This window comes from Paracoccus sp. pheM1 (assembly GCF_018499825.1).
Lineage (GTDB): Bacteria > Pseudomonadota > Alphaproteobacteria > Rhodobacterales > Rhodobacteraceae > Paracoccus > Paracoccus versutus.
Genome location: NZ_JAGXCX010000002.1, coordinates 1,741,895 through 1,798,210, shown reverse-complemented (window position 1 = coordinate 1,798,210; position 56,316 = coordinate 1,741,895). Strand labels below are relative to the sequence as shown.

Below are 56,316 nucleotides of genomic sequence, written 5' to 3'. Positions count from 1 at the left end.
GTTCCGCGAATCGGTGATCGAGGAATTCGCCGATGCCTACCTGGCCGGTGCGACGCCGGTGCCCTGCATCCGCTGCAACGAGCGGGTGAAGTTCCGCGACCTGCTGGAGACCGCGCGCGAGCTTGATGCCGATTGCATGGCGACCGGGCATTACATCCGCCGCTTCGACGGCCCGCGCGGGGCCGAGCTGCACATGGCGGCCGACCCGGCCCGCGACCAGAGCTATTTCCTGTTCTCGACCACGCAGGAGCAGCTGGATTTCCTGCGCTTCCCGCTGGGGGGGCTGGCCAGCAAGGCCGAGACGCGGGCGCTGGCGGCGCAATACGGGCTTTCGGTCGCCGACAAGCCCGACAGCCAGGACATCTGCTTCGTGCCCGATGGCGACTATGCCGGCGTGATCGAAAAGCTGCGCCCCGGCGCCGCCGATCCGGGCGAGATCGTGGACATGGACGGCAACATCCTGGGCACGCATCGCGGCGTGATCCATTACACCATCGGCCAGCGCCGCGGCCTGGGCATCGGCGGCCTGGGCGATCCGCTTTACGTGGTGCGGCTGGAGCCCGAGACGCGGCGCGTCGTCGTCGGCCCCAAGCAGGCGCTGGCGACCCGGATCGTGCCGGTGACCGAGGTGAACTGGCTGGGCGACGAGCCCTTCGCCGGCGAGATCCCGATCACCGCCCGCATCCGCTCGACCCGGCCGCCGCGGCCGGCCATCCTGCGCGCGACCGGCGAGCGGCGCGCCGAGATCGAACTGCTGGCCCCGGAAGAAGGCGTCAGCCCCGGCCAGGCCTGCGTCTTTTACGCGACCGAAGGGACGCGCGTGCTGGGCGGCGGCTGGATCTCGCACCGCCGCGGCGGCTGAGTTCAGGCCGCCGCAGCCAGCAGGCGGATGCGCTCGACCATGGCGCGCAGCCCGTTCGAGCGCTGCGCCGAAAGATGCTCCTCCAGCCCCAGCCGTCCAAGCTCGGCGCTGGCGTCGATCGCCGCCACCTCGCCGACCGGCACGCCGGAATAAAGCGCATGCAGGATGGCGATCAGCCCGCGCACGATCAGCGCATCGCTGTCGCCCTGGAAGTCGAAGCGGCCAGCCTCGATCCGGGGCATGATCCAGACCTGGCTGGCGCAACCCTCGACCTTGGTGGCGGGCACCTGCAACGAGGCATCCATCGGCGCCATCGCCTTGCCCAGTTCGATGACATGGCGGTAGCGCTCCTCCCAATCCTCCAGGAAATCGAAGGTCTCGGCGATTTCTTCAAAGGCGGGCGTGGCCATCGGGGCATCCTCTCGCATCGGGCGGCACTGGCATAGCGCGACGGGGCGGCAAGGTCAAAGAGGCTTTCGCGCCCGCCCGACTTGGCCTATCACTGCGCCAAAGACTTGGGAAAACGGGGGCAGCCTTCATGCGGTCGGGAACCTTGGGCATTCTTGCCTGTGCGATGCTGGTGCTGGGCGGTTGCGGCCGCATGGGGGACAGCAGCCTGAACCCGTTCCGCTGGTTCGGCGGCGGCAGCGGCGCACCCCGCCAGCAGACGCTGGAGCCCGAAGGCGGCTATCCGACCGCGATCGAGGACGGCCGCCTGCCGCTGGCGCAGATCACCAGCGCGAAATGGGAGCCGCTCTACGAAGGGCGGATGCTGGTCGTGACCGGGCTTGCCGCCAGCAAGGGCTGGTGGGATGTGGCGCTGGTCACCGAGGTGCCGATGCCCAGGGGACGCATCCGCCCCGATCAGGACGGCGTGCTGCGCCTGCGGCTGGTGGGCAAGCCGCCCCTGCCCGACACCTTCGCCGCCGCCAACCCGCCGCAGCCTGCCAGCGATACGGTGACGGTGGCGCTGACGCTTCCCAACGCCGCCTTGGCGGACCTGCGCGAGGTGGTGATCGCCGGCGCCGGCAACGCCATCACGCTGCGCCGCTGACGCCGGGCCCAGGCCCGGTTCGGCAGCGCGAAAGGCTGCAGGCAAACCGCGACCGGCACGGTTGCGCCATGGGTATTTGAGGAACGGAGAAGAACCTGGCGCCGCCCTCGTCTTCTTCGTTCCTCAAATACCCATGGCGCGACATTGCCGCATCGCCTCATCCGCCATCTGATCGCCAGGCCGGAGTAGCGGGGACGAGGCGCAGGCCATGAGCCGAATGCAGGCAGGGCGGCCGCCGTGGCAGGAAAAAGGCCCGCATGACGCATGCGGGCCTTTTCGCGGAATGCCGGCGGGTGCGGCCGGTCAGGCCATCTTGCGCAGATAGGTCCAGGTCGGCACGCGGGCGGCGCGCGCCACGGACCAGCTTTCCGCATCGCCGAGATATTCGAAGCCGCAATTGGTCAGCACCCGCGCCGAGCCGGGATTGTCCTGGAACGCCTCGGCAAACAGCGTGCGCGAGCCGTGCGGATTGGCCTCGACCAGGGCCGAGACCGCCTCGGTCGCGAAGCCGGTGTTCCAGAACCCGGCCCCGATCCAGAAGCCGAGTTCGGACTGTTCCTTGTCGATCCGCGTCAGCGAGACCACGCCCAGCACCTCGGCCAGCTTGTTGGCCGAGCCGTCGATGGCCCAGACGTCCTCGTCCCGGTCAGCCGCCATGGCCCGGCGGACATAGGCTTCGGAGGCGCCGGGCGGCAAGGGATGCGGGATCGAACGGGTTCCCTCGGCCACGCGCCGATCGGCGGTGTAATGCGCGATGAGCCCGGCATCCGATGCCCGCAGCGGGCGCAGGACGAAGCGCTCGGTCACGATCTCGATCTGCCGCGCATCCGAGGAAATCAATTCGTTCATGTCACTATTCTCCCCCAATTACTCGCAATCATATGGGTGCGGCCCCTGAAAACGCGAAGGGGACCGGCCCTGCCGATCCCCCTATTTAGCACCCGAGTGTTGAAATCGGCTTACTCGGCGGCCTCGAGATTGGCGGAAGCACGGAAATATAGGTGCGGCCCTTGAGGCCCTTCTTGAAGGCCACGTGGCCGTCGGTTAGGGCGAACAGGGTGTGGTCGCGGCCCATGCCGACGTTCTGGCCCGGCCACCAGGTGGTGCCGCGCTGACGCACGATGATGTTGCCGGCGACGGCCTGCTGGCCGCCGAAGAGTTTCACGCCGAGACGACGACCGGCCGAGTCGCGGCCGTTGCGGGACGAACCGCCTGCTTTCTTATGTGCCATGGCTCAGTCTCCTTCTGCCTCAGTTGGCGTCTTCGGCCGAAACTTCGGCTTCCGACTTCTTGGCTTTTGCCGGCTTGGCGGCCGGCTCGAGTTTGGTGCGCGCGCCGACGGCGGCTTTCACATCGGTCTTGTCGCCGCCTTTTTCAAGCAGCTCGGTGATGCGGACCAGCGTCAGCTGCTGGCGGTGGCCGCGGGTGCGCTGCGACGAATGCTTGCGGCGGCGCTTGACATAGGTGATGACCTTGTCGGCCTTGATGGTGTCGATCACCTCGGCCTGCACGGCGGCGCCGGCAACCAGCGGCGCGCCCACGGTCGCGCCGATCATCAGCACGTCGTTGAATTGGACCTTGTCGCCGGCTTCGGCGTTCAGTTTTTCGACGCGCAGCACGTCACCGGCCTGAACCCGGTATTGCTTGCCGCCCGTCTTGAGAACTGCGAACATTCCGTCTTTCCTTGCTCTGCCGCATCCTTCGGCCCCTGCCTTGCAGGTGTTGCCGGGGCCAGGCCCCGCCTTCGGACAGCGCACCCATTGTCTCGGGTGAGGTTCAAAATATGATGCCGGCAACGGACATGCGCCCGGCCGGTCGCGGGTATATCGCGGATTCGGCCGGGCAAGTCAACCGAAATGGCGGCTCAGCGCCACAGATCGCGCGCCTCCTCCACCGCAAGCCGCCGCCCCTCGCGCGGCGCGCCCAGACCGGCCGACATGAGCGGCGCCGGGCGCGGATCGGTGCCGCTATAGGCGCCGCGGGCGCGGTTGTGCGGGTGGCGCGGCGCCTCGTCCAATGACAGCACCGGGGCCGCGCAGGCATCGGTCCCCTCCAGCGCGGCCGCCCAGTCGTCGCGGCTGCGGGTGGCGATGCGCGCGGCCAGGATCGCGCGCAGCGCGGCCCAGTTCGCCGGGTCGGCGCGGTCGGGCAGGTCGGCCTCGGACAGGCCCAGTCGCCGGACCAGTTCCGCCCAGAACTGCGGCTCGATGGCGGCGATGGCCAGGAAGCCGCCGCAGGCGCAGGGATAGCAGCTGTAATAGGGCGCGCCCCCGTCCAGCAGATTGGCCTGCCGCTGGTCCCGCCACAGCCCGTTGGCGCGCAGCCCCGAGATCATCGCCATCAGATGCGCCACCCCGTCGGTGATCGCGGCATCGACCACCTGGCCCCGGCCGGTCTCGCGCGCAGCAAGGATCGCCGCCAGCATGCCCGAGACCAGATACATCGAGCCGGCGGCGAAATCGCCGACCAGGTTCAGCGGCGGCACCGGATGATCCGCGGGACCGATGGCGGAAAGCGCGCCGGTGATCGCCAGATAGGTCAGGTCGTGGCCGGCGGAATGGGCCAGCGGGCCGGTCTGGCCCCAGCCGGTCATGCGGCCATAGACCAGGCGCGGGTTTTCCGCGAAATCCTCGGGGCCGAGGCCCAGCCGCTCCATCACGCCGGGGCGCATGCCCTCGATCAGCGCATCGGCGCGCAGGATCAGGTCGCGGGCGATCCCGCGGCCCTCGGGCAATTTCAGGTCCAGTTCCAGCCAATCGCGGCCGCGGTCGAGCACGTCGCGGTCGAGCGGAAAGATCTGCGGCGCGCCGGGCCGGGCGATGCGCACCACCTGCGCGCCGTGGTCGGCAAGCCACATGGCGGCGAATGGCGTGGGGCCGATCCCGGCGATCTCGACGATGCGCAGGCTGGACAGGGCGCCGGTCATTCGCGGCCTCCGGGGGACTGGTGGGCGGTGAGGGACTCGAACCCCCGACATTCTCGGTGTAAACGAGACGCTCTACCAACTGAGCTAACCGCCCCCGTGCCGGCTGATAGCGCGATCCCGGCGTCCTTGGCAAGCACGGGCGTCACCGGCGCAGCCGCGCGATCAGCGACGAGGTGTCCCAGCGCCCGCCGCCCATGGCCTGCACCTCCTTGTAGAACTGGTCGACCAGCGCCGTCACCGGCAGGCTTGCCCCGGTCTCGTCGGCGGTGGCCAGGCAGATGCCCAGATCCTTGCGCATCCAGTCCACCGCAAAGCCGAAGTCGAAGCGGTTCTCGGCCATGGTCTGGTGGCGGTTCGCCATCTGCCAGCTGCCGGCGGCGCCCTGGCTGATCACCTCGACGACCTCGGGGATCGACAGCCCCGCCTTTTCGGCGAAATGCAGCGATTCCGACAGGCCCTGCACCAGCCCGGCAATGGCGATCTGGTTGCACATCTTGGTCAGCTGCCCCGCGCCCGAGGGGCCCATGAGCTTGCAGATCTTGGCATAGGCGGCGATCACCGGCTCGGCGCGGTCGTAATCGGCCTGCGCGCCGCCGCACATCACCGAAAGCTGGCCGCCCTCGGCCCCCGCCTGCCCGCCCGAGACCGGCGCATCGACGAAGCCCAGCCCGGCCTCGGCAGCGACCGCGGACAGCTCGCGCGTGACCGCGGCCGAGACCGTGGTGTGATCGACGAAGACCGCGCCCCGGCCCATGCCGGCAAAGGCGCCCGCCTCGCCCAGGCAGACCTGGCGCAGGTCGTCGTCATTGCCGACGCAGGCCATGACGAAGTCGGCGCCCCCGGCCGCCTCGCGTGCGGTGGCGGCCAGGCGGCCCTTGTGGCGCGCGGCCCAGGCCTCGGCCTTGGCGGGGCTGCGGTTCCAGACCGTCACCTCATGCCCGGCCGCGGCCAGGTGGCCCGCCATCGGAAAGCCCATCACCCCAAGTCCCAGAAATGCCACCCGCGCCATCAGATTCTCCCTTTCGTGTCGAAAAGGCGCGTTGATCCGGCCCGCGCCCTGCCCTATTCACCCCGATGAATTTCATCACCCGGCGCGGGGGTCAACCTCTCGTGCCCAAGCTCGGGACCGTGCCTTTTCATGGTGACACTTTTCCGCTGGCTTGTGCGCCTGACGGTCGGGCTGATCCTGCTGACCCTGGCGCTGGTGACGCTGGCCTGGTATTTCGCCATCCGCTCCTTGCCCGACTACGACGGCAGCTATGCGGTCCAGGGCATCTCGGCCCCGGTCGAGATCGTGCGCACGACCGAGGACGTGCCGCATATCTTCGGTCAAAGCGACCGCGACGTGTTCTTCGCGCTCGGGCTTGCCCATGCCCAGGACCGGCTGTTCCAGATGACCGTGCTGCGCCGTGCGGCCCAGGGCCGGCTGGCCGAGATCTATGGCATGGGCGCGCTGCCCGCCGACGACCTGGCGCGCCGGCTGGGGCTTTACCGCAATGCCCGCGCCTCGCTCGAGGCCCAGGACCCCGAGGTGCTGGACGCGCTGCAAGCCTATGCCGCGGGCATCAACGCCTGGATCGAGCAGGTCAACCTGGGCGCGCGCGGGCGCGGGGCGCCGGAGTTCTTCCTTTATCCCGACGACATCGCCTATTGGGAACCGGCGGATTCGCTGGCGATCCTGAAGCTGCTGGCGGCCTCGTCCAGCGTGCAGCTGCGCCGCGAGGTGCTGCGCGCGCGGCTGTCTCTGGCCGCTCCCGAACGCGGGCAGGATCTGGTCGCCATGCCGGGCGAGCCGCCGCTGCCCGGCTATGCCGCGCTTTTTCCGGGCGCCCGCTTTGCCGCCCCGGAACGCGGCGCCGGGCCGCGGGACTGGACGGCGACGCTGGCCGGCTATCTGGCGCCGGCGGCGGGGGCCTCGGCCAACGGCTTTGCCGCCGCGGCCGGCCGCACGGCGGCGGGAGGGGCGCTGCTGGCCAATGACCCGCAATTCGCCCTGACCGCGCCGGGCCTGTGGTATCTGGCACGGATCGAGCTTGGCTCGGGCGGGGTGATCGGCGGCACCATCCCCGGCATTCCCGCGGTGCTGTCGGGTCGCAATACCGGCCTGGCCTGGGGCATCACCCCGGCCTGGATCGACGACCAGGACCTGTATATCGAGGAGGTCCAGCCCGGCGATCCCAACCGCTATCGCGGCGCACAGGGCTGGACCGAGTTCGCGACCCGGCGCGAGACCCTGCGCATCCGCGGCGCCGAGCCGCAGACCATCACCCTGCGCGAGACCGAGAACGGCCCGGTCATCCCCGCCGCGCATCTGGACCTTGCCAGCATCCTGCCGGCCGGCCATGTCGCGGCGCTGTCCTGGACCGGCGGCCATGGCGAGGACCGCAGCATGTCGGCGCTGATCGGCCTGATGCGGGCGCAGGACCGCCAGGCGGCGACCCAGGCGCTGCGCGGCATGGTCGCCCCGGCCCTGACGGTGACGCTGGCCGATGCGCGGGGCGTGGGCCAGGTGCTGGCCGGCGCCCTGCCGCAGCGCCCCGCCGGGCACCAGACGGCGGGACGCATGCCCGCGCCGGGCTGGGTCGTGCAGAATCGCTGGCAGGGGCTCGACCCCGCACCGTCCGAGCTGGCCGAGCTGAGCCCCGAAAGCGGCATCGTCGCCGCGACCGGCGCGGCCGAGCCGGGCTGGGCCGGGCTGGGCCACGACCGGGCCGACGGCTACCGGCTGGGCCGGCTGCGCCACCTGATCGAATCGCGCGAGGTGCATTCGCGCGACAGCTTCATCGCCGCGCAGACCGACATCGTCAGCCCGGTGGCCCGCGGCCTGCTGCCGCTGGTCGGAGCAGAGCTGTGGTTCACCGGCGAACCCGCGGCCCAGGGCACGCCCGAGCGGCTGCGCCAGGATGCGCTGGCGCTGCTGGCCAATTGGGACGGCGCGATGAGCGAGCATCTGCCCGAGCCGCTGATCTATGCCGCCTGGATGCGGGCCTTGCAGGACCGGCTGGTGCGCGACGACCTCGGCCCGCTGGCGCAGGACCTGACCGAGCTGTTCCCCGTTTTCATCGACCGGGTGTTTCGCGACGCCGGCGGCGCCTCGGAATGGTGCGACATCCGCCAGTCCGCCCCTGTCGAGACCTGCACCCAGATCGCCCGGCAGGCGCTGGACGCGGCGCTGCTGGACCTGGTGGCGCGCTTTGGCCCCGACCTTGCCAGCTGGCGCTGGGGCGACCTGCACCGCGCCCGCCATGTCCACCCGGCGCTGGGGGACATGCGCGGCATCTCCTATATCGTGAACCTGATCCAGCCGACCTCGGGCGGCGAGGCGACGATCGCCCATGCCGGCTTCCTGGGCCGGGGCCGCAATCCCTGGCTGAACGTGACCGGGGCCGCCTATCGCGGCGTCTATGACCTGGCCGACCCCGACAGCTCGGTCTTCGTCATCTCGACCGGGCAATCGGGCCATCCCTTCTCGCGCCATTACGACGACATGGCCGAGCTTTGGCGGCGCGGCGAATACGTGGTCATGTCGCTGGACCCGGCGCTGGCGCGGGCGGCGGCGGCGGGCATCACCCACCTGCAACCGGCCGGCGACTAGGGGGCTTGCATCCCGCGCCCGGCCGGGCTTCCCTGCGGGCCGGGACGCAGCGAAGGACAGCCCATGGCGCGCAAGATCATCATCGACACCGACCCCGGCCAGGACGATGCCGTGGCGATCCTGCTGGCCCTGGCCAGCCCCGAGATCGAGGTGCTGGGCCTCGGCGTGGTCGCCGGCAACGTGCCGCTGCACCATACCCAGCGCAATGCCCGGATGGTCTGCGAACTGGCCGGCCGACCCGACCTGCCGGTCCATGCCGGCTGCGACGCGCCGCTGCACCGCAAGCTGATCACGGCCGAGCATGTGCATGGCAAGACCGGGCTCGACGGCGTCACCCTGCCCGAGCCGACCATGCCGCTCGCCCCCGGCCATGCCGTCGATTTCCTGATCGAGACCCTGCGCCGCGAAAAGCCGGGCAGCGTGACGCTGGTGCCGATCGGCCCCCTGACCAATATCGCCACCGCCTTCCTGCGCGCGCCCGACATCATCCCGCGGGTGCAGGAAATCGTGCTGATGGGCGGCGCCTATTTCGAGGTGGGCAACATCACCCCGACCGCCGAGTTCAACATCCATGTCGATCCCGAGGCGGCCAAGATCGTCTTTGCCAGCGGCGCACCGCTGACGGTGATGCCGCTCGACGTGACGCATCGCGCCCTGACCAGCCGCGCCTGGGTCGAGGGCATGCGCGCCATGGGCCGCGTCGGCCAGGCCGTCGCCAGCTGGACCGATTTCTTCGAACGCTACGACCGCGAGAAATACGGCAGCCAGGGCGCGCCGCTGCACGACCCCTGCACCATCGCCTGGCTGCTGAAGCCCGAACTGTTCACCGGCCGCTATATCAATGTCGAGATCGAGACCCAGGGCGAATACACCCTGGGCATGACCGTCGCCGACTGGTGGCGGGTCAGCGGCCGGACGCCCAACGCCACCTTCATCCGCGAGGTCGAGGCCGATGCCTTCTTCGCGCTGCTGACGGAACGGATCGGCGATCTGGACCGCAGGGTCGGATAGCAGCCACACCTGCCGCGGGCGGGTGGGGGTTTATTCCTCCGCCCCGCCGGGCCTGGGGTCGGGTGCCGCGGGGGGCTCGGAGGCCGCATCGTCCCGCGCCGCATCGTCTCCCGGCACCGACAGATCCTGTCCCGAGCCATCCTGCGCCGCATCGTTCCCCGTCTGCACCGGCGCATCCGCCTTGGGCGGGTCGGCCAGCGGGCCCGCGCCGTCCCCCGGCTGGGGGTCGGGTTCGGGTGCCGCCGGGGATTCGGGGGCCGCATCATCCCGCACCGCATCGTCCCCCGGCGCTCGCGCGTCCTGCCCGTCCTGTCCCGAGCCATCCTGCGGCGCGCCGTTCCCCCTCTGCTCCGGCGCATCCGCCTTGGGTGGGTCGGCCAGCGGGCCCGCGCCGATCTCGCGGTCGATGCGCTCGATCAGCACCTCGGTGACGTCGATGGATTGAGAGGCGACGAAGATCGCGCGCTGGTCCAGCACCACCACCGCGCCCCGCTCGCGCATCACCGCCGCCAGGACCGGCAGCACGGCGCGGAAGAAGGCCTGGCGCTCTTCCTCGGCCTCGGCCTGCAAGGCGCGGGGGGCGGCGTCGCGGGCGCGGCGCACCTCGACCACGCGCTTGTCGAACTCGTCGGCCCGCTTGCGGAACTCGTCGGGCGGCAGGGTCTGGCGCAGCGCCGTCAGCTCCTGCTCCTCGGCGGCGAACTGCTCGACCAGCCGCTCGTTCTCGGCCGCGATCTCGCTTCCGCGCCGCTCCAGCTCGGCCTGCACGCGCTGGCCCCAGCGCGAATGCAGATACAGCGCATCCTGGTCCAGCGTCAGGACCGGCAGCACCGCCTGGCCGTTCGGGGGCGGCGTCTCGACCACGATGGGCGCCGCCTCGGGCGTGGGCGTCCCGGCCTGCCCGGAAGGCTGCTCGGGCACGGGCTGGGCGGGCGCGCGCTCAGGCACCGCCAGCAGCGCGGCCAGGACCAGCGCCGCGATGCCGCGTCCCCCGGCCATCAGAACCGGGTCGAGATCGTCAGGTCGAAGGACTGCTCTTCGTCGTAATCCTCTTTCTTGAGGGCCTTGGCGAAGTTGAAGCGCAGCGGCCCGATCGGCGTGGTCCAGAAGATCGAGGCGCCCACCGCGGCGCGAACCTTCATGCCGTCGTCGACCTCGACCCCGTTGGTGCCGCTGGTCCGGTCCAGCCCCCAGACCGAGCCGGCATCGGCGAAAAGCCCGCCGGTGATGCCGTATTCCTCGGGCAGGCCCAGAGGGAATTGCAGCTCGGTGCGCAGCGCCCAGAAATAATTGCCGCCAAGCGCATCCTCGTTCGGCGCCGCCAGGTCACGCGGACCCAGGCCGTTCGGCTCGAAGCCGCGGATCTTGCCGTTGCCGGTAAAGCGGTTGAGGAAACGGCTGTCCTCGTCGTCCAGCATATGCACGGCGCCGGTCTCGAACTCGGCCAGCATGGTCACGTTCTCGCGCCAGGCGCGGCTTTCGACGCCGGCGTAAAGCGTGCTGGTGACGGATTTCACGTCGCCGCCCAGGCCGGCGAAATCCTGGCCGGCGCGCAGCCGGTAGCTGGTCACCGGGTCCAGCCCGGCGATGCGGCTGTCATAGCTGTAGGTATAGCCAAGCGCCGAGGTGAAATAGCCACCCTGCTCGTCATAAAGGATCTGCGACGAACCGACGAAGTTGCCTTCGGAATCCTCATGAGGCTCTTCGACGTCGAACAGCGTATCCTTGCTGAGCTTGTAGCGCAGTTCCAGCCGGCCGTTCTCGGAAACCGGGAATTCGATTCCGGTCAAGAAACCCACGGTGCGGGTGTTGTAGTCGGAATTCAGCCGGTCGGTTGTGTTGTACCAGGCCTGCACCCGCGCCCGCAGGTCGCGGCCGAGGAAATAGGGCTCGACGAAGGTCAGGCCCGAGCTTTGCGTATCCGTGCCGGTCGAAAAGGCCAGGTCCACCTGTTGCCCGCGGCCCAGGAAGTTCTTTTCCGACAGCGAGATGTTGAAGCCGACGCCGGTCGAGACGCCATAGCTGACGCCGAAGTTCAGGCTGCCGGTCGGCTGCTCCTCGACGTTCACGTCGACGATCACCTGCTCGGGCGTCGAGCCCTGGCGGCTTTCGGCCTGCACGTCGGCGAAATAACCCAGCGCGCGCAGGCGCTCGGCCGAGTTGCGGATCTCGCGCGGGTTGAAGGGGTCGCCCTCGACGGTGGCGAACTGGCGCCGGATCACCTCGTCCAGGGTGGTGGTGTTGCCTTCGATGTCGATGCGCTCGACGAAGACGCGCGGGCCGCGGGTCAGGGCAAAGGTCAGGTCCAGGGTCTGGCTGCGCTCGTTGCGGGTGACGCGCGGCTCGATATTGACGAAGTCCAGCCCCTTGCGCAGCGCCAGCGCCTCCATCCGGCGGATGGTGGTGTCGATGTCGGTCGGGTTGTAGACCGCGCCGCGCTTGACCCGGTTCTGGGCGGCGAATTCCGCCGCATCGACGCCGGGGATCTCGCTGACGGTGTTGATGGTACCGAAGGTATAGCGCGGGCCTTCGTGGATCTGGAAGGTGATGTAGAAGGCGTCGCGTTCCCGCGCCAGTTCCGGCGCCACCGCCTGCACGCGGAAATCGGCATAGCCGCGCGAGCGGTAGAAATCGGTCAGCAGCTTTTCGTCCAGCGGCACCCGCTCGGGGGCGAAGGTGTCGCGGCGGATGAAGGTGCGCAGGATGCCGGCCTGCTTGGTTTGCAGCACGTTGCGCAGCCGGCGGTCGGAAAAGGCGCGGTTGCCGACGAAGCCGATGCGCTCGATCTCGGTCACGTCGCCTTCGCGGATCTCGAAGACCAGGTCGACCTGGTTGCTGCCGCGGCGGATGATGCGCGGATCGACGCGGGCGGCCAGGCGCCCCTGCGAGGCATAGACCTGGCTGATCGCGGCGGCATCGGCCTCGGCCTGGGCGGGCGAATAGACCCGGCGCGACTGCGACTTGACGATCTCGGCCAGGTTCTCGTCCTTGAGCCGCTTGTTGCCTTCGAAGGCGACGGTGTTGATGGTGGGATATTCCGCCACCCTGACCACCAGCGTCCCGCCCGAGGGCACCAGTTCGACCGTCTCGAACAGCCCGGAATTCTGCAGCCGCTGCATGGCGTCGTTCAGCGCCCCGGCCGAGACGTCCTGGCCGCGCGGCAGGTCCAGGTAGGAGAGGATCGTGGCCGGCTCGATGCGCTGGTTGCCTTCGATCCGCACGTTGCTGAAGACAAGGGCCGAGGCGGGGGTCGCCACCATCGCGACCGGCGCGGCCACCGCCAGCGCTGAGATCAGCGCCAGCGCGCCCTTGCCGAGTTTCCTGTCCGTCATCGCCGCCCCTCGCGAATAATGCATTGCCCGGCGGGTTTGCCCCGCCATATTTGCCCCGATGGATACCGCGAAGCGGGCCATGCTGTCAAAAGCCTAGCGCCGCTCAGGGGCAGAAAAGATCGTTGGTGAGGCCCAGAACCATCAGCGACAGAACCGCCGCCAGCCCCAGCGCCGACAGGATGTCCATCACCCGGTCCGAGGGGCGCCGCCCCGCCACGGCCTCGTAGAGATAGAACATCAGGTGCCCGCCATCCAGCACCGGCACCGGCAACAGGTTCAGGAAACCGATGGCCGCCGACAGCACCGCGATCCACCAGATGAAGTTGCTGCCCCCCGCCGAAGCCGCCTGCCCCGTGGTCTCGGCGATCGAGATCGCGCCGCCCAGGTTGCAGCTGCCGATCTGGCCGGTGATCATCGCCCAGAGCCCCGAGACGGAGGAGGCGATGATGTCCCAGGTGCGCGCGGCGCCGATCCCCAGCGCCTCGGCGGCGCCGGCGGGCCGGGTCGCCGGCTCGAAATAGGTGCCGCCGCCGGTCACGCCGATCAGCCAGCGCCGGGTATAGCCGTCGTCGGTGGGCAGATCCTGCTCGCGCGCGGCCAGGGTATAGTCGGCCTCGCCCTCGCCCTCGCGCCAGACCTTCAGCAGCACCGGCCGGCCCTCGGCCTTGGCCACATGCTCGCGCAGCTCGTCGAAGCGCGAGACGGGGGCGCCGTCCATGGCCAGGATCACGTCGCCCGGCTTCAGCCCCGCCGTGGCCGCCGGGCTGCGCGGCGCAATGCCGATGACCAGCGGCGGCATCGGATGCGGGCCGGGCACGGTGATCCGCGCGCCGTCGCGCAGCACGGTCCAGTCGTGGCTGGCCCGCGCGGGCAGGTCGGCCGCGGCCGTGCCGAGGTCGCGCCAGCTTTCGACCGGCCGGCCGTCCAGCGCCAGGACGCGGTCGCCGGTCTGCAGCTGCATCTCGATGCCGGGCGGCGTCGGGTGCAGCCGGCCTACCTCGACCTCCTCGACCGGCAGTCCTTGCCAGATCGCCATGCCGGCAAAGACCAGGATCGACAGCGCGAAGTTGAAGACCGGACCCGCCGCCACGGTGGCGAAGCGCGCCCAGAGCGGCGCGCCGGTCAGGCTTTGGCGCGCACGGGCCGGCTCGACCGGCACCGAGCCGGCGCTGGCCGCATCCGCATCGCCCAGGAAGCGCACATAGCCGCCCAGCGGGACTGCCGCCACCTGCCACAGCGTGCCATGCCGGTCGCGGCGCGAGACCAGCCGCGGCCCGAAGCCCAGCGAAAAGCACTCGGCCTTGATGCCGCAAAGCCGGCCGACGATGTAATGGCCATATTCATGCACGGTGACGATGACCGACAGCGCGACGACAAAGGCCGCCGCGGTCCAGAGGAATCCGCCCATCGCGTCCAGAACCAGGCTCATGCCGCCCCCTGCCATTGCGCCGCCGCACGCCGGGCGAAGCCGTCCCAATGCAGCACCTCGGCAAGGTCGCGCGGGCTTTGCCCGAAACCCGCCTCGCGCGCGGCCAGCGCCAGCGCATGCTCGACCGCCGGGGCCATGTCGGTAAAGCGGATGCGCCCGGCGATGAAATCGTCCAGCGCCTGTTCCTTGGCGGCGTTCAGCACCGCGCCGGCGGCGCCGCCCGCCTCGATCGCCTCGCGCGCCAGGCGCAGGGCGGGCCAGCGCGCCTCGTCCGGCTGGGCAAAGGTCAGGCTGCCAAGCGCCGCCAGGTCCAGCGCCGGCACCGGCAGCGGCGCGCGCGCCGGCCAGTTCAGCGCATAGCCGATGGCATGGCGCATGTCCGGCGCCCCCAGATGCGCGATGCTGCCACCGTCGCGATGCGTGACCATGGCATGGATGATCGACTGCGGATGCACCAGCACCCGCAACCGCTCGACGCCAAGGCCAAAGAACTCATGCGCCTCGATGACTTCCAGCGCCTTGTTGAACATGCTGGCGCTGTCGATGGTGATGCGCTGGCCCATGTCCCAGTTCGGATGCCGGCTGGCCTCGGCCACGCTTGCCTGCGCCAGCCGCTCCAGCGGCCAGTCGCGGAAGGCGCCGCCCGAGGCGGTGATGGTCACATGCTCGACGCTTTCGAGGTCTTCGCCCTGAAGCGCCTGGAATATAGCGGAATGTTCGGAATCGACCGGCAGGATGCGGGCGCCGGTCTCGCGGGCGCGGGACATGACCAGCGGCCCGGCGGCGACCAGGGTTTCCTTGTTGGCAAGCGCCAGCGTGCCGCCGCGGTTCAGCACCTCCAGCCCCGGCGGCAGGCCGGCGGCGCCGACGATGGCGGAAAGCGTCCAGTCGGCGGGACGCGCGGCGGCCTCGGCCACGGCCCGCGGCCCCGCGGCGGCCTCGATGCCGCTGCCGGCCAGCGCCGCGCGCAGCTCGGCCAGGCATTGCGGCCAGGCGGTGACGGCGATCTCGGCCCGCAGCGCGCGGGCCATCTGGGCCAGGCGCGCGACATTGGCGCCGCCGGTCAGGGCAATGGTGCGGAACCGCTCGGGCCCGCCGGCTCGCATCACCAGATCGAACGCGCTTTCGCCGACCGACCCGGTCGCGCCCAGCACCGATATGCTGCGCATGCTCTCAGCCTCCGATCACGGGTAAAAGATTGCCGATCAACAACACAAGCGCCACCAGCAGCGCCCCGGCCATGGCGTCGAACCGATCCATCGCCCCGCCGTGGCCGGGGATCAGGTCGGAACTGTCCTTGACCCCGACCCGGCGCTTGAGCCAGCTTTCCGCGATGTCGCCGAACTGCCCGGCCAGCGCCAGCAGCGGGCCCAGCACCAGCACCGGCCAGGGCGCCTGCCCGGCCAGCAGCAGGACCAGCGCCAGAACCAGCGCGCCCACCCAGCCGGCGATGGTGCCGCTCCAGGTCTTCTTGGGGCTGATGGCGGGCCAGAAGCGCGGACCGCCAAAGCGGCGGCCGATGAAATAGCCCAGCACGTCCGACAGCACCACGGTGCCGACGATCCAGGCCAGCGTCGGCAGGCCCATCACCTCGCGGATCACCACCAGCGCATAGCCCGCGCCCAGGATCGCCAGGGTGAACAGCAGATAGGCCGGGCGTTCGTGTTCATGCGTGCCGTGCCAGCCGGCGATCATCGGCACCAGCGCCAGCGCCATCGGCCAGTCGCCCGGCAGCACCAGCATGGCCAGCATCACCAGCCCCGACAGGATGCCGATCAGCACCGGGTGGCGCGGGCTGCGGAACTCGGGGTGGCGCCAGCCGGTCAGCCGCGCCAGTTCCCACATCATCACCCCGATCACGACCGAGACGCCCAGACGGATCCACAGCCCCGAGGACAGCAGGAGCAGCAGCCCCAGCACCGCCAGCACCACGCCCGACAGCAGGCGCGGCCACAGGTCGGCCCATTTGTCGCGCCCGCGCTGCAAGGCGCCGCGCAGCCGGCCCGGCCGTGGCCCGCCCCCGCTCATGCGCCGCCGAAGCGCCGTTCGCGCAGCCCGTAGCGGTCGAGGATCTCGGCCAGATGCTCGGGCGTGAAATCCGGCCAGAGCGTCTTGGTGAACTCATATTCCGAATAGGCCGCCTGGAAGGGCAGGAAATTCGAGGTCCGCGTCTCGCCCGAGGTGCGGATCACCAGGTCCGGGTCGGGATGGCCGGCGGTGTCCAGGCAATCGGCCAGGTCGGCCTCGGTCGGCTCGGCCACCTCGCCCCGCGCGATGCGGCCGGCCAGCCGCGCCGCGGCACGGGTCAGCTCGTCGCGGCCGCCGTAATTGATCGCCACGGTCAGGTTCAGCCGGGTGTTGCCGGCGGTGCGGGTCTCGATCCCGGCCATCAGCCGCTGCAGCTTGGGCTCCAGCCGCTCGCGCCCGCCGATGAAGCGCATGCGCACGCCCTCGGCGGAAAGCCCGTCGGCCTCGCGCTCGATATAGCGGGCGAAGATGCCCATCAGGCCCAGCACCTCCTCGGTCGAGCGCTTCCAGTTCTCGGTCGAGAAGGCATAGACCGTCAGCCAGTTCACCCCCAGGTCGGGGCAGGCGCGCACGATCTGCTTCACGCGCTCGGCGCCGCGCCGATGCCCGACCAGCCGCGGCCAGCCCCGGTTCTTGGCCCAGCGGCCGTTGCCATCCATGATGATGGCGACATGACGGGGCCGCTGGTCCCCTCCGCCGGGCTTGGACAGGCTGGCTGCGATCTCGGCCATGCGTCAGACCTGCATGATTTCGGCTTGCTTGGCCTCGAGCGCCTGGTCCACCGAGGCGATCATCTTGTCGGTCAGTTCCTGCACGGCGCCCTCCCAGAATTTCTGGTCGTCCTCGGACATGCCCGAAGACTTGGCCTTCTTGATCTGGTCCATGCCGTCGCGGCGCACGTTGCGGATGGCGACGCGGGCGTGTTCGGCATATTGCGCGGCGACGCGGGTCAGTTCGCGCCGGCGCTCCTCGTTCAGCTCGGGGATCGGCAGCATGATGATGGTGCCGTTCAGCTGCGGGTTGATGCCCAGGCCCGATTCGCGGATCGCCTTCTCGGCCTTGCCGACCAGCGCCTTGTCCCAGATGTTGATCGTGACCATGCGCGGCTCGGGCACGTTCACCGTGCCGATCTGGTTGATCGGCGTGGGCGAGCCATAGGCGTCGACCATGATCGGCTCGACCATGCTGGCCGAGGCGCGGCCGGTGCGCAGCGAGGCGAATTCATGGCGCAGGGATTCCATCGCGCCCTTCATGCGGCGTTCCAGGTCGTCGGTGTCTATCTCGATCTCGTCGGACATGCTCGGTCATGGCCTCTGTGCTGTGATTTTCGCCGCTTTTAGCCGAGCCGCGCCGGCATGGCAAAGCCTATACGGGTTTTTCAGCCATGCACGCGCGTATATGTGCCGGTGCCGGCCAGAATCCCGCGGAAACCGCCCGGTTCGTCCAGCGAGAAGACGATGATGGGCAGGTCGTTGTCGCGCGCCAGCGCGATGGCCGAGGCATCCATGACCCCCAGGTGCTTTTGCAGCACCTCGTCATAGGTCACGTCGTCATAGCGCCGCGCGTCGGGGAATTTGTTCGGATCCTTGTCATAGACGCCATCGACCTTGGTGCCCTTGAAGATCGCCTCGCAATTCATCTCGTTGGCACGCAGCGTGGCGGCGGTGTCGGTGGTGAAATAGGGGTTGCCGGTGCCGGCGGCGAAGATGCAGACGCGCTTCTTCTCCAGATGCCGGACGGCGCGGCGGCGGATATAGGGCTCGGCCACCTCGTCCATGCGGATGGCCGAGATCACGCGGGTATGGATCTTCAGCGCCTCCAGCGCCGCCTGCATGGCCAGCGCGTTCATCACCGTCGCCAGCATGCCCATGTAGTCGGCGGTCGCCCGCTCCATGCCCTGCGCGCTGCCCTGGAGGCCGCGGAAGATATTGCCGCCACCGATGACCATGCAGATCTCGACGCCCATGTCGTGGACGGATTTGACCTCCTGCGCGATGCGGGCGACGGTCGGCGGGTGCAGGCCATAACCCTGGTCCCCCATCAGCGCCTCGCCCGAAATCTTCAGCATCACGCGCGAATAGCTTCCGCGGGTCTTGGACGCGCTTTCCGACATGGTTCACCTTTTTTGCGGCAGTTTCATTGCCGGGCAAAATGTCGCAAACAGGCCCCATGTTCAACCACTGCCGACCCGACCCGAAATGACCCTGCGTCACCCGATCCTGGCCGGGCTGGACCCGGCGCGCCATGTCCTGATCGCCGGACCCACCGCCAGCGGCAAATCCGCCCTGGCGCTGGAGATTGCCGAGCACCAGGGCGGCACCATCGTCAATGCCGACGCCTTGCAGGTCTGGTCCTGCTGGCGCGTGCTGACCGCCCGGCCCACGGCAGAGGACGAGGCGCGCGCGCCGCATGCGCTTTACGGCCATGTCGCGCCGGGCCGCGACTATTCCGTCGGCGCCTGGCTGGCCGAGGTGGCGGCGCTGCTGGACCGCGGCCGGCTGATCGTGACCGGCGGGACCGGGCTTTACCTGAACGCGCTCAGCCGCGGGCTGGCGGCGATTCCCGCCACCCCGCCGGAAATCCGCGCCTGGGCCGACCAGCTGCTGCGCGAGCCCGGCGGATTGGCGCGCATGGTCGCGGATCTGGACACCCCGACCCGCGCCCGCATCGACCTGAAAAACCCGGTGCGCGTCCAGCGCGCCTGGGAGGTGCTGACCACCACCGGCCGCGGCATCGCCGCCTGGCAGGCCGAGACGCCGCCGCCGCTGATCGACCCCGCCGCCGCGCATCTCTTGGTGCTGGACCCCGACCGCGACTGGCTGGCCGGGCGCATCGACCGCCGCTTCCGGCTGATGCTGGACCAGGGCGCGCTGGACGAGGTGCGCGCCCTGCTGCCGCGTTGGAGCCCCGATGCGCTTTGGGCCAAGGCCATCGGCGCGCCGGAACTGGTCGCGCATCTACGAGGCGAGATCGACCTGGACGAGGCGATCCGGCGCGCGGTCATCGCCACCCGGCAATATGCCAAGGCGCAGCGCAGCTTCTTTCGCGGGCGGCTGGGGGACTGGCCCCGCATCGGCATCGGCCCCTGACCGGCGCGCCCGCGCAAGCAGGAGGGCACGCGGAGGCTCTATCTCAGCATTGATCCCCTGACCGACGCACCGCGCAAGCAGGGCAAGACATATTAATCTTTTAGCAACCCTGGGATGACTATATCCTTCATCGACTCGCGTCATGAGGATAGCCTTTGGTCATGGATTCGCTGAAAGCCGCGGCTGATGGATGAAGCCCGCCACCGCATCGTCCCGCCCGATCCCGTCCTGGCGCGGCTGGCCGCGGCGGGCGTCAATATCGGCACGATCCTCGAACCGGCGGATACCGATCCCCGGCTGCCGGCGCCTGCCGCCCCCGCGGGCCGCCCGTCGGTCCTGTCGCCCACCGTGGTCGGGCTGGCCGATGCGGGCGGGCCCCGGCCCCGTTCCCTGCTGCCGCAGGGCCGGGCGGGCGACGGGCTGCGGCTGATCCCGCTGGCCGGCCTTCACTGGGGCGGGCCGGTGCGAAGCCCGGCTGCGCCGCGCAGCCCGCGGGTCCGCGGCGACCATGTGCTGCTTCGCCCGACCGGCGGCATGGTCGCGATCATGTTCCCGCGCCACCACCATGCGCTGCCGGCCGGCCGCGTCGCCTTCATCCCCGCGGGCACCGCCTTTTCGCTGAAGCCGCCGCCCGAGGTGCGGGGACTGGCGCTGCTGATCCCGCCCGCCCTGTGCCGCGGCCTGGCGCTGCCCGCGCAGATGCGCCACGGCCTGCCGGCGGGCGCGGATGCGGATCTGCTGGATCGGGCCATGGCCGCGCTGGGATCAAGGGCGCCGCGCGACAAGGTGCAGGATGCCGCCACCGCGCGCGAACTGGCGCAGATCGCCACGGTGCTGTCGCGGCTGGACGAGGGGCCCGGCGGGGGCCGATCCGCCCCCTCGCCCGCCAGCCTGGCCGAGGCGCGGGCGCTGTCCGGGCATTTCCTGCAACTGGCGCGGGCCGAGCTGCAATCCGGCCAGACCATCGCCGAACTGGCGCGGCAGCTGGGCTGCTCGCTGGCGCAGCTGGACCGCGCCTGCCGGCTGAGCCGGGGACGCAGCGCGCTGGAGCTGCTCTACGACCTGCGGCTGCAATGCGCGACCGAGGCGCTGCGCGACGGCACCCAGCCGGTGGCCGAGATCGCGGACCGGCTGGGTTACAGCGGGCTTGGCCATTTCATGCGCGCCTTCCTGGCCGCTACCGGCCGCACGCCCCAGGCCTATCGGGCGCTGATGCAAGAAAGCCGCAGCCGCCCCGGCAATCGCCCGGCTGGCTGAACCCCGCGCATTCTGGTGGCGTAAACGCCCCCGCGCGGTTCCTGCATGGGAACCCGGCACGCCAAACCGGCGACGGGAAAACGGCGTCGCGCCCCGTCGGAAAAGGCCGAGGGTTAACGTAAAAAAGCCCGCCGGCTCGCGCAGTTGCGCCACCATCGCGGGCTTCGACAAGAGGCCGCTTTGCGGACCGCGGCAATGGGATCACGGAAATCGGGACGCAGATGAAAGACCCGATGGCGCAAAGGCTCGCCGGGGCGGGTGTGCCGCCGCCGCGCGGGCTTCGGCAAGCCAAGGCCCCATGCTCGCCGCGGCCGAGAGGCTGTCAAAGCCCCTCGAAGGCCGCCCTTTGCCGATCCGTCCAGCGCAGCCGCAGCCGCACGCCCTCTTCGGCCACCTCCTCGGCGACGATCACGCCCTGCTCATGCAGCCAGGCCCGGCGCCGGCCGTCCGAATGCGGCAACACCAGTTCGGCCTCGCGGCGCGGCTCGTCCAGGGCCTCGGCCAGCCGCGCCTCGATGGCGGCCAGCAAATCGTCCAGCCCCTCGCCCGAGAGGGCCGAGATCGCCTGCACGCCCTGGGTCCGCGCATCGGTGCGCCGCAGGGCGGCGCGGGTCTCGGGCGACAGCGCGTCGATCTTGTTCCAGACCTCGATCAGCGGCACGTCCTCCTCGACGCCCAGCGAATCGAGGATCTCGCCCACGTCGCCGGCCTGCTCCTCGGTCTCGGGATGGCTGATGTCGCGCACATGCAGGATCAGGTCGGCGGCCAGCACCTCTTCCAGCGTGGCGCGGAAGGCGGCCACCAGCTCATGCGGCAGGTCGCTGATGAAGCCCACCGTATCCGACAGGATCACCCGCCGGCCGCCGGGCAGCACCATCTGCCGCATGGTCGGGTCCAGCGTGGCGAAAAGCTGGTCCTGGGCCAGGACCTCGGCCCCGGTCAAGCGGTTGAACAGCGTGGATTTTCCCGCGTTCGTGTAGCCGACCAACGCCACGATGGGATAGGGCACCTTGGCGCGGGCCTTGCGGTGCAGCTCGCGGGTCTTGACCACGCGCTCGAGCTGCCGGCGCAGGCGCACCACCTGCTCGTCGATGGCGCGGCGGTCGGCCTCGATCTGCGTCTCGCCGGGGCCGCCTACGAAGCCCAGTCCGCCGCGCTGGCGTTCCAGGTGGGTCCAGGCCCGGACCAGCCGGGTGCGCTGATAGGCCAGCGCCGCCAGTTCCACCTGCAACACGCCCTCGCGCGTCTGCGCCCGGTCGGCGAAGATCTCGAGGATCAGCCCGGTGCGGTCCAGGATCTTGACGCCCCATTCCTTTTCCAGGTTGCGCTGCTGGACCGGCGTCACCGGCCCGTCGATCAGCACCAGCTCGGCCCCCTCGCCCTCGGCGGCGGCCTTCAGGTGCTGGCCGATCTCTTCGCGCTTGCCCTTGGAGAACAGCATGCCCGGATCGGGGCTGCGCAGCCGCGTCACCTCGGCCCCGGCCACCTCGATGGCGGGCAGCGCATGGGCCAGGGCCACGGCTTCCTCAAGCGCCAGTTCGGGCGAGCGGCGGGTGCGCGAATTGCCCAGATCGGGATGGATCACATAGGCGCGTGTCGGGCGCTCGCGGGTTTCCGTCGGTTCGCCCAATCAGTCCTCGCCCTCATAGAGGCTGATCGGCTGCCCCGGCATGATGGTCGAGATGGCGTGCTTGTAGACCAGTTGCGACTGCCCGTCGCGGCGCAGAAGCACGCAGAAATTGTCGAACCAGGTAATGACGCCCTGCAGTTTCACACCATTGATAAGAAAAATCGTCACCGGAACCTTGCCCTTGCGGACATGGTTCAGAAAAGCGTCCTGGAGGTTCTGTTTGTCGCCGGCCATTCGATGCACCTTGTTCTTATCGCTGGTTTTCAAGACTTAGGCGAGCGGGCGGCGGCTTGCAAGCATGTGATCCCGCCTAGCGCCGCCAATATTCGGGCGAAACCAGCGCCAGGATCGCCAGCGTCTCGACCCGGCCGACGACCATGGCGCCGGCCAGCACCGCCTTGGTCAGCGCCGGCAGCCCGGCCCAGCCCGCCCATGGCGCCCCCGCCATGCCGGCCGAGCCCTGGAAGGTCGGGGTCAGCGGAATCGCCCCGGCCAGCGGGCCGGTATTGGTCAGCGCCGCGATGGACAGGATGGTGGCCGAATCGAACTCGATCCGCTGCAGCGAGATCAGCATCACCGTCACCGCGATGGAACTGGCGAACAGCATGAAGAAGATGAAGGCCAGATAGGCCCCCTCGCGCCGCAGCCGCCGCGCCATCAGCCCGCCGCCGCCGACCGAGGCGGGATGCACGATCCGCTCCAGCTCGCGCTCGGAATGGCGGGCCAGCGCATAGACCCGGAGCAGCTTGACGCCGCCCGCGGTGGTGGCGACGCCGCCGCCCATCATCGCCAGCCCGGCCAGCATCAGGCCGGGGGAACTCAGCCCCGACCAGTTGCGCGCGCCCTGCCATTCGACCGAGTTCCAGCCGGTCGTGGTCAGATAGCTCAGCCCGTTGAAGATCCCGCCCCAGGCGGCCGAGGCGGCGCTGTCGAGCGTGTCCAGAACCCCCTTGGCCCCGGTCGGGGAAACGCCGATGGCCCCGGCGAAATGCCGCGCGAACAGCAGGGCCGAAACCAGCAGCACCACGCCCGCGGCCATGCGCAGCTCGGGATCCTCGATCCAGCTCTCGCTGGCCTTCAGCTCGCCCCCGCCGGGCCAGAAGCGGCGCGACAGCGCGGGGATCAGGAACAGGAAGATCACCACCTCGCCGGCCATGCCGCTGCCCTGCCCGGCGGGGCCGGCGACGGGGCTGATGCCGCTGGTCGACAGCGTGCCCATGGCGCGGGTCAGCGCCACCAGCCCGGTCTCGCCCAGCATCAGAAGCAGCGTCCACATCAGCAGCGTCAGCCCGGCATAGACCGGCAACACCACCCTGCCCGCCCGCATCACCCGATGCACCGGGTCGGCCAGTTCGGTCTGGAAGGCGGGATGCGACCGCTGGCCCAGGATCGAGGGCTCGGCCGAACGCGGCAGCCGCTCGAACCTTTCGCTGCGGCCATAGGGCGAGGACATGATCTCGAAGCCCCCCACCCGCAGCGGCGCCAGCAGCGCAATGGCCGCGACCAGCATGAACAGCCCGCCCAGCCAGCCGACGATGGCGCGCCACAGGTGCAGCGGCGCCGGCAGCAGGTCGGCCGAGTAGAGCGAGGCGCCGGTGGTGGTCAGGCAGGAGATCATCTCCCACCAGGCATTGAAGAAGCCGGTGTCGGGCAGGGCCATGGCAAAGGGCACGGCCAGCATGGCGGGCAGCAGGACCATGGTGCCCAGCATGGTCAGAAGCACGCTACGCGCCCGCGGCCCTTCGGGCCGGTCGGCGGTGGCCAAGCCCACGATCGCGGCCAGGATCACGAAGATCCCCGCCGCACCCAGGAAGATCGAGCCGGTCTTGTGCTCGTCCAGCGCATGGGCGTAGAGCCCCGGCAGCACCATGGCCAGTGCGCCGACCCCCCCCAGGATCACGATCAGCGGCAGGCGCAGCAGCAGTCTCATCCCGGCACTCAGAAGAAGTCGATCGAGACCTGAAGCAGGCGCTCGACCTCGGGGATGTCGGAGACGAGGGCAAAGATCACCACGATGTCGCCCTCCTCGATGCGCAGGTCGCCCGTGGGCTTGACCACGCGGTCGCCCTTGCGCACCGCGCCCATCAGCGCGCCTTCGGGAAAGTCGATGTCGCGCACGGCCCGCCCGGCGATGGGCGAGGTCGACAGCACCTGCGCCTCGATCACCTCGGCCTCGGCATCGCCGATGGAATAGATGTCGCGCACCCGCCCGTGGCGGATATGGCGCAGGATGGTCGAGACGGTGCTGGCACGCGGGTTGATGAAGGCGTCGATGTCCAGGGGCTCCATCAGCGACATCAGCGTGGGGTCGTTGACCAGAGAGATCGCGAGCTTCGCCCCTGCCTGCTTGGCGCGCACCGCGGCCAGGATGTTGGTCTTGTCGTCGTCGGTGATGGCCAGGACCGCATCGGCGCGCGGCACGGCGGCCTCCTCCAGCAATTCGGCCGACAGCCCGTCGCCGTTCAGCACGATGGTGCGGTTCAGCGCATCGGCGGCATCCTCGGCACGGGCGCGGCTGCGCTCGATCAGCTTGACGCGGATGCGCTCGGGGCGCGCCTCGAGCGATTGGGCGACGGCAAGGCCCACGTTGCCCGCGCCGATGATGACCACGCTTTCCTGCTTGGCCATGGGCTTGCCGAAGATCTCCAGCGTGCGCGGCACGTCCTCGGCCAGGGTGAAGACATAGACCTGGTCGCCCTCGAAAAGCTGGTCGCCCGGCTCGGGCGCGAACAGCTTGCCGCCGCGCCGCACCCCCGCCACGATGGCGCTGAGGCTGATGAACATGTCGTTGAGCTGGCGCAGGGGCGTGTTCAGCACCGGGCTGTCGGGCTCGAGCGAGATCCCCAGCAGATGCAGCCGCCCCTCGAGGAAGGTCTCGGCATCGAAGGTCGAGGGCGCCGAAAGCCGCTGCATCGCCGCGCGCGCCACCTCGCGCTCGGGGCTGATGACGACGTCGATGGGCAGGTGGTCGGTGCGGTAGAGATCGGAATAGATCGCATCCAGATAGGCCGAGCTGCGCAGCCGCGCGATCTTGCGCGGCACCTGGAAGACGGAATGGGCGACCTGGCAGGTGACCATGTTGACCTCGTCCGAATGGGTTGCGGCGATGATCAGGTCTGCGTCCCGCGCCCCCGCCCGGTCCAGCACGTCGGGATGGCTGGCAAAGCCGGTCACGCCCTGCACGTCCAGCGCATCGGTGGCGCGCCGGATCAGCTCGGCACTGGTGTCGATGATGGTGACATCGTTGCGCTCGCCCGCAAGATGGCGTGCGATGTGCCAGCCGACCTGCCCCGCCCCGCAGATGATGATCTTCATTCCGGCCCCGGTTCATGCCCTTCGTGAGGCGCGATCCTAGCGCGCGGCGCGGGCGACGGATACAGGGAAAGCGTCAGGACCACCCGTGCGCCTTTGATGCGTGCTGGACGGTCGCATGGGTATTTGCAGAACGAAGAAGTCGTTAAGGGTTTTTCAATCTTTTGCGCCTAGCCTGGTTGCGCGGTACAGGCTGGGGAGCCGATGACCGCGAACGGAGAAGTCGCCCCGGTCATTTGGCCAAAACCTGTCCCGCCTGAACCGTGGGGGTGGCCGGGGCGCAGTTTCCGGCCTTCTCTGTTCCATAAATACCCATGCGACCGCGCCACCGGCATGGCACCGCCATCATTTCCCCATCAGCTCCTCCTCGACGCGCATGCCGCCGACGACGCCGAGCGACTTGAGCTTGCGATGCAGCGCCGAGCGCTCCATGCCGACGAATTGCGCCGTGCGGCTGATATTGCCGCCGAAGCGGTTGATCTGCGCCAGCAGGTATTCCCGCTCGAAGAGTTCGCGCGCCTCGCGCAGCGCCAGGCTGGTGATCTGCGGGCCGAGCGCCAGGGCCTCGCTGGTGCTGGTGCTGCCGTTCTGGCCTTCCAGTTCCGAGGGCTGGATCGGCCCGGTGCCGTCGCCCAGGATCAGCACCCGCTCGATCACGTTGCGCAACTGGCGAATATTGCCCGGCCAGTTCATCGCCTGCAGCGCGGCGCAGGTCTCCTCGGGCAGCGCGCGCGCCGGCAGGCCCTGGGCCGCATGGAACTGCTCGATGAAATGCGTGGCCAGCAGCGGGATGTCGTCGCGCCGCTCGGCCAGCGAGGGCACCGCCACCGGCACCACGTTCAGCCGGTCGTAAAGCTCCTGACGGAAGCGGCCGGCGGCGATCTCGGCCGAAAGGTCGCGGTTGGTCGAGGAGATCACCCGCAGGTCCACCCGCACCTTGTCGGTGCCGCCGGCGCGCTGGAACTGCTGCTCGGTCAGCACGCGCAGGATCTTGGGCTGGGTGCCCAGCGGCATGTCCGCCACCTCGTCGAAATAGATCACGCCGCCATGCGCCTGTTCCAGCAGGCCCGCCTCGATGCCGCGCTCGGGGGTTTCGCGGCCGAAGAGCACCTCTTCCATGTGCTCGGGCTCGATGGTGGCGCAGGGCACGGTGACGAAGGGCTCGCGGGCGCGCGGGCTTTGGGCGTGGACATAGCGCGCGGCGATTTCCTTGCCCGCCCCCGGCTCGCCGGTCAGCATGACCCGGCCGTTCGATTTCGCCACCTTGTCGAGCTGTTCGCGCAGCCTGCGGAAGGGCGCCGAATTGCCCAGCATCTCGGCCGCCCGCGCCTCGCCGCGCTTCAGCGTCGAGTTCTCGCGGCGCAGGCGCGCCGTCTCCATGGCGCGGCGGATCACCACCAGCAGCTGGTCGATGTTGAAGGGCTTCTCGATGAAGTCGTAGGCGCCCTGCTTGATCGCCGCCACCGCGATCTCGATATTGCCATGGCCCGAGATGATGACCACCGGCACCTCGGGATTGTTGCGCTTGACCTGCTTGAGGATGTCGATCCCGTCCATCTTGCTGTCCTTGAGCCAGATGTCGAGGATCATCAGCGCCGGTTCGGCCGCGTTCAGCTCGGCCACCGCCTGGTCGGAATTGGCGGCGAGGCGGGTCGAGAAGCCCTCGTCGCGCAGGATGTCGGAAATCAGTTCCCGGATGTCCCGCTCGTCGTCGACAATCAGAATATCGCTCATTTCATTGCTTCCTGCTCGTTTTTCTGGCGGCGCGCGGAAAGCCGCACCGGCTGGCGTTCGCGCGGCAGGCGGATTTCGGCCATGGCGCCGCGTCCTTCAGGAGTGTCGGTCAGCATCAGGCTGCCGCCGTGTTCCTCGACGATCTTCTTGACGATCGGCAGGCCGAGGCCGGTGCCGCCGGGCTTCATCGTCACATAGGGCTCGAACAGCCGGGTGCGGTCCTGCGGCAGGCCGGGCCCGTTGTCGGCGATGCGGATCGTCACCGCATCGGGGGCCGAGCGCAGCGAGACGCGGACCTGCGGCACCCAGCCCTGGGGCGGGTTCGCGCGCAGCTCGTCCAGCGCCTCGCCCGCGTTCTTCAGCAGGTTGGTGAAGACCTGCCGCATCATGCCGGCATCGGCATCGACGATCACCGGCTCGTCTGGGATGTCCGAGACCAGCGCGCCTTGCAGCGCGTCGCGCTGCATCAGCTCGGCATCGCGCAAGAGCTTGGCGATGTCGGTTTCCTTGCGGTCGGGTTCGGGCATGCGGGCGAAGCGGCTGAATTCGTCCACGATCCGGCGCAGGTCGTTGGTCTGGCGGATGATGACCTCGGTATATTGCTCCAGCGCCTCGCGTTCCTCGCCGGCGATGGGGCCGAACTTGCGCTTGAGCCGCTCGGCCGAAAGCTGGATCGGGGTCAGCGGGTTCTTGATCTCATGCGCGACGCGGCGCGCCACGTCGCCCCAGGCCGCCATGCGCTGCGCCGAGACCAGGTCGGTCACGTCGTCCAGCGCCACCACGTAGCCTTCCAGGCCGCCGGCCGCGCCGCGCCGGATCGCCATGCGCACCAGCAGGCTTTCCACCCGGCCCTCGCGGGTCAGGCGGATCTCGTCCTGCACCGATTCGTTGACCGATTGCGCCAGCCGCTCGAACAGCGGCGCGAATTCCGGCACCGCCTCGGAGAGCAGCCGGTCATGCGCCGTCGCCGGGTCGAGGCCCAGCAGCCGGGTGGCCGAGCGGTTCAGGAAGTCGATCTCGCCCGCCGCATCGAGGCCGATCACCCCGGCCGTGACCGAGGACAGCACCGAATCGAACAGCCGGCGCTGGTCGTCGGCGGCGCGGTAGCTTTCGACCAGTTCCTGGCGCTGCTGCTTCAACTGCCGGGTCATGCGGTTGAAGCTTTCGCCCAGGGTCTGGATCTCGTCGCCGGTATCGGGGGCGGGGATCTGGAAGTCCAGGTTGCCCTCGCCCACCTGCTCGGAGGCCTCGGCCAGTCGGCCGATGGGCCGCGACAGCCGGTCGGCGAACCACAGGCCCAGCCACATCGCCGCCGCCACGAGAAGCAGCGCAAAGCCCAGGTAGAGCAGCGAGAACTCGAACAGCACCCGGCCGCGTTCCTGTTCCAGCCGCTGGTATTCGCCCACCGTCTGCCGGGTGTCGTCCAGCAGGCCCAGCAGGCTGCCGTCCACGTCGCGGGTGACGTAGAGATAGCGGTCGGCCAGCGGCACCAGCGGCACCAGGGCGCGGAATTCGTTGTTCTGCCAATCCTCGATCAGTACCAGGCCCCGCATCGCCGCCTCGTCGAACTGGGCGGGCGAGGGTTCCTCGTACCAGAACTGATAGCTGCGCTCGCCCCGCGCGCGGATGGTGCCGCGGCCATCGACGATATAGGCCTCGCGCAGCCCGCGCTGGATCTGGCTTTGATAGTCCGACAGCAGCAGCCGCAGGTCGCCGTCGTCCAGCATCGGGTTCTGCCGCGCGGCCTGGGTCAGCGCCCCGGCCAGCAGCTTGGCGTCGTTGGTCAGGTCGCGGCGATGCTCGTCTTGATAGGCCTCGGCGGCCGAGAGCGAGGTCGAGACCACCTGCTGCACCCGGTTCGAGAACCAGCCCTCGAGCCCGATGTTCACCGTCAGCCCGGCAAACAGCGCCACCAGCACCGTCGGCACCAGCGCGATGGTGGCAAAGACCCCGACCAGCCGCATGTGCAGCCGCGAGCCCGCCGCCGACTTGCGCCGCGCCGCGACGATCCGCGCCATGCGCGCCACGACCAGGCCGGTCAGCACGATCAGGTAGAGCAGGTCCGCCAGCAGCACCAGCCGCAGCACAGACCCGCCCGAGGTGGCGCCGGCGAAAGGCCCCATCACGGCAAAGGTCAGGCCCGCCAGCGCCGGCCCCAGCAGGGCAAGTCCAAGCGTCGCGGTATTGCGATAAAGCCGCAGGCGCCGCAGCCTTGCGACGCGCTCCCATGTGTCCCTGGACAGCGTTCCCGCCACCTTTGCCCGTCCTCACGGTTTCGCCGCTGTGCCGCAGCCTTTCTGTGGCCGTTAAGCGACTCTCGCAAGGCCATCTGTGGCTGTTTTACATCAGTTTGCGGCGCCGTGTCACCTCGATATTCAGGTCGGTCAGTTTCTTGCGCAGGGTATTGCGATTGATGCCCAGAAGATCGGCACAACGCAGCTGATTGCCGCCGGTCGCGTCCAGCGCGATCTCGAGCAGCGGCTTTTCGATCTCGCGCAGGATGCGGTCGTAAAGGCCGGGCGGCGGCAGGTCGTCGCCGTGCAGGTCGAAATAGCGTTGCAGATGCATCTCGACCGATTGCGCCAGGCGCATGTTCGCAGGCTCGCCCAGCGACGGGACAGGTGCTGCGGCGGGACCGGCCGGGGCCGCGGCGGGGCCGGCGGCCGGGGCGGGCGGCACGATGGGGCTGGATTCCGCCAGGGCGGTGCGGGCCTCGGCCTCGGTGATCTCGGCGGCGGCGGCGGTCAGCGCCAGCCGGCGCATCAGGTTTTCCAGCTCGCGCACGTTGCCGGGAAAGGGATAGGCGCGGATCAGCGCCGCCGCGCCCTCGGACAGCGTGCGCTGCGGCAGGCCCTGCGCGGCGGCCCGCGCCAGCAGGTGGCGCGCCAGCGGCGGGATGTCGTCCAGCCGGGCGCGCAGCGGCGGCACGGTGATCGTCACTCCCGCCAGCCGGTAATACAGGTCCGCCCGCAGCCGCCCGGAGCCCACGTCCGCCTGCGGATCGGGCCCGGTGGTGGAAATCAGGCGCGGCATCAGGTTGCGGCCGGGACCGACCTCCCATGCCTCGATCATGCCGATCAGCCGGGCCTGGGCGGCGGCGTCGAAGCCGGCCGGATCCTCGATCAGCAGCGTGCCGCCCTGGGCGCGGTCGGCGGTGCCGTGAATGGTCTCTTCGGAAAGGTCGGCCGAGGTCAGCACGACGAATCCCGCCTCGCGCCGGTCCGACAGGTCGTGGAACGAGCGCGCGACCACGGTCTTGCCCACCCCCGCCTCGCCCGCGATCATCACCGGCAGGTCGGCGTTCAGCACCCGCGCGACCATGCGGAACAGGTTCTGCATCGAGGGCGCATGGCCGATCAGCGGCAGGGCCGGATCGGCGCCGGTCTCGGGCGCCGCCGGGGCCGGGGCCGGGTCGGACTTGCGCAGCCGCCGCGACAGCGCCTGGCCCGCCCGCGCCATCAGGTCCGGCAGGTCGAAGGGCTTGGGCAGGTAGTCGAAGGCGGCGGCCTCGGTGGCGCGGATGGCGGTGACGATGGTGTTCTGGGCCGAGATCACGATCACCGGCAGGTCGGGCCGCGCCTTGCGGATCGCCGGGATCATGTCGATGCCGTTGCCGTCGGGCATCATCACGTCGGTGATGACCAGGTCGCCCCGCCCCTCCTCGACCCAGCGCAGGAGTTGCGCCAGCGAGCCGGTGGCATGGACCCGGCAGCCCGCGCGGGTCAGGGCCTGGGTCAGGACCGTGCGGATGGTGCGGTCGTCGTCAGCGATCAGAACGGTGCCGTCCATGGGAAAACCTCAGGCTTTGGGCAGGGAGATGCGGAAAACGGTGCGACCGGGGCGCGAATCGAGCGCGATCCAGGCGCCATGGTCGGTGATGATCTTGGAAACCAGCGCCAGCCCCAGGCCGGTGCCGTTCTCGCGCCCCGAGACGAAGGGCTCGAAGACTTCGGCGATCAGCGATTCGGGGATGCCGGGGCCGTCGTCCTCGATCTCGATCTGCAGGGGCAGGCTGCGGCCCTGCGGCTCGGCCTCGGTCGGCGCCAGGCGCAGGGTGCCGTCGTAGAAGCTGCGAATGCGGATGGTGCCGCCCCGCCGCGCCCGCCCGATCGCCTCGGCCGCGTTCTTGACCAGGTTCAGGCAGACCTGCACCAGCTGGTCGGGATCGGCCAGCGCCGGCGGCAGCGAGGGGTCGTAATCGGGCACGATGCGCAGCCCCTTGCCGAAACCCACCGCGGCCGAGCGGCGCACCCGCTCCAGCACGTCATGGACGTTCACGGCCGAAAGCCGCGGCGCCGAGGTGTCGCCGAAGCGTTCCACCTGGTCCAGCAACTCGACGATGCGGCGCGATTCCGCGACGATCAGGTCGGCCAGGTCGCGGTCCTCGGCCTTGAGGTTCATGCCGATCAGCTGCGCCGCGCCGCGGATGCCGGCCAGCGGGTTCTTGATCTCATGCGCCAGCATCTCGGCCATGCCGATGGCCGAGCGCGCGGCCGAGCGCGCCGCCTGCCCCTGCCCCAGCCGCCCGGCCCCGTCGAGCGGCGAGATCAGGATCACCGTGCCCCCCGCCGGGCTGGGCGCAGGCCCGGCATGGATGGTGCCGATGCGGTCGGAATGCCCGCCGGAGCGGTCGCCGATCTCGAAACGCACGCCGGCGCGGTTCAGCGCGTCATGGCCCTCGCGCATCCGTTCCAGGATCGAGCCCAGCGTGGGCACGATGCGCAGCCGCTTGAGCATCTCGGCCCCCTCCAGCGCCTGCCCCAGCGAAGAGCGGCAGGAGATATTCAGAAAGGCCTCGGCCAGGTCGTTCATCGCCGCGATGCGGCCCTGCGCGTCCAGGATGATCGCCGGCAGCGGAAGCGCCGACCAGTTCGGCCCCACCTCTGCCGGGACAAAGCCGCCGCCGGCCTCCATCTCGGGATCGGGCAGCATGTCGGACGCGGCACGGCTGGTCATGAAGGCGCCTCGGTGACCGGGGGGTTCTGTTCGGGGACATCGGCAGCGGGCGCATCGCCGAAGCCGGCGCGGATCGCGGACAGCGCCGCCTCGGGCGTGGGCGCGCGCAGCAGTTCGGCGCGGTTCGGGGCACCGTTCGCCTCGGCATACCAGCCCAGGTGCTTGCGGGCGACGCGCAGGCCCAGTTCGCGGCCGTAAAGCGACAGGATGTCGTCGTAATGCTCGGCCACCGCCTCGGCCAGCCGGGCGCCCTGCGGCACCTCGGGCCGGGGCGTACCCCAAAGCGCATGCGCGATCTGCGCCAGCCGCCAGGGCGCGCCCTGCGCGCCGCGCCCGACCATGACCGCATCGGCGCCCGACTGCCGCAGCGCCGCGCGGGCCGAGGCCACGTCCACCACGTCGCCGTTGGCGACCAGCGGCGGACGGCCGGGCAGGTTCGCGACCTGGCGGATGGCGGCCCAATCGGCGCTGCCGGTATAGAACTGCGCCCGCGTGCGGCCATGCACGGTCAGCATCCGCACCCCCGCCCCGGCCGCGCGGCGCGCCAGTTCCGGCGCGTTCAGGCAATCCGCGTCCCAGCCCAGCCGCATCTTCAGCGTCACCGGCAGGTCGGGCACGGCGGCGACCACCGCGTCGATCAGCCCCAGCGCATGGTCGAGGTCGCGCATCAAGGCCGCGCCCGACAGCCCCCCCGTCACCTTCTTGGCCGGGCAGCCCATGTTGATGTCGACGATGCGCGCGCCCATGCCGGCAACGATCCGCGCCGTCTCGGCCATGGCGCCCGCCTCGCGCCCGGCGATCTGGACGCTGACCGGCAATGCGCCCTCGGTCAGCGCCTTGGCGCGCACGGCGGCGCGGGTGGACGGCCGCGGCGTCACCATCTCGGTCGAGGCGACCATCTCGCTGACCATCAGCCCCGCCCCGCCATGGCGCGCGACGGCGCGGCGAAAGGCCAGGTCGGTGATCCCGGCCATGGGCGCCAGGAAGACCGGCGGGCCAAGCCGCGTGGTGCCAAGGGTGATGGGTTCGGGCAGTGTCATGGGAAAACTCGTATGCCAGTCGGCGGGAATGCGAAAGAAAACGGCTTGTGCCTGATCGGCAGGCTTTTGCGCCATGCCCGAATTTGCCGCTTTTTCATGCTTGATGCCTAAATAGTCGGCAGGCCCGGTTTCGTCAAATGTCGCGGAGCTTCAAGTCGCCTGTCGCAACCGCGCTGGCTTGGACGGGCCGCGGCGGCTAGGCTTTCCACGCCAGCTAGGAGTGCGCGATGTTTCTTTCCGTCTTCGACATCTTCAAGATCGGAGTCGGCCCTTCCTCGTCCCATACGATGGGGCCGATGGTGGCCGGAGGCCGCTTTCTGGACGCGCTGCGCCAGCAGCCGTTCCGCGCGCATGGGTTGCGCGCCAGCCTGCACGGCAGCCTGGCCTTTACCGGCAAGGGCCATGCGACCGACCGCGCCACCATCCTGGGCCTGGCCGGTTTCCTGCCCGAAACCATGGATGCCGAGGCGGCCGAGGCGGCGCTGGCCCGCAACCGCGAGACGAAGATCCTGTCGCCCGAGGGCCTGGGCGAGCTGGCCTTCGATCCGGCGCGCGACCTGATCTTCGACTACGACCGCGCCCTGCCCGGCCATGCCAACGGCATGGTGCTGATGGCGACCGACCAGCAGGGCGACGTGATCTTCCGCGAGGTCTATTATTCCATCGGCGGCGGCTTCGTGATGACCGAGGGCGAGCTGGAGGCGCGCGGCGACGACACCCGCACGGATGCCTCTCCCAGGGTGCCCTTTCCCTTCGCCTCGGCCGCCGAGATGCTGGAGATGGCCGAAAGATCGGGCAAGTCCATCGCCCAGATGAAGCGCGAGAACGAGCGGGTGTATCGCAGCGACGCCGAGATTTCCGCCGGCATCCGCCGCATCTGGCAGGTGATGCGCGACTGCATGGACCGCGGGCTGGCGACGGGCGGCATCCTGCCGGGCGGCTTGTCGATCCGCCGCCGCGCGGCGGCCATCCACGAGGCGCTGAAGGCCGAATCCGGCATGAACCTGACCGCGCCGCATGTCATCAACGACTGGATGTCGATCTATGCCATGGCGGTGAACGAGGAAAACGCCGCCGGCGGCCAGGTCGTGACCGCGCCGACGAACGGCGCGGCGGGCGTGGTGCCGGCGGTGGTGCGCTATTGGCTCGACCATGTGCCCGGCGCGTCCGAGCGCCAGCTCGACGAGTTCCTGCTGACGGCGGCGGCCATCGGCGGGCTGATCAAGCACAACGCCTCGATCTCGGGCGCGGAATGCGGCTGCCAGGCCGAGGTCGGCTCGGCCTCCGCCATGGCGGCGGCGGGGATCTGCGCCGTGATGGGCGGCACGGTCACCCAGGTCGAGAACGCCGCCGAAATCGCGCTGGAGCATCACCTGGGCATGACCTGCGACCCGGTGAAGGGGCTGGTGCAGGTGCCCTGCATCGAAAGGAACGGCCTGGGCGCCATCAAGGCGGTCTCGGCGGCCAGCCTGGCCCTGCGCGGCGACGGCCAGCATTTCGTGCCGCTGGACGCCGCCATCGAGACCATGCGCCAGACCGGCCGCGACATGAGCGACAAATACAAGGAAACCTCGCTCGGCGGCCTGGCCGTCAATGTGCCCAACTGCTGAACCGCGTGCAAAGAATCGCGCAAACCGGGGGTTTGGCGCAAGCCGGGCCCTGTCGGCGCTTGCCCCAGCCCTGCCCTTCCTGTAGCCAATCAGCATAAGCAAAACCCACGGAACCGGGACAGAGCAGATGAAATTCCGTTCGGCATTCGCCGTTCTTTCGATGACTGTAGCCCTTGCCGCCTGCGGCGAACTGCCCTTCCAGTCCTCCGAACCCGAGGCCCCCGCCCATTCCGGCCCGCCCGGCGTCTCGCCGCTGGAAGCGCCGATCGAGACCGGGACCGAAGGCAAGCCCGTCGCCACCGCCGAGGCCAGCACGCTGGGCACGGCCATGTTCCGCGCCGCCGGCCCCGGCTGGACCGTGACCGCCGCCGACAAGACCGCCGTCTACGAACGGCCCGGCGCGAAATCGGTCGGCGTCACCGTGCGGCGCATGGCCTATGGCCGGGGGGTCGAGTTCATCGGCTCGATGAACGGTTCGGTCTTTGCGCTGAACATCCAGGCGGCGGAATGCGAGGCGGGCGGGCAAAAGACGCCCTTCACCGCGCGGCTGCGCGTCGGCAGCCAGCGCCTGAGCGGCTGCGCCGTGCCGACCGACACCATGCCCAAGGCGCAGGTCCGCGCCTCGTCCGCAGCCCCCAAGCCCAAGGCCCAGCCGAAACCGGCAGCGCCCGCGGCCAAGCCCGAAACCACGCCCGCGACCGCAACGCCCGAGACGGAAGCCACCACGACGGCCCCGGCAACGGCACCGGCGGAGACCACCACCGGCACGACGCCGACCACCAGCACGACGCCCGCGGCCGGCACCACGCCCGAGACGCCGGCGACCGCCCCTTCGGCGGGCAGCACGGCCGAAACCCCGGCGTCCGGCGCCGCGACCGGCGCGCCGGATGCCGAAACGCCCGCGACCGACGGTTCGGCAACCCCTCCGGCTTCCGGCGGGTCGGATACGACAAGCGGTGTCCCGGCCCCGGCCCTGATCCTGCCCGAGCCGCCCGCCCCGAGCGAATAAGCCAAGATCCGGGCGCCGTGCGGCAAGGCCCGCGCGGCGCCGGCCCACCCGCCGCCTCGCTGCGGGCCACGACCTGAGAGGAGCCGCGATGCGCGCCCATTCGATGCTTACCCGTCGCCTGCTGGCCTCGACCGTGCCAGTTGCGCTGCTTCTGGGTCTCGGCACCAGCCCGGCCCGCACCGACCCGCTGATCGGCAATGTGCTGAACAGCTACGGCCTGCCGGGCGGGGTCGAAACGCCCACGGCCGAAATGCTGCCCGACGGCACCCTGGGCGGCACCCTGTCCTATAACGAGCTGGGGCGGCGCCATAACGTCGTCTTCCAGCTGCACCCGCGCATCACCACCGCCCTGCGCTATTCGCGGGTCGAGGGGATGACCGACCACAACGAACTGGACCATATCTGGGACCGATCCTTCGACATCCGCTTCCAGGTTCTGGACGAGGCGGGCTGGCGGCCCGCCGTCGCGGTCGGGCTTCAGGACTTCATGGGCACAGGGGTCTATTCCGGCGAATACATCGTCGCCAGCAAGTCCATCACCCCGCGGCTGCGTGCCAGCCTCGGCATCGGCTGGGGCCGTCTGGCGGGCGAATATCGCCGCCCCGACGCTGGTGACCAGGGCGGCAAGCCCAATGTCGATGAATGGTTCTCGGGCAGCCCCAAGCCCTTCGGCTCGATCGCCTGGCAGGTCAACGACAAGCTGAGCCTGGTCGCCGAATATTCCAGCGACGAATACGTTCCCGAGACCCGCAGGGGGACCGAAGAGGCGCCGGGCAGCCAATTCAACCTGGGCGCCTATTACACCTTCAACCCGCAATATCAGCTTGGCCTCTATACGCTGGGCGGCGATACCTTTGGCGCACAGTTCAGCTTTGCGCTGAACCCGCGCAATGCGCCCTTCCCCTCGGGGCTGGAAAAGGCGCCGGCGCCGGTCAGGCCGCGCCCTGCGCCTGCCGCCGACCCCGAGGGCTGGTCGGGCGCCTGGTCGGCCGATCCGACCGCGCAGCCGGCGATCCAGGCCGCGCTGGCCGATGCGCTGGCCGACGAGGGGCAGATCCTCGAATCCATGGCGCTGTCGTCGAACCGGGCCGAGCTGCGCATCCGCAACACCCGCTATATCCAGCAATCCGAGGCCATCGGCCGCACCGCGCGGCTGATGACCCGCGCCCTGCCGCCTTCGGTCGAGACGCTGGTCATCACCTCGAACGCCGAGGGCATGGCGACCTCGTCCGTGGTGCTGAAGCGCTCGGATGTCGAGCGGCTGGAGAATACCGAGGCCGGCCGGATCGCCGCTGCCTCGACCCTGGTCGATGCCGAGCCGCGGCCGAGCGATCTGGTGACGACGCCTGGCCTGTTCCCGCGCTTCCGCTGGAACCTGGGGCCCTATCTGGAACTGGGGCTGTTCGACCCGCAGGATCCGCTGCGTTATGAGGTCGGCGCGCAGTTGAAGGCCAGCTACGAGATCATGCCGGGCCTGATCCTGTCGGGCACCCTGCGCCAGCGCGCCTTCGGCAGCATGGAGCAGCGCGGGCCGGGGATTCCCTGCGGCTCCGGCAACACACCCCCGCCGGGCATGGACCGCTGCGGCCGCGGCGAGCATTACACGCCCGAGGAATATGTCTCGAACCCGGCCTATGAATCCTTCAAGGGCGTGCCTCGGGTCCGCTCGGATACGCGCATGTATACCGGCAACGACAGCCCGACGATCCCCGAGCTGACCCTGGCCTGGTATGCCCAGCCGACCGAGCAGGTCTATACGCGGGTGACGGTCGGCCTGCTGGAACGCGCCTATGGCGGCGTCTCGGGCGAGGTGCTGTGGAAGCCCGCGAATTCGCCCCTGGCCTTCGGAGCCGAGATCAACCGGGTGAAGAAGCGCGATTTCGACGATGTGTTCGGCTTCCGCGACTACGAGGTCACGACCGGGCACCTGTCGGCCTATTACGAATTCGCCAACGGCTTCACGGCGCAGCTGGATGTGGGCAAATACCTGGCCGGCGACAAGGGCGCGACCATCACCCTGACGCGGGAATTCGCCAACGGCTGGCGCGTGGGCGCCTTTGCCACCAAGACCGACATGAGCGAAGATCAGTTCGGCGAGGGCTCGTTCGACAAGGGCATCACCGTCTCGCTGCCGATTTCCTGGGCCGCGGGCACGCCGACGCGGGATCGCGCAAGCAGCACGCTGCGGTCGCTGTCGCGCGACGGCGGGGCGCGCGTGAACGTGGACGGACGGCTCTACGACAAGGTCCGGGACGCGCAATCCGTCAAACTTTACCAAGGCTGGGGGAGGTTCTGGCGATGATCGCGACCCGTATCCACAAGGCCGCCCTTTCGGCGCTGCTGATCGCCGGCCTGGCCGCCTGCGGCAACGACGATACCGGCCGGGAGGCCAACCCGCTGCTGATTGCCGCCAAGACGGCCGGCGGCACCCTGGCCGGAATGCGTGGCGGCGCGGCCCAGGAGGCCCCGGCCCCGCGCACGCCCGAGCAGATGGCGGCCGAGGCGCTGCGGGTCAACCCGGCGCCGCTGATCCTGGTGGGCTTCGAATCGCTGGGCCGCACGCAGGTCATGGCGATGACCGGCCAGAACGGCGCCATGCGCACCTATATGGCGCCCTCGAAAGAGGCGCTGATCCTGCGCGACGGCATGGTGATCGGCACGCGGGGCCTGGGCAACGACCTGTCGGTCGCCGAACCGCAGACCGAGGCGCTGATCCGCGCCGGCCGCTCGGGCTCGGCCCCGCGCGTCATGCGCTATTACAGCGGCGACGGGCTGGAACGGCCGCTGAGCTTCGACTGCACCACCGGGCCGGGACCGGCGGCGGGGGTGATCCTGGAAAGCTGCGAAGGCCACGGCGCGCGCTTCCAGAACAGCTTCATGCCGCAGGGCGGGCATCTGCCGGTGTCGCGGCAATGGCTTGGCCCGAGGCTGGGCTATATCACCATCCAGACGCTGCGCCCCTGACAGGCCGCAAGTGGCGATAGGAAAACCGGCCCGCGCGGCCGGTTTTTTTATGCCAGCAGCCGAGCGGGCGACGAATGGCCGGACATGAAAAAAGGGCTGGCCAAGGGCCAGCCCCTTCAACTTTGCGGAACCGAAGTTCCGTTCGGCGATCAGCTGTCGTCGTCGTCCGAAGCGACGGCGGCGATGACGCCCAGCAGCAGCAGAGCCGGAACGACGAGGCCAGCGTTGGTCGAAGCGGGCTTCTCGTCAACGACAACCGGCTCGACTTCAACGACCGGGGCAACATAGCCACCGGCGAGAGCGGTCGAAGCCGACAGGCCCAGGGCCAGGGCGAAGGTAGCGAATTTGGTCATGATCATGCTCCGTTCAGTACTTTGACGGCTGCCGTTGCCGGCAACATCGCTGAGACAGTCGCATAATCCCAAGGACTTGGAAAGCGGTCTTGATCGGGAAATCACGCGCGCCTCGGGCGACTGTTGCATAATAGCCAACACCCGCCGCGCTCGGCGAGATGCCGCCGCCGGATCGGCGAAAACCCGCGGGTTCCCGCCTGCCGGCCGTGGCCGGTCATCTCCTGCAAACCACTAATGTGGCTGCATAAATCATCGCCGCACAGGCCACGATCGACGGGCCCGCGGGCGTGTCGAACCAAAGGCTGGCCCAAAGTCCGCCAAAGACCGAAACCGCGCCGATCAGGGTGGCGGAACCCGCCATCCGCTCGGGCGTTGCCGAGAATCCCCGCGCCGCCGCCGCCGGCACGATCAGCATGGCCGAGATCAGCAGCGCCCCCACGATCCGAATCGCGATGGCCACCACCAGGGCCAGCGCCAGGGACAGGATCAGCCGCTCGCGCGTCGGATCGATTCCCGCCGCCATGGCCAGTTCCTCGTTGACCGAGGCCGTCACCAGCCGCTGCCAGCGCCAGATGAGCAGCCCCAGGACCGCCGCCGCGCCGGCCCAGATCCAGGCCAGGTCGGTCCGCGTCACCGCCAGGATGTCGCCGAACAGGAACGCGTCCAGCCCCACCCGCAGCGAGGGCACGAAGCTGACCCCCACCAGCCCCAGCGCCAGCGCGCTATGCGCGAGCACGCCCAGCACCGTATCCATGGACTGGCCCCGCGCCGTAAGATGCGCCACGATCAGCGCCATGGCGACGGCCACGGCCAGCGTGCCCAGATAGATCGGCAACGAGAAGACGAAGCTCAGCGCCACGCCCAGGATCGCCGCATGGGCGGTCGAATCGCCGAAATAGGCCATGCGGCGCCAGACCACGAAGGAACCCAGCGCCCCCGTCGCCAGCACAAGGCCAAGCCCCGCCAGGGCGGCTCGGGTCAGGAAGTCGTCAAGCATGGGGCCTCAATGCGTATGGGCGCAGGCCGGGCCGTGGCGATGGCCCTCTGCAACATGGTCGTGGTCGTGATCGTGGTGATGCTGGTAAAGCGCCAGCGTGCCCTGCGATTCGGCGCCGAACATGGCGCGATAGGCGGGCGCGGCGCTGACCGCCTGCGGCGTGCCCTCGCAGCAGACATGGCCGTTCAGGCACACCACCCGGTCCGAGGCGCGCATGACAACCAAGAGATCGTGGCTGACCATCAGCACGGCGGCGCCGGTCTCGGCCCTGACCTCCTCGATCAGCTTGTAGAAGGCGACGATGCCGGGCTGGTCCAGGCCCTGCGTCGGCTCGTCCAGCACCAGAAGCTGCGGGTCGCCAAGCAGGGCGCGGGCCAGCAGCACGCGCTGGAACTGCCCGCCCGACAGCGCGGTGATCTGCCGCGCCTCCAGCCCCGGAACGCCGGTCCGCTCCAGCGCCGCGGCGGCCTGCGCGTCGCCCACGCGGCGCGGCAGCGACAGGAAGCGGCGCACGGTCATCGGCATGGCCCGCTCGATATGCACGCGCTGCGGCACATAGCCGATGCGCAGCCCCGGCGCCCGCTCGACCCGGCCCGAGGCCAGCGCGACATGGCCCAGAAGCGCCCGCACCAGCGTCGACTTGCCCGAGCCGTTCGGACCGACCACGGTGACGATCTCGCCGGGGCGGATCAGGAAATCGACATGGTTCAGCACCGGCAGGTCGCCGCCATGGCTGACCGACAGGTCGGTGGCGCGGATCAGCGCCGTCACAGCCCGGCCTCGGAGCAGCGCGCGCAAAGGCCCAGCAGCTCGACGGTGCTGCGCTCGACGTGAAAGCCGGTGGCCCCGGCAAGCCGGTCCAGCGCCGCCCGCAGCTCGGGCGCATCGGCCTCGGCCACCTGCTCGCAGCCGCGGCAGATCAGGAAGGCCGGCGAGTGATCGCGCTCGGTCGAAAGGCAGGCGGCATAGGCGTTCAGCCGCTGGACGCGATGGGCCAGCCCCTGCTCGACCAGGAAATCCAGCGCCCGATAGGCAACGGGGGGCTGCTTGCCGAAGCCTTCGGCCGACAGCCGCTCCAGCACCTCATAGGCGCCCATGGCGCGATGCGATTCCAGCAGGATCTCCAGCGCGCGGCGGCGCACCGGGGTCAGGCGCACACCCTCGACCCTCGCCTGTTCCTCGGCGCGGCGCAGCACGGCGGCCGCGCAATGGGCATGGTCGTGTTCGTGAAACGGATCGGGGGGGGATTCCGGGGGGGTCATGATGTTATATCGTTACATTTTTGCTTGACGAGTTACGATATAACATAAATAACCTTGGCGTTTCTGCAAGTGAGTCCGCCATGATCCGATATTCTTCCCTTCTTCTTGCCGCCGCGTTGGGCAGCACCGCCCTGCCCGCCTGGGCCGAGGTTCCGCGGGTCGTGACCGACATCCCGGTCGTCGGCGCCCTGGTGCAGCAGGTCATGGGCGAGCTGGGCCAGCCCGAGATCCTGCTGCAAGCCGGCGGCGATCCGCACGACTACCAGCTGCGCCCCAGCCAGGCGCGCAGCGTGCAGGATGCCGGCCTGCTGATCTGGGTCGGCCCGGAACTGACCCCCTGGCTCGAGCGCGCGGCCACGAGCCTTTCCCCGCAGGCCGAGATGCTGACCCTGCTGCACCTGCCCGCCACGCATCGCCGGGACTATGCCGGCGATGAGCATGAGCATGAGCATGAGGATCATGACCACGGCCATGCCGGGGAACAGGGGCATGAAGGCCACGACCACAGCGGCACCGACCCCCATGCCTGGCTGAACCCGGCGAACGGCCGGGCCTGGCTCGCCGCCATCGCCGAGACCCTGTCCCGGCGCGACCCCGGGAACGCCGCCACCTATGCCGCGAATGCCGCCAGGGCCGCCGAGGAAATCGCCGCGCTGGACGCCGAGTTGCAGGCCACGCTGTCCCCCGCCCAGGGCAAGCGCTTCGTCGTCTTCCACGACGCCTATGGCTATTTCACCGAGCATTACCGGCTGGAGCCGGCGATCGCGGTCAGCCTGGGCGATGCCTCGACGCCCTCGGCCGCGCGGCTCCAGGCGATTCGCGCCGAGATCGCCGAGAATGGCGCCATCTGCGCCTTCCCCGAGGCGAATCACGACCCGAAGCTGATCGCCGCGGTGATCGAAGGCAGCGAGATTCGCCAGGGCACCGCACTCGACCCCGAGGGCACCGGCGCCACCCCCGGCGCCGGGCTTTACGCCGAAACCCTGCGCGGCATGGCCTCGGCCCTGGCCGATTGCCTGGGCACGGACTGAAATCTGCTGGAAAATAAGGGACAAGGAACGGGCGGGCCTGGAAAGGGCCCGCCTTTTCCGTTGCAAATCGGCAGGTTATGGGAAACACAATTCCCGACTATTTTCCTTTGACATCCCTTAGGAAATTTGTCAGGTTACGATCACCGCGACAGAAACGAGGAACTGGACATGACCGCGACCCGCCCCGCCGAATTCACGCGTCCCGGCGTGACCGCCCTGCAACGACTTCCCGAATATGACGCCGAATTGCTGACTGCCGGCGGCAATCAGGCGCTGATCGTGCTGGGCGACCAGGTGTACAACCTGCGCATCACCCGCGCCGGCAAGCTGATCCTGACCAAGTAAGCCGCACCCGAGGGACCGGCCCCTGCAGGCGGGCCTTCCTTCCGCATTCCGCGATGCAGCGGGGCCGCGATCGACCCGGCGTTCCGCAACGCTGCATGATGCAAGCCGGCGCGACCAGCCGCACCGGCCATTCCCAAGACGGCGCGATCAGCCGCGCCGCGGGCCTTTTCTCTCTGGTCGCGTTCCCTTTCCGGGGGCGCGACTGGTTTTGGGGGCACCGGGTTTCGCGCCAGGTTTCGCGCCGGGCTTGCCGGTCTGGAACGCGCGGGCGGGCTTGCCCTGGCCCTTGGGCTTGAAGCCCGCCTCGCCGTGCGGCTTGAAGCTGCGCTCGCCCTCGGCGGCTTTCGCGCCGCCCTTGAAGCCGGGCTGACCGCCGCGCGGACCCTTGCCGAAGGGCTTGGCATCGCGCGCGGGCTTGCCTTCGCCCTCCGGGCGGCGGGCAAAGGGCTTGCGCTCGCCATCCTCGCGCTTGGCGAAGGGCTTGCGGCCTCCGTCCTCGCGCTTGGCAAAGGGCCGCGCCCCATCCTCGCGCCGGGCGAAAGGCTTACGCTCGCCATCCTCACGGCGCGCAAAGGGCTTACGCTCGCCATCCTCGCGTGGCTTGCGCGGGCGGGCGTCACCCTCGGCCCGCTTGGCGAAAGGCTTGCGCTCACCGTCTTCACGGCGCGCAAAGGGCTTGCGTTCACCATCCTCGCGTGGCTTGCGCGGACGGGCGTCGCCCTCGGCCAGCTTGACGAAAGGCTTGCGTTCCCCATCCTCACGACGGGCAAAGGGCTTGCGTTCACCATCCTCGCGTGGCTTGCGCGGACGGGCGTCGCCCTCGGCGCGCTTGGCGAAAGGCTTGCGCTCGCCATCCTCGCGACGGGCAAAAGGCTTGCGTTCCCCATCCTCGCGGCGGGCAAAGGGCCTGCGCTCGCCATCCTCGCGCGGCTTGCGCGGGCGGTCATCGCCCTCGGCCGCGCCGCGTTCGCGGAAGCTGCGCGGCTTTTCCTCGGCCTCGCCGGTCAAGAGCCCACCCAGCTGGTCGCGCAGCACCTTGCGCTTGACCTCGCGCACCTCGTTTTCCTCCAGCCCGGTCAGCTTGAACGGGCCATAGCCGATGCGGATCAGCCGGTTCACGATCAGCCCGACATGGGCCATGGCGCGGCGGATCTCGCGGTTGCGGCCCTCGCGGATGCCGACGGTCAGCCAGGCATTGGCGCCCTGCTGGCTGTCCAGGCTGATCTCCATCGGCGCGAATTCCTCGCCCTCGATGGTGACGCCGCGGCGCAGCGGCGCAAAGGTCAGGTCGTTCGGCTGGCCGTTCACCCGCACGCGATAGCGGCGCAGCCAGCCGGTGGTCGGCAGCTCCAGCCGGCGCTTCAGCTCGCCGTCATTGGTCAGCAGCAGCAGCCCTTCGGAATTCAGGTCCAGCCGCCCCACGGTCATCACCCGCGGCAGGTCGCGCGGCAGGGCGTCGAACACCGTCTGCCGCCCCTTTTCGTCCGAGGCCGAGGTCACCAGGCCGATGGGCTTGTAGTAAAGCCACAGCCGCGTCTCCTGCGGCTCTTCCAGCGGCTTGCCGTCGACGCGGATCCTGTCCGAGGGCATCACGTCCAGCGCCGGGCTGTCGATCTTTTGCCCGTTCACCGTCACGCGGCCTTCCAGGATCATCCGCTCGGCCTCGCGGCGAGAGGCGGCGCCGGCGCGCGCCATCACCTTGGCGATGCGCTCTGCCTTGGCGGCGGGTTTCGGGGCGGATTCGGGCGTGTCGGTCATGGCGATCTCCTGCGCATCTCTGCGGTGGCAAAGCGGTGCTTCTACGCTTAATGCCGCAGGATGGAAAGCAGTTCTTGCGCAAGCGACAGGCGCGGGCGAAAAGCGCGCATGGATTTTGCCTCGCACATGCCCGCAGCCCTGGACCAAGCCCGCGCCGCCGCAAGGCGCGGCGAGGTGCCGGTGGGCGCGGTGCTGACCGGCGCCGACGGCCAGGTGCTGGCCCAGGCCGGCAACCGCACGCGCGAGCTGCGCGACCCCACCGCACATGCCGAGATCCTGGCGATCCGCGCCGCCTGCGCCGCCCTGGGTTCGGAACGCCTGCCCGGCGCGCGGCTCTGGGTCACGCTCGAGCCCTGCCCGATGTGCGCCGCCGCCATCTCGGCCGCGCGGATCGCGGTGCTCTATTACGGCGCCGAGGATCCGCGCATGGGCGGCGTGCGCCATGGCGCGCGGGTCTTCGACCATCCGCAATGCCATCACCGGCCAGAGATCATCGACGGCATTTCGGCAGAAGAATCGCGGCGGCTGCTGCAAGACTTCTTTCGCGAACGTCGGTGAGATGAGAAAAGCCGCGTCATGAAACCGTCGCGAAGGGTGCTTGCGCTGCACCGCAGCATGGATAGGATGCCCACCGGGCGAACATGGGGGGACTGATGTTCCGAAAGATCTTGGTAGCGAACCGTGGTGAGATAGCGATCCGCGTGATGCGGGCTGCGAACGAGTTGGGCAAGAAGACGGTCGCGGTCTATGCCGAGGAAGACAAGCTGAGCCTGCACCGCTTCAAGGCGGACGAGGCCTACCGCATCGGCGGCGGGCTGGGGCCGGTGGCGGCCTATCTCAGCATCGCCGAGATCATCCGGGTGGCCAGGGAATCCGGCGCCGATGCGATCCATCCGGGCTATGGGCTGCTCAGCGAGAACCCCGATTTCGTCGATGCCTGCCAGGCCGCCGGCATCGCCTTCATCGGGCCTTCCTCGGACACCATGCGCGCGCTCGGCGACAAGGCCAGCGCCCGGCGCGTGGCCATCGCGGCCGGGGTGCCGGTGATCCCGGCGACCGCGGTGCTGGGCGAGGATTTCGACGCGATCAGGCGCGAGGCGGCCGGGATCGGCTATCCCCTGATGCTGAAAGCCAGCTGGGGCGGCGGCGGGCGCGGCATGCGCCCGATCATGACCCCCGAGGAGCTGCCCGAGAAGGTGCGCGAGGGACGGCGCGAGGCCGAGGCCGCCTTCGGCAATGGCGAGGGCTACCTGGAAAAGATGATCCTGCGCGCCCGCCATGTCGAGGTGCAGCTCTTGGGCGACAGCCATGGCGGGCTCTACCATCTCTATGAGCGCGACTGCACCGTGCAGCGGCGCAACCAGAAGGTGGTCGAGCGCGCCCCGGCGCCCTACCTGACCGAGGCACAGCGCCAGGAAGTCTGCGGCCTGGCGCTGAAGATCGGCCGCGCCGTCGGCTACCGGAACGCCGGCACCGTCGAGTTCCTGATGGATATGGACAGCCAGGCCTTCTACTTCATCGAGGTGAACCCGCGCGTCCAGGTCGAGCATACCGTGACCGAGGAGGTCACCGGCATCGACATCGTGCAGTCCCAGATCCTGGTCGCCGAGGGCGCGACGCTGGCGCAGGCCACCGGCGTCGCCCGGCAGGAGGACGTGCACCTGAACGGCCACGCCCTGCAATGCCGGGTCACGACCGAGGATCCGCTGAACAGCTTCATCCCCGACTACGGCCGCATCACCGCCTATCGCTCGGCCACCGGCAACGGCATTCGCCTGGACGGCGGCACCGCCTATTCCGGCGGCGTCATCACCCGCTATTACGACAGCCTGCTGGTCAAGGTCACGGCCCATGCCCAGACCCCGGAAAAGGCCATCGCGCGCATGGACCGGGCGCTGCGCGAGTTCCGGGTGCGCGGCGTGGCGACGAACATCGAATTCGTCATCAACCTCTTGAAGCACCCGACCTTCCTCGACGACACCTATACCACCAAGTTCATCGACACCACGCCGGACCTGTTCGCGTTCCGCAAGCGCCGCGACCGGGCGACGAAGCTCTTGGTCTACCTGGCCGACATCACCGTGAACGGCCATCCCGAGACCGCCGGCCGCCCCCGCCCGCCGGCCGAGGCCCGCATCCCGGTGCCGCCCCGGCCCCAGGCCGATCCGGCGGCCGAGCCCGCCCCCGGCACCCGCCAGCTGCTGGAGCAAAAGGGCGCCAAGGCCGTCGCCGACTGGATGCTGGGCGAGAGGCGGCTCTTGATCACCGACACCTCGATGCGCGACGGGCACCAGTCGCTGCTGGCCACGCGCATGCGCTCGATCGACATGATCCGGGTGGCGCCCTCTTACGCCGCGAACCTGCCCGGCCTGTTCTCGGTCGAATGCTGGGGCGGGGCGACCTTCGACGTCGCCTATCGCTTCCTGCAGGAATGCCCCTGGCAGCGGCTGCGCGACATCCGCGCCCGCATGCCGAACCTGATGACGCAGATGCTGCTGCGGGCCAGCAACGGCGTCGGCTACACCAACTATCCCGACAACGTGGTGCAAAGCTTCGTCGCCCAGGCGGCCAGGACCGGGGTCGACGTGTTCCGGGTCTTCGACAGCCTGAACTGGACCCCGAACATGCGCGTCGCCATGGATGCGGTGATCGAGAGCGGCAAGATCTGCGAGGGCACGATCTGCTATACCGGCGACCTGCTCGATCCCGCGCGCGCGAAATACGACCTGCAATATTACCTCAGGATGGCGCGCGAACTCAGCGATGCCGGCGCGCATATCCTTGGCCTCAAGGACATGGCCGGGCTCTTGAAGCCCGCCTCGGCCGCCATCCTGGTCCGCGCGCTGAAGCAAGAGATCGGCCTGCCGGTGCATTTCCACACCCATGACACCGGCGGGCTCAGCGGCGCCTCGATCCTGGCCGCGGCCGAGGCCGGGGTGGATGCGGTGGATTGCGCCATGGATGCGCTCTCGGGCAATACCTCGCAGCCCTGCCTGGGCTCGGTGGTCGAGGCGCTGCGCCACACCGACCGCGACACCGGGCTGGACATCGAGGCGATCCGCCGGATCTCGAACTACTGGGAGGCGGTGCGCGAGCATTACGCCGCCTTCGAGAGCGGCTTGCAGGCCCCGGCCTCGGAGGTCTGGCTGCACGAGATGCCCGGCGGCCAGTTCACCAATCTCAAGGCGCAGGCGCGCTCGCTCGGGCTCGAGGAGCGCTGGCACGAGGTCGCCCAGGCCTATGCCGAGGTGAACCGGATGTTCGGCGACATCGTCAAGGTCACGCCCAGTTCCAAGGTGGTGGGCGACATGGCGCTGGTGATGGTGGCGCAGGGGCTGAGCCGCGCGCAGGTCGAGGACCCGGCGGTCGAGGTCGCCTTCCCCGATTCGGTCGTCGACATGATGCGGGGCAACCTGGGCCAGCCCCCGGGCGGCTGGCCCGAGGCCTTGCAGAGGAAGGTGCTGAAGGGCGAGGCGCCGCTGACCGCCCGCCCCGGCGCGGCCATGCCGCCGGTCGACATCGCGGCCGCCCGCGCCGAGCTGGTCCGCCAGCTGGAAGGCAAGGCGGTCGACGACGAGGACCTGAACGGCTACCTGATGTATCCCAAGGTGTTTTTGGACTACATGGGCCGGCACCGGCAATACGGCCCGGTGCGGGTTCTGCCGACGCGGGCCTTCTTCTACGGCATGGAGCCGGGCGAGGAGATCGAGGCCGAGATCGACCCCGGCAAGACGCTGGAGATCCGGCTGCAGACCGTGGGCGAGACCGACGAGAAGGGCGAGGTCAAGGTCTTCTTCGAGCTGAACGGCCAGCCCCGGGTGATCCGGGTGCCGAACCGGCTGGTGAAGGCGCAGACCGCCGCCCGTCCCAAGGCCGATCCGACGAACGAGGGCCATCTCGGCGCCCCCATGCCCGGCGTCGTCGCCTCGGTCGCGGTGACGCAGGGGCAGAAGGTCAACCCCGGCGACCTGCTGCTGACCATCGAGGCGATGAAGATGGAAACCGCCATCCACGCCGACAGAGAAGGCCTGATCAAGACCCTCCACGTCAGGCCAGGTGAACAGGTCGACGCAAAAGACCTCATGATAGAGATGGAGTGACGAAAGGGAACGGCCCGGCGCGCAGAAGCGCAGGGGCCGTTCCGGCGAAGGAAGCGATGCAGGCGGCCCGCGGCCGGATCGCGTGCCGTCGCCCTGCCGCGCCTTCGGCCGCGGCCCGGAAAAGGCGATGCCGTCCCCTGCCAAGCGCTTGCCGGACCGGGGGCGGCCTCGCTTTTCCGGTGATTGCTTTCGGGGGTAGCGAGGCCGCCCCCTGGCACAGCCGCGGCAGGCTGGCGATCCGCGCGACGCAGGCGGGGCAGGCCGGCACCAAGCTTCAGTCCACGGCGTTCTGGAGGCCGCCGATCAGGCGGAGCGATCCGAATGCAGCACCGGCCGCGAGGACGATCAGGGCGGTGGGACCGGCCCTTGGCGCAGCCGCGGCAGGCTGGCGATCCGCGCGACGCAGGCAGGGTCGGCCGCCGCCAGGTTTCAGTCCACGGCGTTCTGGAAGCCGCCGATCAGGCGGCGCAGCCCGAATGCGGCACCGGCGGCGATGGCGATCAGTGTGACGGGGCCGGACCACGCCAGGGCCGCGAAGGCCGAGACCCCCTGCCCGACCGAACAGCCCATCGCCACCACGCCGCCCGCGCCCATCAGCGCCGCGCCGCCGACCTGCCGGCCCAGTTCGCGGGGATCCTCGCAGGCCTCCCATTTGAACAGGCCGCGGATCATCGAGCCGATCAGCGCCCCGGCCATGACGCCCACGACCGAGCCCACGGAAAAGGTGATCCCGCCCGCGGTCGAGGTCATCAGGTAGATCAGCGTCCGGCCGACCGGCGCGGTGAACGAGGGCCCCTCGATCTGGACCGCGCCCAGGCTGTGGTCGTAAAGCCAGCTGGTGCCGAAGAAGCACCAGCTGACCGCCAGGCCCGCAGCGGCGCCCCAGGCGATCATCTGCGGCCTTGCCCGCAGCGGCGCATATCCCAGCCCCCAGGCCAGTGCCCCGGCACCGAACAGCGCCACCGTCAGCGGCGCCGGCAGGCCGAGCAGGCCCAGGTCGTGGACGATGCCCTGCGGGCCGCTTGCCTCGGGCTGGGGGAACAGCAGCACGCGCAGCGGCGCCAGCGGCCCGGACAGGACGATGAAGCCGATGATCGCCATCACCACCACCACCACCAGCGAGCGCAGGTCGCCGCTGCCGAAGCGCACCAGCGCGCCGAAGCCGCAATTCCCGGCCATGGCCATGCCATAGCCGAACACCAGCCCGCCGACGATCGAGGCCAGCGGGTTCCAGCGGATGGTGTGGTAGAAGCTGTTCTCCAGCTCGATCCAGCCCACCAGGGCCAGCGCCTGCGTCGTCAGGATGGCCACCCCCAGCACCACGCCCCAAAGCCGCAGCCGCCGGGCGTCCTTGCCATAGACCGCCGATTCCAGCGCGCCGAGCGTGCAGAAGTCCCCAAGCCGTGCGGCAAGTCCCAGCACGATCCCGCCTGCCAGCCCGACCAGGGCGGCGAGCAATCCATAGGGCAGCTCATCCATCGCATCTCTCCCATTCCCGCGGAAATCCGGTTCCGCGGCCTCCCGGCACCGCCCCCGCCTCCCCGCGGGATCAGCAATCCGTCCCGAACAGCTTTTTCAGAACGACAAGCAAGTCAACGACCTTGGGATCGAGGATCGAATAAAAGATCGTTTGCCCGTCGCGCCGCGCGCTGACCAGTCCTTCGTGGCGCAGCCGCGCCAGTTGCTGGCTGACCACGGCCTGGCGCGAGGACAGCAGGTTCTCCAGCTCGGTCACGCTTTTCGGGCCGCTCATCAGATAGCACAGGATCATCAGGCGGCCGTCATGGCCAAGCGCTTTCAGAAAGGTCGAGGCATCGTTCGCAGCCTTGATCAGCGCGTCGAAATCGGCTTCCTGTTCCGGTTCCTGCCGGATGTTCTCGATACCGCCCAAGGGCTCATCCCCATTCCCTTCGGTCCCTAAATGCCGGGTAAGCCGGCGCGCGGCAACCCAAACCGGAGGGCTGGGCCAATTTATCGCGGATCGGTGGTGGAATCAGGCTCGGCCTGGCCGATCAGCCGGGCGAGCATGGGCCAGAAGAAGTCCTCGCCCGGATAGCCTTCCAGGCGGCCGAACTCGACCTCGCCGGCCATCAGCACGAAGGTGGGGGTGAAGGTCACGGGCCGCGCCAGCTCGACGCCCGAGGGCAGGGGGTCGCGCATCTGCAGCCGCTGCACCGGCGCGGCCCTGCCCTCGTCGGTCAGCGGATATTGCGGCGCGATCTCGGCGTCCCAGCGCGCGCAATAAAGGCAGCCGGGCTGTTCGAACATCAACAGCCGCAGCTCTGCCGCCCATGCCGTCCCGGCCGGCCATGCCGCAGCAAGCAGCGCCAGCAGCATGGGCTTGGACAGGGGGATTCCAGAACAGGATTGACGCCATAATTTGAACATAGGAATATTCTAATATAACGCCGGCCGCCGGGCAAGCATCGGCAGCACGGCAAGTTGCGGGGGGTAACGATGCTGGATGTCACCTATGGCGGGGCCGCGCTGGCGGGGCTGCTTTCCTTTCTTTCGCCCTGCATCCTGCCGATGGTGCCGTTCTACCTGTCCTATATGGCGGGGGCGTCGGTGCGCGAATTGCGCGACGGCGGCACGGTGGCGCCGGGCGCGCGCCAGCGGATGGTGCTGCGCGCGCTGGCCTTTGCCCTGGGCGTGACGACGATCTTCCTGCTGCTGGGCTTGGGGGCCACGGCATTGGGCAAGGCCTTCGCGCAATGGAAGGAAACCCTGTCCTGGGTCGCCGCCGGGGTGCTGATCCTGTTCGGCCTGCATTTCCTGGGCGTGCTGCGGATCGGCCTGCTTTACCGCGAGGCGCGGGTGCAGACCGAGGCCAAGCCCTCGACCCTGATCGGCGCCTATGTGATGGGGCTGGCCTTCGGCTTCGGCTGGACGCCCTGCGTGGGGCCGGCGCTGGCGGCGATCCTGATGGTGGCCTCGGGCATGGGCGAGTTGTGGCGCGGCGGGCTGCTGCTGGTGGTCTACGGCCTGGCGATGACCCTGCCCTTCGTGCTGGCGGCCTTTTTCGCGGCGCCGTTCCTGTCCTGGGTCGCGCGGCACCGCGCGATGATGGGGCATGTGGAAAAGGCGATGGGGGTCATGCTGATCGTCTTCGGCATCCTGATCGCCACCAATTCCGTCAATGCCATCGCCGACTGGATGATTCGCAACTTCGACTGGACAGCCACGCTTACCTGAGAGGAGCCCGACCATGACACCGATCCGCGCCCTGGCCGCCTGCCTGCTGCTGGCGGCAGCACCCGCAGCCGCCGCCGAAATCGGCGACGACGGCCTGCACAAGCCCACCTGGCTGCGCGAGACCTTCAAGGATCTGCGCGAGGATCTGGCCGAGGCCAATGCGCAGGACAAGCGCCTGCTGATCCTGGTCGAGCAGCGCGGCTGCATCTATTGCGCCGAGATGCACGAGAAGGTCTTTCCCGACCCCGAGATCGACGCGCTGATCCGCGACGGCTATTTCGTCGTCCAGATGAACCTGTTCGGCGATGTCGAGGTCACGGATTTCGACGGCACCGCCCTTTCGGAAAAGGACATGGCCGTGCGCTGGGGCGTCATGTTCACGCCGACGATGATCTTCCTTCCCGAGGAAGTGCCGGCCGACAAGACCGCCGCCCAGGCCGCCGTGGCGATGATGCCGGGGGCGTTCGGCAAGGGCACGACCAGCGCCCTGCTGACCTGGGTCCGCGCGCATGGCTATGAAAATGGCGAGCATTTCCAGAAGTTTCTGGCCCGCGAACTGGAACGCAAGGACTGATCCGGCCCCTTCGGACCGGCATACATATAAATATTCAAAAATTGCTATATTTATGTTGTAAGGACCGGCGTCCATTCGCTATCATCAATCCAGGGAGAGCACAGGGAGGACAGCATGAGCAGCCATCTATGGTATGCGTCGGTGGTGGCCATGGCCATCGCGACGCCTGCCATCTGTGAAACGGCACCTAAGGAAGTGGTCTATGTCGAAGGCGCGGTCGAGGCTTCCCTGACCGGCGCCCCAGGCAACCCCGAGGAAGGGGTTCGGGTCATGACCACCAACGCGCTTGGCAACTGCGTGGCCTGCCACCAGATCGGGGCGCTGCCGGACGTCGAGTTTCCGGGCACCATCGCCCCGCCGCTGGACGGCGCCGGCGATCGCTGGACCGAGGCCCAACTGCGCGGCATCGTCGCCAATGCGAAGATGACCTTCGAGGGCACCTTCATGCCGGCCTTCTACAAGGTGGACGGCTTCGTCCGGCCCGGCGACGGCTTCACCGGCAAGGCCGGGGCCGAGCCGCTGGCCCCCATCCTGAACGCACAGCAGATCGAGGATGTCGTGGCCTTCCTCGTGACGCTGAAGGAATGACGCCTGATCTCTACAGGCCCGACAATCAAGGAGAAAGACATGATCCTTTCAAGACGTGAGGCACTCTGGATCGGCTTTGGCGGGCTTGCCGCCGCCGCCCTGCCGGGCAAGGCCGTGATGGCGAGCACCGTTGACGAGTTGACCGCGGCCTTCACCGGCGGCGCGGCCGCGGGCGAAGGCGGGATTACCCTGACCGCCCCCGAGATCGCCGAGAACGGCAATACCGTGCCGATCGAGGTCAGCGCCCCCGGCGCGGTGTCGGTCATGCTGCTGGCGGCGGGCAACCCCGAGCCGGCGGTCGCCACCTTCAACTTCGGTCCCGCCGCCGCCGACCAGCGCGCCGCGACCCGCATCCGCCTGGCCCAGACCCAGGACGTGATCGCGCTGGCGAAGATGGGCGACGGTTCGATCGTGAAGGCCCAGACCACCGTCAAAGTCACCATCGGCGGCTGCGGCGGCTGAGTCCAGGAACAGGAGAATTACGATGGCAGATGATGCAAAGCCCCGCGTGAAGGTTCCGAGTTCGGCCAAGGCGGGCGAGAGCGTGACGATCAAGGCGCTGATCTCGCACAAGATGGAATCGGGCCAGCGCAAGGATGCCGAGGGCAAGCTGATCCCGCGCTCGATCATCAACCGCTTCACGTGCGAGTTGAACGGGGTGAACGTGGTGGACGTGGCGATCGACCCGGCGGTCTCGACCAACCCCTATTTCGAATTCGACGCCAAGGTCGATGCGGCCGGGGAATTCAAGTTCACCTGGTATGACGACGACGGCTCTGTCTACGAAGACGTGAAGCCGATCTCGGTCGCCTGAGCGCCGCAAACATCCAGATCCAGGGAGGAGACGCGATGCTGCGCTTTACCAAGACAAAAGGCACCTTGGCCGCCACGGCCCTTGGCCTCGCCCTTGCGGGCGCGGCTTTCGCGGACCCGGTCGAGGACGAACTGGTCATCGAAGCCGAGGAGGGCCAGGTCGAGATCGTGACCAAGACCGCACCGCCCGCCTTTCTGGCCGATACGTTCGACGCGATCTATTCCGGCTGGCACTTTCGCGACGACACCACGCGGGATCTGGAGCGGGACGATTTCGACAACCCCGCCATGGTCTTCGTGGACCGCGGCCTTGACAAGTGGAACGCGGCCATGGGCACGGGCGGCGAAAGCTGCGCCAGTTGCCACCAGGGACCGGAATCCATGGCCGGGCTGCGCGCCGTCATGCCTCGGGTCGACGAAAAGACCGGCAAGCTGATGATCATGGAGGATTACGTCAACGCCTGCGTGACCGAGCGCATGGGCCTGGAGAAATGGGGAGTGACCTCGGAGAACATGAAGGACATGCTGTCGCTGATCTCGCTTCAGTCGCGCGGCATGGCGGTCAACGTCAAGATCGACGGGCCCGCTGCCCCCTATTGGGAGCATGGCAAGGAGATCTACTATACCCGCTATGGCCAGCTGGAAATGTCCTGCGCGAACTGCCACGAGGACAACAACGGCCTGATGATCCGGGCCGACCACCTGAGCCAGGGCCAGGTGAACGGCTTCCCGACCTACCGGCTCAAGGACTCGGGCATGGTCACGGCACAGCAGCGTTTCGTGGGCTGCGTCCGCGACACCCGCGCCGAGACCTTCAAGGCCGGCTCGGACGACTTCAAGGCGCTGGAGCTTTACGTCGCCTCGCGCGGCAACGGCCTTTCGGTCGAAGGCGTGTCGGTCCGGCACTGAAGCCTTGCGACCGCCGGCCCTGCCGGCGGTCCCCTTCCCTACCAATCGAAAGGGCAATGCTTCGGCGCGCCTTGGCGCGGCGGAAGAGTCTTGTCCGAAACGCACAGGAGTAACCGGGGGATGATTACCCGACGTGAGTTCATTCAGGTCGCCATGGCCAGCTCGGCCCTGGTCGGGGCCTCGGGTTTCGGGACATGGTCGCGGGTGTCGGCGCAGCAGGCGCTGACCCAGGACCAGCTGCTGCAGTTCGACGATTTCGGCAATGTGACGTTGATCCATGTGACCGACATCCATGCCCAGTTGAAACCACTCTATTTCCGCGAGCCCGAGATCAACATCGGCGTGGGCGACGCCAAGGGCAAGGTGCCCCATGTCACCGGCGCCGAGTTCCAGAAGATGTTCGGCATCGCGCCCGGCTCGGCCGATGCCTATGCGCTCAGCTACCCGGATTTCGAGGCCTTGGCGCGCGGCTACGGCCGGATGGGCGGCATGGACCGCGTCGCGACCGTGGTCAAGGCGATCCGCGCCGCCCGGCCCGACTCGATCCTGCTCGATGGCGGCGACACCTGGCACGGCTCGATGACCTCGTTCCTGACCAAGGGCCAGGACATGGTGAACGTGATGAACGCGCTTGGCGTCGATGCCATGACCAGCCATTGGGAATGGACCTATGGCACCGAGCGGGTCAAGGAGATCGTCGAGACCCAGCTGAAGTTCCCCTTCCTCGGCGCGAACATCTTCGACGTGGAATGGGACGAGCCGGCCTTCGAGCCCTACAAGATCTTCGAGCGCGGCGGCCAGCGCATCGGCGTCATCGGCCAGGCCTTCCCCTACATGCCCATCGCCAACCCGAAGTGGATGTTCCCCGAATACAGCTTCGGCATCCGCGAGGAACGGATGCAGCAGGTCGTGGACGAGCTGCGCGCCGAAGGCGTCGACTTGGTCGTGGTCCTGTCGCACAACGGCTTCGACGTCGACAAGAAGATGGGCGGCCGGGTCAAGGGCATCGACGTGATCCTGTCGGGCCATACCCATGACGCCGTCCCCGAGCCGGTCCTGATCGGCGAGACGATCCTGATCGCCACCGGCTCGAACGGGAAATTCGTCAGCCGCGTCGACCTGGACGTGCGCGACGGCAAGATGATGGGCTTCCGCCACAAGCTGATCCCGATCTTCTCGGACGTCATCACGCCCGATGCCGACATGGCCGCCCTGATCGACGCCGAGCGCGCGCCCTTCCAGGCGCAGCTCGAGGAAAAGATCGGCACCACCGAAAGCCTGCTCTACCGCCGCGGCAACTTCAACGGCTCGTGGGACGACCTGATCTGCGACGCCATCCGCACGGAACGCGACGTGCAGATCGCGCTGTCGCCGGGCGTGCGCTGGGGCACCACGCTGCTGCCCGGCGATGCGATCACCCGCGAGGACGTCCACAACGTCACCTCGATGACCTATGGCGCGGTCTACCGCACCGAAATGACCGGCGAGACGCTCAGGACCGTCCTGGAGGACGTCGCCGACAACATCTTCAACACGGACCCCTATTACCAGCA

General features: G+C 69.2%; 52 protein-coding genes and 1 tRNA gene (2 of these 53 only partly in view). 21 read left to right on the top strand and 32 right to left on the bottom strand.

The features are described from left to right. A protein-coding gene (gene mnmA / locus KF941_RS22820) for a tRNA 2-thiouridine(34) synthase MnmA (protein ID WP_036754660.1) crosses the window boundary here: on the top strand, positions 1-862 show its 3' portion. Its footprint begins 308 nt before the window's first position; only the last 862 of its 1,170 coding nucleotides appear in the window; its start codon lies beyond the left edge, outside the window; its stop codon occupies positions 860-862. Positions 863-864: 2 nt separating this feature from the next. On the opposite strand, the gene KF941_RS22815 is transcribed toward mnmA, so the two are convergent. Then, a complete protein-coding gene (locus KF941_RS22815; RefSeq protein ID WP_036754663.1) occupies positions 865-1,272 on the bottom strand; it encodes a SufE family protein in 408 nt (135 codons plus the stop codon). Positions 1,273-1,400: 128 nt separating this feature from the next. On the opposite strand from KF941_RS22815, the gene KF941_RS22810 reads away from it, so the two are divergent. Further along, entirely contained in the window at positions 1,401-1,916 is a 516-nt protein-coding gene (locus KF941_RS22810; RefSeq protein ID WP_072463548.1) for a hypothetical protein, read from the top strand. Between the two features lie 303 nt (positions 1,917-2,219). Here KF941_RS22810 and KF941_RS22805 read toward each other — a convergent pair whose 3' ends face one another. The 6 genes from KF941_RS22805 to KF941_RS22780 form a co-directional block, all read right to left on the bottom strand. Beyond that, positions 2,220-2,765, bottom strand: a complete 546-nt coding sequence (locus KF941_RS22805; RefSeq protein WP_036754676.1) for a GNAT family N-acetyltransferase — start codon at positions 2,763-2,765, stop codon at positions 2,220-2,222. 85 nt (positions 2,766-2,850) lie between these two features. Then, a complete protein-coding gene (rpmA, locus tag KF941_RS22800) occupies positions 2,851-3,147 on the bottom strand; it encodes a 50S ribosomal protein L27 (RefSeq protein WP_214274586.1) in 297 nt (98 codons plus the stop codon). Between the two features lie 19 nt (positions 3,148-3,166). Then, positions 3,167-3,589, bottom strand: coding sequence for a 50S ribosomal protein L21 (gene rplU / locus KF941_RS22795; RefSeq protein WP_036754682.1), 423 nt, complete (start codon positions 3,587-3,589; stop codon positions 3,167-3,169). Positions 3,590-3,780: 191 nt separating this feature from the next. After that, the gene (locus KF941_RS22790; protein WP_214273709.1) at positions 3,781-4,842 is read right to left on the bottom strand and encodes a CaiB/BaiF CoA-transferase family protein; all 1,062 of its coding nucleotides are present in this window, start codon (positions 4,840-4,842) and stop codon (positions 3,781-3,783) included. Between the two features lie 18 nt (positions 4,843-4,860). Continuing rightward, positions 4,861-4,936, bottom strand: a tRNA-Val gene (locus KF941_RS22785). A 48-nt stretch (positions 4,937-4,984) separates the two neighbouring features. Beyond that, positions 4,985-5,851: an NAD(P)-dependent oxidoreductase gene (locus tag KF941_RS22780; RefSeq protein WP_214273708.1), complete on the bottom strand. Its 867-nt coding sequence runs from the start codon at positions 5,849-5,851 to the stop codon at positions 4,985-4,987. A 129-nt stretch (positions 5,852-5,980) separates the two neighbouring features. Between KF941_RS22780 and KF941_RS22775 the strand changes: the two genes are divergently transcribed. Continuing rightward, positions 5,981-8,437: a penicillin acylase family protein gene (locus KF941_RS22775; RefSeq protein ID WP_116220782.1), complete on the top strand. Its 2,457-nt coding sequence runs from the start codon at positions 5,981-5,983 to the stop codon at positions 8,435-8,437. 63 nt (positions 8,438-8,500) lie between these two features. Beyond that, on the top strand, positions 8,501-9,448 hold the full coding sequence (locus tag KF941_RS22770) for a nucleoside hydrolase (RefSeq protein ID WP_036754696.1): 948 nt from the start codon (positions 8,501-8,503) through the stop codon (positions 9,446-9,448). A 30-nt stretch (positions 9,449-9,478) separates the two neighbouring features. Here the strand turns inward: KF941_RS22770 and KF941_RS28165 are convergent, their stop codons facing one another. From KF941_RS28165 to pyrH, 8 genes are all read right to left on the bottom strand, one after another. Beyond that, on the bottom strand, positions 9,479-10,447 hold the full coding sequence (locus KF941_RS28165; protein ID WP_240540430.1) for an OmpH family outer membrane protein: 969 nt from the start codon (positions 10,445-10,447) through the stop codon (positions 9,479-9,481). After that, positions 10,447-12,780: an outer membrane protein assembly factor BamA gene (bamA, locus tag KF941_RS22760; RefSeq protein ID WP_114535477.1), complete on the bottom strand. Its 2,334-nt coding sequence runs from the start codon at positions 12,778-12,780 to the stop codon at positions 10,447-10,449. The genes KF941_RS28165 and bamA overlap by 1 nt, the downstream gene beginning before the upstream one ends. A 103-nt stretch (positions 12,781-12,883) precedes the next feature. Continuing rightward, entirely contained in the window at positions 12,884-14,209 is a 1,326-nt protein-coding gene (gene rseP, locus KF941_RS22755) for an RIP metalloprotease RseP (protein ID WP_072462789.1), read from the bottom strand. Then, complete coding sequence (gene dxr, locus KF941_RS22750; protein ID WP_036754701.1) at positions 14,206-15,378, bottom strand: 1-deoxy-D-xylulose-5-phosphate reductoisomerase; 1,173 nt, start codon at positions 15,376-15,378, stop codon at positions 14,206-14,208. Before dxr ends, rseP begins: the two co-directional genes overlap by 4 nt. 4 nt (positions 15,379-15,382) lie before the next feature. Next, entirely contained in the window at positions 15,383-16,237 is an 855-nt protein-coding gene (locus KF941_RS22745; RefSeq protein ID WP_214274585.1) for a phosphatidate cytidylyltransferase, read from the bottom strand. Then, the gene (gene uppS, locus KF941_RS22740; RefSeq protein WP_036754704.1) at positions 16,234-16,968 is read right to left on the bottom strand and encodes a polyprenyl diphosphate synthase; all 735 of its coding nucleotides are present in this window, start codon (positions 16,966-16,968) and stop codon (positions 16,234-16,236) included. The genes KF941_RS22745 and uppS overlap by 4 nt, the downstream gene beginning before the upstream one ends. 3 nt (positions 16,969-16,971) lie before the next feature. Continuing rightward, positions 16,972-17,535, bottom strand: coding sequence for a ribosome recycling factor (gene frr, locus KF941_RS22735; protein WP_072462785.1), 564 nt, complete (start codon positions 17,533-17,535; stop codon positions 16,972-16,974). 80 nt (positions 17,536-17,615) lie between these two features. Next, on the bottom strand, positions 17,616-18,350 hold the full coding sequence (gene pyrH / locus KF941_RS22730) for a UMP kinase (RefSeq protein WP_024844453.1): 735 nt from the start codon (positions 18,348-18,350) through the stop codon (positions 17,616-17,618). A gap of 85 nt (positions 18,351-18,435) precedes the next feature. On the opposite strand from pyrH, the gene miaA reads away from it, so the two are divergent. Continuing rightward, positions 18,436-19,326, top strand: coding sequence for a tRNA (adenosine(37)-N6)-dimethylallyltransferase MiaA (gene miaA / locus KF941_RS22725; RefSeq protein WP_214274584.1), 891 nt, complete (start codon positions 18,436-18,438; stop codon positions 19,324-19,326). 186 nt (positions 19,327-19,512) lie between these two features. Further along, positions 19,513-20,583, top strand: a complete 1,071-nt coding sequence (locus KF941_RS22720; RefSeq protein ID WP_214274583.1) for an AraC family transcriptional regulator — start codon at positions 19,513-19,515, stop codon at positions 20,581-20,583. A gap of 322 nt (positions 20,584-20,905) precedes the next feature. Here KF941_RS22720 and hflX read toward each other — a convergent pair whose 3' ends face one another. The 9 genes from hflX to dusB form a co-directional block, all read right to left on the bottom strand. Then, positions 20,906-22,213 (bottom strand): GTPase HflX, encoded by a 1,308-nt coding sequence (gene hflX, locus KF941_RS22715; protein WP_072462782.1) that lies wholly within the window; start codon positions 22,211-22,213, stop codon positions 20,906-20,908. Then, on the bottom strand, positions 22,214-22,447 hold the full coding sequence (gene hfq / locus KF941_RS22710) for an RNA chaperone Hfq (RefSeq protein ID WP_010394165.1): 234 nt from the start codon (positions 22,445-22,447) through the stop codon (positions 22,214-22,216). A gap of 76 nt (positions 22,448-22,523) precedes the next feature. Next, entirely contained in the window at positions 22,524-24,143 is a 1,620-nt protein-coding gene (locus tag KF941_RS22705) for a potassium transporter TrkG (RefSeq protein ID WP_214274582.1), read from the bottom strand. 8 nt (positions 24,144-24,151) lie between these two features. Beyond that, entirely contained in the window at positions 24,152-25,528 is a 1,377-nt protein-coding gene (gene trkA / locus KF941_RS22700) for a Trk system potassium transporter TrkA (protein ID WP_214274581.1), read from the bottom strand. 342 nt (positions 25,529-25,870) lie between these two features. Continuing rightward, positions 25,871-27,259: a sigma-54 dependent transcriptional regulator gene (locus KF941_RS22695; RefSeq protein ID WP_036754721.1), complete on the bottom strand. Its 1,389-nt coding sequence runs from the start codon at positions 27,257-27,259 to the stop codon at positions 25,871-25,873. Beyond that, a complete protein-coding gene (locus KF941_RS22690; protein WP_114535482.1) occupies positions 27,256-29,514 on the bottom strand; it encodes a PAS domain-containing sensor histidine kinase in 2,259 nt (752 codons plus the stop codon). Before KF941_RS22690 ends, KF941_RS22695 begins: the two co-directional genes overlap by 4 nt. Before the next feature lie 85 nt (positions 29,515-29,599). Then, complete coding sequence (locus tag KF941_RS22685) at positions 29,600-31,048, bottom strand: sigma-54 dependent transcriptional regulator (protein WP_214274580.1); 1,449 nt, start codon at positions 31,046-31,048, stop codon at positions 29,600-29,602. Between the two features lie 9 nt (positions 31,049-31,057). After that, positions 31,058-32,215, bottom strand: coding sequence for an ATP-binding protein (locus KF941_RS22680; RefSeq protein ID WP_036754731.1), 1,158 nt, complete (start codon positions 32,213-32,215; stop codon positions 31,058-31,060). Then, positions 32,212-33,255: a tRNA dihydrouridine synthase DusB gene (gene dusB, locus KF941_RS22675; protein WP_072462838.1), complete on the bottom strand. Its 1,044-nt coding sequence runs from the start codon at positions 33,253-33,255 to the stop codon at positions 32,212-32,214. Before dusB ends, KF941_RS22680 begins: the two co-directional genes overlap by 4 nt. A 227-nt stretch (positions 33,256-33,482) precedes the next feature. Between dusB and KF941_RS22670 the strand changes: the two genes are divergently transcribed. From KF941_RS22670 to KF941_RS22655, 4 genes are all read left to right on the top strand, one after another. Further along, positions 33,483-34,865, top strand: a complete 1,383-nt coding sequence (locus tag KF941_RS22670) for an L-serine ammonia-lyase (protein WP_072462779.1) — start codon at positions 33,483-33,485, stop codon at positions 34,863-34,865. Between the two features lie 127 nt (positions 34,866-34,992). Beyond that, entirely contained in the window at positions 34,993-35,874 is an 882-nt protein-coding gene (locus tag KF941_RS22665) for a hypothetical protein (RefSeq protein ID WP_214274579.1), read from the top strand. A gap of 88 nt (positions 35,875-35,962) precedes the next feature. After that, positions 35,963-38,176 carry a YjbH domain-containing protein gene (locus KF941_RS22660; protein ID WP_214274578.1) on the top strand — a complete coding sequence of 738 codons (2,214 nt, stop codon included), beginning with the start codon at positions 35,963-35,965 and terminating at the stop codon, positions 38,174-38,176. Further along, on the top strand, positions 38,173-38,838 hold the full coding sequence (locus tag KF941_RS22655) for a YjbF family lipoprotein (RefSeq protein ID WP_072462776.1): 666 nt from the start codon (positions 38,173-38,175) through the stop codon (positions 38,836-38,838). The genes KF941_RS22660 and KF941_RS22655 overlap by 4 nt, the downstream gene beginning before the upstream one ends. A 149-nt stretch (positions 38,839-38,987) precedes the next feature. Here the strand turns inward: KF941_RS22655 and KF941_RS22650 are convergent, their stop codons facing one another. The 4 genes from KF941_RS22650 to KF941_RS22635 form a co-directional block, all read right to left on the bottom strand. Beyond that, positions 38,988-39,197, bottom strand: a complete 210-nt coding sequence (locus KF941_RS22650) for a hypothetical protein (protein ID WP_036754751.1) — start codon at positions 39,195-39,197, stop codon at positions 38,988-38,990. 208 nt (positions 39,198-39,405) lie between these two features. Further along, complete coding sequence (locus KF941_RS22645; protein WP_072462775.1) at positions 39,406-40,188, bottom strand: iron chelate uptake ABC transporter family permease subunit; 783 nt, start codon at positions 40,186-40,188, stop codon at positions 39,406-39,408. A 6-nt stretch (positions 40,189-40,194) separates the two neighbouring features. Next, on the bottom strand, positions 40,195-40,959 hold the full coding sequence (locus KF941_RS22640) for a metal ABC transporter ATP-binding protein (RefSeq protein ID WP_036754757.1): 765 nt from the start codon (positions 40,957-40,959) through the stop codon (positions 40,195-40,197). Next, positions 40,956-41,450 (bottom strand): Fur family transcriptional regulator, encoded by a 495-nt coding sequence (locus tag KF941_RS22635; RefSeq protein WP_116220772.1) that lies wholly within the window; start codon positions 41,448-41,450, stop codon positions 40,956-40,958. Before KF941_RS22635 ends, KF941_RS22640 begins: the two co-directional genes overlap by 4 nt. Positions 41,451-41,530: 80 nt before the next feature. On the opposite strand from KF941_RS22635, the gene KF941_RS22630 reads away from it, so the two are divergent. Together KF941_RS22630 and KF941_RS22625 are read left to right on the top strand one after the other, a co-directional pair. Continuing rightward, positions 41,531-42,481, top strand: a complete 951-nt coding sequence (locus tag KF941_RS22630; protein WP_214274577.1) for a zinc ABC transporter substrate-binding protein — start codon at positions 41,531-41,533, stop codon at positions 42,479-42,481. Between the two features lie 168 nt (positions 42,482-42,649). Next, a complete protein-coding gene (locus KF941_RS22625; RefSeq protein ID WP_010394206.1) occupies positions 42,650-42,826 on the top strand; it encodes a hemin uptake protein HemP in 177 nt (58 codons plus the stop codon). Between the two features lie 147 nt (positions 42,827-42,973). Here KF941_RS22625 and KF941_RS22620 read toward each other — a convergent pair whose 3' ends face one another. Then, positions 42,974-44,584, bottom strand: a complete 1,611-nt coding sequence (locus tag KF941_RS22620; protein ID WP_214274576.1) for a pseudouridine synthase — start codon at positions 44,582-44,584, stop codon at positions 42,974-42,976. Between the two features lie 108 nt (positions 44,585-44,692). Between KF941_RS22620 and KF941_RS22615 the strand changes: the two genes are divergently transcribed. Next, entirely contained in the window at positions 44,693-45,142 is a 450-nt protein-coding gene (locus KF941_RS22615; RefSeq protein ID WP_114535491.1) for a nucleoside deaminase, read from the top strand. Positions 45,143-45,237: 95 nt separating this feature from the next. Next, the gene (locus KF941_RS22610; protein ID WP_214274575.1) at positions 45,238-48,684 is read left to right on the top strand and encodes a pyruvate carboxylase; all 3,447 of its coding nucleotides are present in this window, start codon (positions 45,238-45,240) and stop codon (positions 48,682-48,684) included. A 429-nt stretch (positions 48,685-49,113) separates the two neighbouring features. Here the strand turns inward: KF941_RS22610 and KF941_RS22605 are convergent, their stop codons facing one another. The 3 genes from KF941_RS22605 to KF941_RS22595 all read right to left on the bottom strand — a co-directional run bounded on the left by KF941_RS22605 (position 49,114) and on the right by KF941_RS22595 (position 51,021). After that, entirely contained in the window at positions 49,114-50,163 is a 1,050-nt protein-coding gene (locus tag KF941_RS22605; protein ID WP_116220768.1) for a YeeE/YedE family protein, read from the bottom strand. Between the two features lie 70 nt (positions 50,164-50,233). Beyond that, complete coding sequence (locus tag KF941_RS22600; RefSeq protein ID WP_243700249.1) at positions 50,234-50,557, bottom strand: metalloregulator ArsR/SmtB family transcription factor; 324 nt, start codon at positions 50,555-50,557, stop codon at positions 50,234-50,236. Between the two features lie 98 nt (positions 50,558-50,655). Then, the gene (locus KF941_RS22595; RefSeq protein ID WP_240540516.1) at positions 50,656-51,021 is read right to left on the bottom strand and encodes a thioredoxin family protein; all 366 of its coding nucleotides are present in this window, start codon (positions 51,019-51,021) and stop codon (positions 50,656-50,658) included. Positions 51,022-51,141: 120 nt separating this feature from the next. Here KF941_RS22595 and KF941_RS22590 point away from each other — a divergent pair, with 120 nt between their 5' ends. The 7 genes from KF941_RS22590 to soxB all read left to right on the top strand — a co-directional run. After that, a complete protein-coding gene (locus KF941_RS22590) occupies positions 51,142-51,879 on the top strand; it encodes a cytochrome c biogenesis protein CcdA (protein WP_214274574.1) in 738 nt (245 codons plus the stop codon). 13 nt (positions 51,880-51,892) lie between these two features. Beyond that, entirely contained in the window at positions 51,893-52,453 is a 561-nt protein-coding gene (locus KF941_RS22585) for a thioredoxin family protein (RefSeq protein ID WP_114535896.1), read from the top strand. A 114-nt stretch (positions 52,454-52,567) separates the two neighbouring features. Further along, a complete protein-coding gene (gene soxX, locus KF941_RS22580) occupies positions 52,568-53,041 on the top strand; it encodes a sulfur oxidation c-type cytochrome SoxX (RefSeq protein WP_036757787.1) in 474 nt (157 codons plus the stop codon). Between the two features lie 39 nt (positions 53,042-53,080). Next, positions 53,081-53,503 (top strand): thiosulfate oxidation carrier protein SoxY, encoded by a 423-nt coding sequence (gene soxY, locus KF941_RS22575; RefSeq protein WP_036757785.1) that lies wholly within the window; start codon positions 53,081-53,083, stop codon positions 53,501-53,503. 22 nt (positions 53,504-53,525) lie between these two features. Then, positions 53,526-53,855, top strand: a complete 330-nt coding sequence (gene soxZ, locus KF941_RS22570) for a thiosulfate oxidation carrier complex protein SoxZ (RefSeq protein ID WP_214274573.1) — start codon at positions 53,526-53,528, stop codon at positions 53,853-53,855. Between the two features lie 35 nt (positions 53,856-53,890). After that, positions 53,891-54,763, top strand: coding sequence for a sulfur oxidation c-type cytochrome SoxA (soxA, locus tag KF941_RS22565; RefSeq protein ID WP_116220767.1), 873 nt, complete (start codon positions 53,891-53,893; stop codon positions 54,761-54,763). A 120-nt stretch (positions 54,764-54,883) separates the two neighbouring features. Further along, on the top strand, positions 54,884-56,316 hold the 5' portion of the coding sequence (gene soxB / locus KF941_RS22560) for a thiosulfohydrolase SoxB (RefSeq protein WP_214274572.1). It continues 262 nt past the right edge of the window; only the first 1,433 of its 1,695 coding nucleotides appear in the window; the start codon lies at positions 54,884-54,886; the stop codon falls past the right edge of the window.

Excerpts from the sequence above, each read along its gene's own strand:
- KF941_RS22815 (WP_036754663.1), bottom strand. The coding sequence starts at position 1,272 with ATGGCCACGCCCGCCTTTGAAGAAATCGCCGAGACCTTCGATTTCCTG.
- KF941_RS22810 (WP_072463548.1), top strand. The coding sequence starts at position 1,401 with ATGCGGTCGGGAACCTTGGGCATTCTTGCCTGTGCGATGCTGGTGCTG.
- KF941_RS22805 (WP_036754676.1), bottom strand. The coding sequence starts at position 2,765 with ATGAACGAATTGATTTCCTCGGATGCGCGGCAGATCGAGATCGTGACC.
- rpmA (WP_214274586.1), bottom strand. The coding sequence starts at position 3,147 with ATGGCACATAAGAAAGCAGGCGGTTCGTCCCGCAACGGCCGCGACTCG.
- rplU (WP_036754682.1), bottom strand. The coding sequence starts at position 3,589 with ATGTTCGCAGTTCTCAAGACGGGCGGCAAGCAATACCGGGTTCAGGCC.
- KF941_RS22790 (WP_214273709.1), bottom strand. The coding sequence starts at position 4,842 with ATGACCGGCGCCCTGTCCAGCCTGCGCATCGTCGAGATCGCCGGGATC.
- KF941_RS22780 (WP_214273708.1), bottom strand. The coding sequence starts at position 5,851 with ATGGCGCGGGTGGCATTTCTGGGACTTGGGGTGATGGGCTTTCCGATG.
- KF941_RS22775 (WP_116220782.1), top strand. The coding sequence starts at position 5,981 with ATGGTGACACTTTTCCGCTGGCTTGTGCGCCTGACGGTCGGGCTGATC.
- KF941_RS22770 (WP_036754696.1), top strand. The coding sequence starts at position 8,501 with ATGGCGCGCAAGATCATCATCGACACCGACCCCGGCCAGGACGATGCC.
- KF941_RS28165 (WP_240540430.1), bottom strand. The coding sequence starts at position 10,447 with ATGGCCGGGGGACGCGGCATCGCGGCGCTGGTCCTGGCCGCGCTGCTG.
- bamA (WP_114535477.1), bottom strand. The coding sequence starts at position 12,780 with ATGACGGACAGGAAACTCGGCAAGGGCGCGCTGGCGCTGATCTCAGCG.
- rseP (WP_072462789.1), bottom strand. The coding sequence starts at position 14,209 with ATGAGCCTGGTTCTGGACGCGATGGGCGGATTCCTCTGGACCGCGGCG.
- dxr (WP_036754701.1), bottom strand. The coding sequence starts at position 15,378 with ATGCGCAGCATATCGGTGCTGGGCGCGACCGGGTCGGTCGGCGAAAGC.
- KF941_RS22745 (WP_214274585.1), bottom strand. The coding sequence starts at position 16,237 with ATGAGCGGGGGCGGGCCACGGCCGGGCCGGCTGCGCGGCGCCTTGCAG.
- uppS (WP_036754704.1), bottom strand. The coding sequence starts at position 16,968 with ATGGCCGAGATCGCAGCCAGCCTGTCCAAGCCCGGCGGAGGGGACCAG.
- frr (WP_072462785.1), bottom strand. The coding sequence starts at position 17,535 with ATGTCCGACGAGATCGAGATAGACACCGACGACCTGGAACGCCGCATG.
- pyrH (WP_024844453.1), bottom strand. The coding sequence starts at position 18,350 with ATGTCGGAAAGCGCGTCCAAGACCCGCGGAAGCTATTCGCGCGTGATG.
- miaA (WP_214274584.1), top strand. The coding sequence starts at position 18,436 with ATGACCCTGCGTCACCCGATCCTGGCCGGGCTGGACCCGGCGCGCCAT.
- KF941_RS22720 (WP_214274583.1), top strand. The coding sequence starts at position 19,513 with ATGGATGAAGCCCGCCACCGCATCGTCCCGCCCGATCCCGTCCTGGCG.
- hfq (WP_010394165.1), bottom strand. The coding sequence starts at position 22,447 with ATGGCCGGCGACAAACAGAACCTCCAGGACGCTTTTCTGAACCATGTC.
- KF941_RS22705 (WP_214274582.1), bottom strand. The coding sequence starts at position 24,143 with ATGAGACTGCTGCTGCGCCTGCCGCTGATCGTGATCCTGGGGGGGGTC.
- trkA (WP_214274581.1), bottom strand. The coding sequence starts at position 25,528 with ATGAAGATCATCATCTGCGGGGCGGGGCAGGTCGGCTGGCACATCGCA.
- KF941_RS22695 (WP_036754721.1), bottom strand. The coding sequence starts at position 27,259 with ATGAGCGATATTCTGATTGTCGACGACGAGCGGGACATCCGGGAACTG.
- KF941_RS22685 (WP_214274580.1), bottom strand. The coding sequence starts at position 31,048 with ATGGACGGCACCGTTCTGATCGCTGACGACGACCGCACCATCCGCACG.
- KF941_RS22680 (WP_036754731.1), bottom strand. The coding sequence starts at position 32,215 with ATGACCAGCCGTGCCGCGTCCGACATGCTGCCCGATCCCGAGATGGAG.
- dusB (WP_072462838.1), bottom strand. The coding sequence starts at position 33,255 with ATGACACTGCCCGAACCCATCACCCTTGGCACCACGCGGCTTGGCCCG.
- KF941_RS22670 (WP_072462779.1), top strand. The coding sequence starts at position 33,483 with ATGTTTCTTTCCGTCTTCGACATCTTCAAGATCGGAGTCGGCCCTTCC.
- KF941_RS22665 (WP_214274579.1), top strand. The coding sequence starts at position 34,993 with ATGAAATTCCGTTCGGCATTCGCCGTTCTTTCGATGACTGTAGCCCTT.
- KF941_RS22660 (WP_214274578.1), top strand. The coding sequence starts at position 35,963 with ATGCGCGCCCATTCGATGCTTACCCGTCGCCTGCTGGCCTCGACCGTG.
- KF941_RS22655 (WP_072462776.1), top strand. The coding sequence starts at position 38,173 with ATGATCGCGACCCGTATCCACAAGGCCGCCCTTTCGGCGCTGCTGATC.
- KF941_RS22650 (WP_036754751.1), bottom strand. The coding sequence starts at position 39,197 with ATGATCATGACCAAATTCGCTACCTTCGCCCTGGCCCTGGGCCTGTCG.
- KF941_RS22645 (WP_072462775.1), bottom strand. The coding sequence starts at position 40,188 with ATGCTTGACGACTTCCTGACCCGAGCCGCCCTGGCGGGGCTTGGCCTT.
- KF941_RS22635 (WP_116220772.1), bottom strand. The coding sequence starts at position 41,450 with ATGACCCCCCCGGAATCCCCCCCCGATCCGTTTCACGAACACGACCAT.
- KF941_RS22630 (WP_214274577.1), top strand. The coding sequence starts at position 41,531 with ATGATCCGATATTCTTCCCTTCTTCTTGCCGCCGCGTTGGGCAGCACC.
- KF941_RS22625 (WP_010394206.1), top strand. The coding sequence starts at position 42,650 with ATGACCGCGACCCGCCCCGCCGAATTCACGCGTCCCGGCGTGACCGCC.
- KF941_RS22620 (WP_214274576.1), bottom strand. The coding sequence starts at position 44,584 with ATGACCGACACGCCCGAATCCGCCCCGAAACCCGCCGCCAAGGCAGAG.
- KF941_RS22615 (WP_114535491.1), top strand. The coding sequence starts at position 44,693 with ATGGATTTTGCCTCGCACATGCCCGCAGCCCTGGACCAAGCCCGCGCC.
- KF941_RS22610 (WP_214274575.1), top strand. The coding sequence starts at position 45,238 with ATGTTCCGAAAGATCTTGGTAGCGAACCGTGGTGAGATAGCGATCCGC.
- KF941_RS22605 (WP_116220768.1), bottom strand. The coding sequence starts at position 50,163 with ATGGATGAGCTGCCCTATGGATTGCTCGCCGCCCTGGTCGGGCTGGCA.
- KF941_RS22595 (WP_240540516.1), bottom strand. The coding sequence starts at position 51,021 with ATGCTGCTGGCGCTGCTTGCTGCGGCATGGCCGGCCGGGACGGCATGG.
- KF941_RS22590 (WP_214274574.1), top strand. The coding sequence starts at position 51,142 with ATGCTGGATGTCACCTATGGCGGGGCCGCGCTGGCGGGGCTGCTTTCC.
- KF941_RS22585 (WP_114535896.1), top strand. The coding sequence starts at position 51,893 with ATGACACCGATCCGCGCCCTGGCCGCCTGCCTGCTGCTGGCGGCAGCA.
- soxX (WP_036757787.1), top strand. The coding sequence starts at position 52,568 with ATGAGCAGCCATCTATGGTATGCGTCGGTGGTGGCCATGGCCATCGCG.
- soxY (WP_036757785.1), top strand. The coding sequence starts at position 53,081 with ATGATCCTTTCAAGACGTGAGGCACTCTGGATCGGCTTTGGCGGGCTT.
- soxZ (WP_214274573.1), top strand. The coding sequence starts at position 53,526 with ATGGCAGATGATGCAAAGCCCCGCGTGAAGGTTCCGAGTTCGGCCAAG.
- soxA (WP_116220767.1), top strand. The coding sequence starts at position 53,891 with ATGCTGCGCTTTACCAAGACAAAAGGCACCTTGGCCGCCACGGCCCTT.